This is a genomic window from Roseivirga sp. BDSF3-8 (assembly GCF_041449215.1).
Taxonomy (GTDB): domain Bacteria; phylum Bacteroidota; class Bacteroidia; order Cytophagales; family Cyclobacteriaceae; genus JBGNFV01.
This window is the reverse complement of record NZ_JBGNFV010000001.1, coordinates 2,172,782-2,230,101: the sequence shown is the minus strand read 5'-3', so window position 1 is coordinate 2,230,101 and position 57,320 is coordinate 2,172,782. Positions and strand designations below refer to the sequence as shown.

56 protein-coding genes and 1 tRNA gene (2 of these 57 running past the window's edge) are annotated in these 57,320 nt (G+C 44.4%); 26 read left to right on the top strand and 31 right to left on the bottom strand.

Translation table 11 applies throughout. The features are described 5' to 3' along the window. The 5 genes from AB9P05_RS09105 to AB9P05_RS09085 form a co-directional block, all read right to left on the bottom strand. Nucleotides 1-1,516: the 5' portion of a TonB-dependent receptor domain-containing protein gene (locus AB9P05_RS09105; protein WP_371908514.1), read on the bottom strand. The gene continues 947 nt to the left of window position 1, outside the view; the window shows 1,516 of its 2,463 coding nt (coding positions 1-1,516); it begins with the start codon at nt 1,514-1,516; the stop codon falls past the left edge of the window. Beyond that, nucleotides 1,506-2,888: an HTTM domain-containing protein gene (locus AB9P05_RS09100; protein ID WP_371908513.1), complete on the bottom strand. Its 1,383-nt coding sequence runs from the start codon at nt 2,886-2,888 to the stop codon at nt 1,506-1,508. Before AB9P05_RS09100 ends, AB9P05_RS09105 begins: the two co-directional genes overlap by 11 nt. 42 nt (nt 2,889-2,930) lie before the next feature. After that, entirely contained in the window at nt 2,931-4,040 is a 1,110-nt protein-coding gene (locus tag AB9P05_RS09095) for an imelysin family protein (protein WP_371908512.1), read from the bottom strand. Between the two features lie 81 nt (nt 4,041-4,121). Next, complete coding sequence (locus tag AB9P05_RS09090) at nt 4,122-5,231, bottom strand: DUF4856 domain-containing protein (RefSeq protein WP_371908511.1); 1,110 nt, start codon at nt 5,229-5,231, stop codon at nt 4,122-4,124. Nucleotides 5,232-5,344: 113 nt separating this feature from the next. Continuing rightward, nucleotides 5,345-5,584: a hypothetical protein gene (locus AB9P05_RS09085; protein ID WP_371908510.1), complete on the bottom strand. Its 240-nt coding sequence runs from the start codon at nt 5,582-5,584 to the stop codon at nt 5,345-5,347. A gap of 233 nt (nt 5,585-5,817) precedes the next feature. Between AB9P05_RS09085 and fumC the strand changes: the two genes are divergently transcribed. The 3 genes from fumC (at nt 5,818) to rmuC (ending at nt 9,260) form a co-directional block, all read left to right on the top strand. Next, a complete protein-coding gene (fumC, locus tag AB9P05_RS09080) occupies nt 5,818-7,218 on the top strand; it encodes a class II fumarate hydratase (RefSeq protein ID WP_371908509.1) in 1,401 nt (466 codons plus the stop codon). A gap of 73 nt (nt 7,219-7,291) precedes the next feature. Continuing rightward, entirely contained in the window at nt 7,292-7,894 is a 603-nt protein-coding gene (locus tag AB9P05_RS09075) for an SPOR domain-containing protein (RefSeq protein WP_371908508.1), read from the top strand. 64 nt (nt 7,895-7,958) lie between these two features. After that, nucleotides 7,959-9,260, top strand: a complete 1,302-nt coding sequence (gene rmuC, locus AB9P05_RS09070; protein ID WP_371908507.1) for a DNA recombination protein RmuC — start codon at nt 7,959-7,961, stop codon at nt 9,258-9,260. 133 nt (nt 9,261-9,393) lie between these two features. On the opposite strand, the gene AB9P05_RS09065 is transcribed toward rmuC, so the two are convergent. Both AB9P05_RS09065 and AB9P05_RS09060 read right to left on the bottom strand, forming a co-directional pair. Next, the gene (locus AB9P05_RS09065) at nt 9,394-9,567 is read right to left on the bottom strand and encodes a pinensin family lanthipeptide (RefSeq protein ID WP_371908506.1); all 174 of its coding nucleotides are present in this window, start codon (nt 9,565-9,567) and stop codon (nt 9,394-9,396) included. A 17-nt stretch (nt 9,568-9,584) separates the two neighbouring features. Further along, complete coding sequence (locus AB9P05_RS09060) at nt 9,585-9,758, bottom strand: pinensin family lanthipeptide (RefSeq protein WP_371911341.1); 174 nt, start codon at nt 9,756-9,758, stop codon at nt 9,585-9,587. A 139-nt stretch (nt 9,759-9,897) separates the two neighbouring features. On the opposite strand from AB9P05_RS09060, the gene recJ reads away from it, so the two are divergent. From recJ to AB9P05_RS09045, 3 genes are read left to right on the top strand one after another with little or no spacing between them, the layout of a single operon-like run. After that, nucleotides 9,898-11,613 carry a single-stranded-DNA-specific exonuclease RecJ gene (recJ, locus tag AB9P05_RS09055; protein WP_371908505.1) on the top strand — a complete coding sequence of 572 codons (1,716 nt, stop codon included), beginning with the start codon at nt 9,898-9,900 and terminating at the stop codon, nt 11,611-11,613. Between the two features lie 3 nt (nt 11,614-11,616). Further along, nucleotides 11,617-12,348: an LPS export ABC transporter ATP-binding protein gene (gene lptB, locus AB9P05_RS09050; protein ID WP_371908504.1), complete on the top strand. Its 732-nt coding sequence runs from the start codon at nt 11,617-11,619 to the stop codon at nt 12,346-12,348. A gap of 9 nt (nt 12,349-12,357) precedes the next feature. Then, nucleotides 12,358-13,878, top strand: coding sequence for a GH3 auxin-responsive promoter family protein (locus tag AB9P05_RS09045; protein WP_371908503.1), 1,521 nt, complete (start codon nt 12,358-12,360; stop codon nt 13,876-13,878). Here AB9P05_RS09045 and AB9P05_RS09040 read toward each other — a convergent pair. The 4 genes from AB9P05_RS09040 to AB9P05_RS09025 form a co-directional block, all read right to left on the bottom strand. After that, nucleotides 13,875-14,318 carry a hemerythrin domain-containing protein gene (locus AB9P05_RS09040; RefSeq protein WP_371908502.1) on the bottom strand — a complete coding sequence of 148 codons (444 nt, stop codon included), beginning with the start codon at nt 14,316-14,318 and terminating at the stop codon, nt 13,875-13,877. The genes AB9P05_RS09045 and AB9P05_RS09040 overlap by 4 nt on opposite strands. Nucleotides 14,319-14,388: 70 nt before the next feature. Further along, nucleotides 14,389-15,003: a thioredoxin family protein gene (locus tag AB9P05_RS09035; RefSeq protein ID WP_371908501.1), complete on the bottom strand. Its 615-nt coding sequence runs from the start codon at nt 15,001-15,003 to the stop codon at nt 14,389-14,391. 23 nt (nt 15,004-15,026) lie between these two features. Further along, complete coding sequence (locus tag AB9P05_RS09030) at nt 15,027-15,521, bottom strand: TlpA disulfide reductase family protein (protein ID WP_371908500.1); 495 nt, start codon at nt 15,519-15,521, stop codon at nt 15,027-15,029. 618 nt (nt 15,522-16,139) lie between these two features. After that, nucleotides 16,140-17,921 carry a chloride channel protein gene (locus tag AB9P05_RS09025; RefSeq protein ID WP_371908499.1) on the bottom strand — a complete coding sequence of 594 codons (1,782 nt, stop codon included), beginning with the start codon at nt 17,919-17,921 and terminating at the stop codon, nt 16,140-16,142. A gap of 174 nt (nt 17,922-18,095) precedes the next feature. On the opposite strand from AB9P05_RS09025, the gene AB9P05_RS09020 reads away from it, so the two are divergent. Then, entirely contained in the window at nt 18,096-19,100 is a 1,005-nt protein-coding gene (locus AB9P05_RS09020; RefSeq protein WP_371908498.1) for a sugar phosphate nucleotidyltransferase, read from the top strand. 54 nt (nt 19,101-19,154) lie between these two features. On the opposite strand, the gene AB9P05_RS09015 is transcribed toward AB9P05_RS09020, so the two are convergent. Then, a complete protein-coding gene (locus AB9P05_RS09015) occupies nt 19,155-20,699 on the bottom strand; it encodes a hypothetical protein (RefSeq protein ID WP_371908497.1) in 1,545 nt (514 codons plus the stop codon). Nucleotides 20,700-21,130: 431 nt separating this feature from the next. Here AB9P05_RS09015 and AB9P05_RS09010 point away from each other — a divergent pair, with 431 nt between their 5' ends. Then, nucleotides 21,131-21,346 carry a hypothetical protein gene (locus AB9P05_RS09010; RefSeq protein ID WP_371908496.1) on the top strand — a complete coding sequence of 72 codons (216 nt, stop codon included), beginning with the start codon at nt 21,131-21,133 and terminating at the stop codon, nt 21,344-21,346. Further along, the gene (locus tag AB9P05_RS09005; RefSeq protein WP_371908495.1) at nt 21,343-21,732 is read left to right on the top strand and encodes a VOC family protein; all 390 of its coding nucleotides are present in this window, start codon (nt 21,343-21,345) and stop codon (nt 21,730-21,732) included. The genes AB9P05_RS09010 and AB9P05_RS09005 overlap by 4 nt, the downstream gene beginning before the upstream one ends. Nucleotide 21,733: 1 nt before the next feature. Here the strand turns inward: AB9P05_RS09005 and AB9P05_RS09000 are convergent, their stop codons facing one another. Beyond that, a complete protein-coding gene (locus AB9P05_RS09000; RefSeq protein ID WP_371908494.1) occupies nt 21,734-21,958 on the bottom strand; it encodes a hypothetical protein in 225 nt (74 codons plus the stop codon). A 96-nt stretch (nt 21,959-22,054) separates the two neighbouring features. Here AB9P05_RS09000 and AB9P05_RS08995 point away from each other — a divergent pair, with 96 nt between their 5' ends. Further along, nucleotides 22,055-22,774, top strand: a complete 720-nt coding sequence (locus tag AB9P05_RS08995) for a hypothetical protein (protein ID WP_371908493.1) — start codon at nt 22,055-22,057, stop codon at nt 22,772-22,774. Continuing rightward, a complete protein-coding gene (locus tag AB9P05_RS08990) occupies nt 22,774-23,673 on the top strand; it encodes an AEC family transporter (protein ID WP_371908492.1) in 900 nt (299 codons plus the stop codon). The genes AB9P05_RS08995 and AB9P05_RS08990 overlap by 1 nt, the downstream gene beginning before the upstream one ends. Before the next feature lie 55 nt (nt 23,674-23,728). On the opposite strand, the gene AB9P05_RS08985 is transcribed toward AB9P05_RS08990, so the two are convergent. Further along, the gene (locus AB9P05_RS08985; RefSeq protein ID WP_371908491.1) at nt 23,729-24,364 is read right to left on the bottom strand and encodes a porin family protein; all 636 of its coding nucleotides are present in this window, start codon (nt 24,362-24,364) and stop codon (nt 23,729-23,731) included. A gap of 131 nt (nt 24,365-24,495) precedes the next feature. Here AB9P05_RS08985 and gldB point away from each other — a divergent pair, with 131 nt between their 5' ends. After that, complete coding sequence (gldB, locus tag AB9P05_RS08980) at nt 24,496-25,521, top strand: gliding motility lipoprotein GldB (RefSeq protein ID WP_371908490.1); 1,026 nt, start codon at nt 24,496-24,498, stop codon at nt 25,519-25,521. Here gldB and AB9P05_RS08975 read toward each other — a convergent pair. The 4 genes from AB9P05_RS08975 to AB9P05_RS08960 are packed head-to-tail and all read right to left on the bottom strand — an operon-like array spanning nt 25,500 to nt 28,224. Beyond that, the gene (locus AB9P05_RS08975; RefSeq protein ID WP_371908489.1) at nt 25,500-26,699 is read right to left on the bottom strand and encodes a glycosyltransferase family 4 protein; all 1,200 of its coding nucleotides are present in this window, start codon (nt 26,697-26,699) and stop codon (nt 25,500-25,502) included. The two genes, gldB and AB9P05_RS08975, sit on opposite strands and share 22 nt — an antisense overlap. Before the next feature lie 6 nt (nt 26,700-26,705). Then, the gene (gene nth / locus AB9P05_RS08970; RefSeq protein WP_371908488.1) at nt 26,706-27,395 is read right to left on the bottom strand and encodes an endonuclease III; all 690 of its coding nucleotides are present in this window, start codon (nt 27,393-27,395) and stop codon (nt 26,706-26,708) included. 15 nt (nt 27,396-27,410) lie between these two features. Next, on the bottom strand, nt 27,411-27,650 hold the full coding sequence (locus AB9P05_RS08965; RefSeq protein WP_371908487.1) for a hypothetical protein: 240 nt from the start codon (nt 27,648-27,650) through the stop codon (nt 27,411-27,413). Further along, nucleotides 27,625-28,224 carry an RNA polymerase sigma factor gene (locus AB9P05_RS08960; protein ID WP_371908486.1) on the bottom strand — a complete coding sequence of 200 codons (600 nt, stop codon included), beginning with the start codon at nt 28,222-28,224 and terminating at the stop codon, nt 27,625-27,627. Before AB9P05_RS08960 ends, AB9P05_RS08965 begins: the two co-directional genes overlap by 26 nt. 480 nt (nt 28,225-28,704) lie before the next feature. Between AB9P05_RS08960 and uvrA the strand changes: the two genes are divergently transcribed. The 5 genes from uvrA to AB9P05_RS08935 all read left to right on the top strand — a co-directional run bounded on the left by uvrA (nt 28,705) and on the right by AB9P05_RS08935 (nt 34,047). Further along, a complete protein-coding gene (gene uvrA, locus AB9P05_RS08955; protein ID WP_371908485.1) occupies nt 28,705-31,527 on the top strand; it encodes an excinuclease ABC subunit UvrA in 2,823 nt (940 codons plus the stop codon). 86 nt (nt 31,528-31,613) lie between these two features. Further along, entirely contained in the window at nt 31,614-32,375 is a 762-nt protein-coding gene (gene tpiA, locus AB9P05_RS08950; protein WP_371908484.1) for a triose-phosphate isomerase, read from the top strand. A gap of 76 nt (nt 32,376-32,451) precedes the next feature. After that, nucleotides 32,452-32,733, top strand: a complete 282-nt coding sequence (locus AB9P05_RS08945) for a DUF6150 family protein (protein ID WP_371908483.1) — start codon at nt 32,452-32,454, stop codon at nt 32,731-32,733. After that, nucleotides 32,730-33,581: a 50S ribosomal protein L11 methyltransferase gene (gene prmA, locus AB9P05_RS08940; protein ID WP_371908482.1), complete on the top strand. Its 852-nt coding sequence runs from the start codon at nt 32,730-32,732 to the stop codon at nt 33,579-33,581. Before AB9P05_RS08945 ends, prmA begins: the two co-directional genes overlap by 4 nt. Before the next feature lie 151 nt (nt 33,582-33,732). Beyond that, nucleotides 33,733-34,047 carry a hypothetical protein gene (locus tag AB9P05_RS08935; protein ID WP_371908481.1) on the top strand — a complete coding sequence of 105 codons (315 nt, stop codon included), beginning with the start codon at nt 33,733-33,735 and terminating at the stop codon, nt 34,045-34,047. 28 nt (nt 34,048-34,075) lie between these two features. Here the strand turns inward: AB9P05_RS08935 and hemH are convergent, their stop codons facing one another. Further along, the gene (hemH, locus tag AB9P05_RS08930; protein WP_371908480.1) at nt 34,076-35,152 is read right to left on the bottom strand and encodes a ferrochelatase; all 1,077 of its coding nucleotides are present in this window, start codon (nt 35,150-35,152) and stop codon (nt 34,076-34,078) included. Between the two features lie 95 nt (nt 35,153-35,247). On the opposite strand from hemH, the gene AB9P05_RS08925 reads away from it, so the two are divergent. Then, complete coding sequence (locus tag AB9P05_RS08925) at nt 35,248-35,532, top strand: DUF427 domain-containing protein (protein ID WP_371908479.1); 285 nt, start codon at nt 35,248-35,250, stop codon at nt 35,530-35,532. On the opposite strand, the gene AB9P05_RS08920 is transcribed toward AB9P05_RS08925, so the two are convergent. From AB9P05_RS08920 to rbfA, 4 genes are all read right to left on the bottom strand, one after another. After that, nucleotides 35,529-36,071, bottom strand: coding sequence for a PepSY domain-containing protein (locus AB9P05_RS08920; protein ID WP_371908478.1), 543 nt, complete (start codon nt 36,069-36,071; stop codon nt 35,529-35,531). The two genes, AB9P05_RS08925 and AB9P05_RS08920, sit on opposite strands and share 4 nt — an antisense overlap. A 151-nt stretch (nt 36,072-36,222) precedes the next feature. Then, nucleotides 36,223-39,162, bottom strand: a complete 2,940-nt coding sequence (locus AB9P05_RS08915; protein WP_371908477.1) for a DEAD/DEAH box helicase — start codon at nt 39,160-39,162, stop codon at nt 36,223-36,225. Nucleotides 39,163-39,239: 77 nt separating this feature from the next. Then, nucleotides 39,240-40,469 (bottom strand): FtsX-like permease family protein, encoded by a 1,230-nt coding sequence (locus AB9P05_RS08910; protein WP_371908476.1) that lies wholly within the window; start codon nt 40,467-40,469, stop codon nt 39,240-39,242. A gap of 9 nt (nt 40,470-40,478) precedes the next feature. After that, a complete protein-coding gene (gene rbfA / locus AB9P05_RS08905) occupies nt 40,479-40,877 on the bottom strand; it encodes a 30S ribosome-binding factor RbfA (protein ID WP_371908475.1) in 399 nt (132 codons plus the stop codon). Nucleotides 40,878-41,035: 158 nt separating this feature from the next. Between rbfA and AB9P05_RS08900 the strand changes: the two genes are divergently transcribed. Continuing rightward, on the top strand, nt 41,036-42,457 hold the full coding sequence (locus AB9P05_RS08900; RefSeq protein WP_371908474.1) for a hypothetical protein: 1,422 nt from the start codon (nt 41,036-41,038) through the stop codon (nt 42,455-42,457). 4 nt (nt 42,458-42,461) lie between these two features. On the opposite strand, the gene rpiB is transcribed toward AB9P05_RS08900, so the two are convergent. Genes rpiB through glyA form a run of 3 tightly spaced genes read right to left on the bottom strand, consistent with a single transcriptional unit; the run spans nt 42,462 to nt 44,988 of the window. After that, the gene (gene rpiB / locus AB9P05_RS08895) at nt 42,462-42,896 is read right to left on the bottom strand and encodes a ribose 5-phosphate isomerase B (RefSeq protein ID WP_371908473.1); all 435 of its coding nucleotides are present in this window, start codon (nt 42,894-42,896) and stop codon (nt 42,462-42,464) included. Then, nucleotides 42,889-43,698 carry a twin-arginine translocase subunit TatC gene (gene tatC / locus AB9P05_RS08890; protein WP_371908472.1) on the bottom strand — a complete coding sequence of 270 codons (810 nt, stop codon included), beginning with the start codon at nt 43,696-43,698 and terminating at the stop codon, nt 42,889-42,891. The genes rpiB and tatC overlap by 8 nt, the downstream gene beginning before the upstream one ends. Before the next feature lie 18 nt (nt 43,699-43,716). Beyond that, a complete protein-coding gene (gene glyA / locus AB9P05_RS08885; RefSeq protein WP_371908471.1) occupies nt 43,717-44,988 on the bottom strand; it encodes a serine hydroxymethyltransferase in 1,272 nt (423 codons plus the stop codon). Between the two features lie 158 nt (nt 44,989-45,146). Between glyA and AB9P05_RS08880 the strand changes: the two genes are divergently transcribed. Beyond that, nucleotides 45,147-45,347, top strand: coding sequence for a hypothetical protein (locus tag AB9P05_RS08880; protein WP_371908470.1), 201 nt, complete (start codon nt 45,147-45,149; stop codon nt 45,345-45,347). Between the two features lie 59 nt (nt 45,348-45,406). Further along, nucleotides 45,407-46,477 (top strand): prephenate dehydratase, encoded by a 1,071-nt coding sequence (gene pheA / locus AB9P05_RS08875; RefSeq protein WP_371908469.1) that lies wholly within the window; start codon nt 45,407-45,409, stop codon nt 46,475-46,477. Here pheA and AB9P05_RS08870 read toward each other — a convergent pair whose 3' ends face one another. From AB9P05_RS08870 to AB9P05_RS08855, 4 genes are all read right to left on the bottom strand, one after another. Next, complete coding sequence (locus tag AB9P05_RS08870) at nt 46,478-47,026, bottom strand: hypothetical protein (RefSeq protein ID WP_371908468.1); 549 nt, start codon at nt 47,024-47,026, stop codon at nt 46,478-46,480. Between the two features lie 72 nt (nt 47,027-47,098). Next, nucleotides 47,099-47,353 carry a hypothetical protein gene (locus tag AB9P05_RS08865; RefSeq protein ID WP_371908467.1) on the bottom strand — a complete coding sequence of 85 codons (255 nt, stop codon included), beginning with the start codon at nt 47,351-47,353 and terminating at the stop codon, nt 47,099-47,101. A 111-nt stretch (nt 47,354-47,464) separates the two neighbouring features. Continuing rightward, a tRNA-His gene (locus AB9P05_RS08860) sits at nt 47,465-47,540 on the bottom strand. Between the two features lie 57 nt (nt 47,541-47,597). Further along, nucleotides 47,598-48,938, bottom strand: a complete 1,341-nt coding sequence (locus AB9P05_RS08855) for a dihydroorotase (RefSeq protein ID WP_371908466.1) — start codon at nt 48,936-48,938, stop codon at nt 47,598-47,600. A gap of 53 nt (nt 48,939-48,991) precedes the next feature. Here AB9P05_RS08855 and AB9P05_RS08850 point away from each other — a divergent pair, with 53 nt between their 5' ends. The 5 genes from AB9P05_RS08850 to AB9P05_RS08830 all read left to right on the top strand — a co-directional run bounded on the left by AB9P05_RS08850 (nt 48,992) and on the right by AB9P05_RS08830 (nt 56,841). Next, the gene (locus AB9P05_RS08850) at nt 48,992-50,335 is read left to right on the top strand and encodes a DEAD/DEAH box helicase (protein WP_371908465.1); all 1,344 of its coding nucleotides are present in this window, start codon (nt 48,992-48,994) and stop codon (nt 50,333-50,335) included. A 488-nt stretch (nt 50,336-50,823) separates the two neighbouring features. Next, a complete protein-coding gene (gcvP, locus tag AB9P05_RS08845) occupies nt 50,824-53,739 on the top strand; it encodes an aminomethyl-transferring glycine dehydrogenase (protein WP_371908464.1) in 2,916 nt (971 codons plus the stop codon). Between the two features lie 156 nt (nt 53,740-53,895). Beyond that, a complete protein-coding gene (locus AB9P05_RS08840) occupies nt 53,896-54,561 on the top strand; it encodes a helix-turn-helix domain-containing protein (protein WP_371908463.1) in 666 nt (221 codons plus the stop codon). A gap of 207 nt (nt 54,562-54,768) precedes the next feature. Then, nucleotides 54,769-56,112, top strand: coding sequence for a PhoH family protein (locus tag AB9P05_RS08835; protein ID WP_371908462.1), 1,344 nt, complete (start codon nt 54,769-54,771; stop codon nt 56,110-56,112). Between the two features lie 279 nt (nt 56,113-56,391). Next, on the top strand, nt 56,392-56,841 hold the full coding sequence (locus AB9P05_RS08830) for a hypothetical protein (protein WP_371908461.1): 450 nt from the start codon (nt 56,392-56,394) through the stop codon (nt 56,839-56,841). A 36-nt stretch (nt 56,842-56,877) separates the two neighbouring features. On the opposite strand, the gene uvrB is transcribed toward AB9P05_RS08830, so the two are convergent. Beyond that, nucleotides 56,878-57,320, bottom strand: the final stretch of a protein-coding gene (uvrB, locus tag AB9P05_RS08825) for an excinuclease ABC subunit UvrB (RefSeq protein ID WP_371908460.1). The gene runs 1,582 nt beyond the window's last position; only the last 443 of its 2,025 coding nucleotides appear in the window; its start codon lies beyond the right edge, outside the window; its stop codon occupies nt 56,878-56,880.

The following is a 57,320-nucleotide window of genomic DNA, read 5'->3' as shown; positions in this document are numbered from 1 at the left end:
GCACCCCGGGGGTAATACTGAACTTTTGAGTTACGTTAAATATGTTTTCCGCAAACAGAGCCAGGTTACGATTAGGGAAGTCGAAGTCGCTGTTTTCAAGATTGTCCGGGTTCAGAAACCTGAAATCTGTATCAGCACCATCACTGGCATCTCCCTGCTTACGGTTAGTGTGGCCCGTATAGAAACGGGTACCCACCAGGAGTACGTTCTTTTGACTACCCATCGGATAATGGTGCATCAGGCGGGTTTCGTTACCATAATTACGGTAGCTATCACTTAGTAATGTACGATTCCCTCCAAGGTCTACCATGGTGATACGGCTGAGATTGCCCAGGGCCTCACGTCCTGAGTACAGGAAAAAATTGCGGCTATTAATCTTTGTACGGTCGGAAAGGCGGTAGTCAAGCGTAAGCGATGCCAGATTCCAGTCTACCATGAAGAAGTTACGGTCACGCTTGCTTTGGCGGGGATCATTTTGAAAGTCCACATCGGTAAGTCCACCTGGCTGCTGGGCAAGATAATGCATGTAGGTAAAGTCCGAACCGATAGTAAGCTTATCGGATAGGTCAACACTAACGGCACCATAAGCCATGTCCAGATCAAACCCACTATTTGGTCGCCAGCCGTCGCCTCGCTTGTGCTGGTAAAACCCATAGTAGTTTACCTTTCCCACCTGTCCGCCTACACTGTTAAATGAGTTAAACAGGCCAAATGACCCGATGGTCTGACGGCTTGTAAAGCTAAACTTTCGATCTTCCGGGCCACGCTTGAAAACGAAATTCAGCATTCCTCCAAATTGGGTGCCATACTGAAGAGAAGCAGCACCACGCACCAGCTCTATTTGTTTGAGAGCTTCGAGCGGTGGGGTATAGTAGCTCTCGGGGTACCCAAGAGCATCTGCGCTGATGTCATAACCGTTTTGCCTCACATTAAAGTGGCTGGTACGATTTGGACTCAGGCCCCGGGCACCGATACCCAACTGAAGACCGGCTCCGTCACTTTCCCATATCAGCAGGCCAGGTACCTTGGCAAAAGCCTGACGCGGGTTATTTGTCGCCAAGTTAGCCGTAATATCTTCCAATACGATTACTTCGCTTTTCTTGGCTTCATAGATACCCATACCTTCTACTGAACGCAAGCGCCTGATGCCATAGCTCTTTTCAAGTATATCAGATATTACTACCTCTTCCAGCTCTTCGCTAAGTTCTGAAAGTGTAAAGTTAACTTCTACCGAACCGCTGCGCTGGTTTACTTCTTTTACCTGGGTTTCTGTACCGGGGTAAAAGACCACCACCCTTACCACTTCAGAAATAACATCTTCCAGCCTGTAGCGGCCGCCGTCATCAGTAGTGGTAATCACGGAAGTATTTTCAATGAAAACAGAGGCCTCCTCTACAGGCTCACCGGAAGGTGTAAGCACCTTTCCATACACTGTGAGGTCGCCCTGGCGAGCTATCACAGTTATGCATGTACACAAGAGAAGGACCAGCAGGCCTGTACGTTTGTTAATCCTCATCCACCCCGTTATTTTCTGCCTCAGCTACCCACTCCGGTTGCATTACCATATTATTTAGCGGCAATATCCAGTCTTTAGGAAACAGGTTTTCCTGCCTGGCCGCAAGGTTTACCTTTGGATCTACCAGAAGACGGCTTCTCCTGCCATTAAGCGTCACCCACACTTCGGCTCTCACTTCAGGGGTTTTCATGCCCTGCTTTTGGTAATAGGAGGCCAGAAAAGATGCATACTCCAGTACCATGTCTGGCTGCATTGCCATTTGTTTTTCCTGGTGGGCATTGAGAAACTCACTATTCACCACTACGCCTTCTTTACCCGTTTCAGGATTACGCACAAAAAATGTAGCTGTACCGGCTTTTTCCATCAGCATCACCCGCCACCCAAAGCGATAGCCTTCTTCTGTCCAAAACATATTACCAGGGTACAAAAGATAGCGCCAGGGAAGTGCTATCTGTATCGTAAAATAGATTAGTAAAAAAGCAGCATAGAGGTTCCTGCTACCGACAGCAGGTTGCCATGAAGCTGAAAGGGACTCAGTCGCCCTCAGCCTGAATGCCTCGCGTACCCGGCGAATAAGCTTTATATGGAAAGACTCACTGAAAAATATCAGCGTACACAAAATCATGACTAAGGGAAAGACCCCGATCTGAAAAAAGTAACCTGTAAGGCTATGGAAGGCTACCACGGCAGCATAGGCCAGCCATCGGGTGCGCCTTATTAATAGTAGAAAGGGGATAAATACATCGTACAGCATTCCCGCCCAGCTAAAAACATAGGCTGCCCAGGTCTGGCGCAGTAGTGGCCCGATTACGGGCATGTTATCCTGTGCTGGCAGCCAAATACGCAGTGGCATCGCATGTAATAGCCAGTCTTCATTTATTTTCGCTAACCCGGCATAGAAATATACAATGCCAAGTTGTGCCTGAAATATACCTATTACCCAGAAGGGTACTGTTGTCCGCTGGGAGCCGGGGTTACGTAACACATCGATTGAAAAATAGCGGTGGGCAGGAACTACCGCCAACAACAGGGCTACAATACTAACGAAGTAGTAGTGGTTGAGGTAGTAAGTCTTATCAATGAGCTCGATGTAAGTAAAAACCAGGAAAAAGAGCGGGGCGGAAATACGGTACCACGCTCCTATCATAATGCCTATTCCGCTCAATAGCAGTACACCGAAAAGAGCATACATGCCCAGGGCAGGTAAGGCTTTCACCCACTCAAACCCGTAGTAGGTAAAATGCATGACCGGCTCTACGTACTGCTTATCTATCCAACCTAATGAAATAAATCTGATGGTACTGATGGTCATAGCAAGCCCAAACAGCACCCTGAAAACGGCCAAAGGCGCGATGTGTACATCGCGCCGCAAAAAAGATCTTATGTTCTGAAAGGGCCGTTGCATCCTGGTCATTTAGTCACCGTCTCCACTACTATAGGTGATACTGATGCCCAGTCGTGAAGACAGGTCACTTTTAAAGTAGCGGGTGTGTTGCTGCAAGGCAGTATAGGCATCTGCCACTGCCTGCTGATTAGATACCACACTTTCGGAAAGTGGCTGCTGAGAGGGAATAGCATTCATGGTGGCCAATAAATTACTCCATGAAGCTTTAGTGTCCTGCGCAAGCTCTGGCCCGCCGGGCACACTGGCAAGGTATTCTTCAAACCCGACTGCGTCGGTACCATTTGCCCCCCGGCCATACCAGATATTTTCTACGGCTTCCAGGCTATAAAAGGCATATTGTAAAGACTGCTTGCTGTAATATGCCTCCGTCGTACCGGGAGCAGGGGCCTCCTGACCCGGGCGTGTTCCTGCCGGCAGACCTATCTTAAAGTTTTTGACAAGCTCAAAGTACCGGTTAAATTCATTGAATAGCAGGGAAACAGAACTTCCCGGCGAAGTACCGTCATTGGAGATAAATGAGGATAGGTAAGTATCCCATCCCGCATCGACCTCATTTACCCGGGTATCAATGTCATCTACTACCGCCACCAGGTATTTACGGCGGTTATCATTTTCTGCCCCGCTAAAGTCAGCAACCACAGTAGCCTCATCCTTTCCGTTACCGAACAACAGGTATTCAGCGGTTAAAAAGCCCCGGGTATCTCTATCCAGCGTATTCATTGCCAAATCACCTGAAGTAATCTTTTGCTCCACCAGCGACACATCCACAGGCCATGTAGCTATCAACACTGATAACATACCCACATTAGTATCGGCGGGACCAAAATTATATGGTGCGGCATACTGCCAAGCTGTAAAGGCACTCTCCCAAGCTGTTCGGGCTGCCATCAGGTTACTTACAGTAGGATCAGCAACAAAAGCATCTATAGCAGTACTCAGGGCTCCGGTTTCCATGTCCAGCTCCTCGTAAGCAGGCACGATAAGGTTTGTGCCAATATTCTCCAGCATAGCCTGCCGGTCAAACTCACTAACGCCCTCTCCACCATCGTCTGAAGAGCAGGCCTGAATTAGCAGGATAAAAACTGCCAGACTATAGATATAAAGCTTAGTATGTCTCATTGATTTCACCTGGTTATTTAGCAAGGAAAGGCACCCGGACTACCGGCTGCCTTCATTGAATATTATTGAGTTGTTCTCGCCTTATCTATTATTGGCGCTAACATCGTTTATCTCAAAAATAGTAGGGTCCTGGAAGTTGTATACCTGAGCAATTGCATCAATCGCACTATCAATATCCCCAATATTATCCTGAGTAAACAGGGCGGGGGAACTCTTCAGGTAACCGAGTACATTGTTAACTTCCACGTCTGAAATAATGCGGAAGTCACTATCTACTCCTCTGAAACCGTACATAAATGCGTATGCTTCGGCCCATGCATGGTAAGCTGAGGCAGTACCCGCATCATCCGTCGCATTAAGCAAGCCGTTTTTAGCAGAGTACAGGTAATTGATAGCTGTAGCAGCCAGAGCTTTTTCCCAGTTTTCGCGGATGTCAACTACGGCACGGTTTCGCTCGTCTGTAAACTCTTCGCCTGCAGTAATGGCAGCACGGCCGGTAAGGAACGCCGTTTTCAAATTGGTATAAAACCCTGCATTATCGCGGCGGGCAGCATATTTAGCAGCCCATGAGTCGTTTCCATTATTGGGGAAAGAAGCGTCAGCACCATAGAGCAGGAAGGCATTGTCCCAGTTTTGCTCTAAAACAGATGTTTCAGTAGCACCCAGCCCTTCAGTGGTGTTGTTAGTATTAAGGTGTACAGTCACTGCCTGGTTATACAGAGCCGCGCCATACAAGCCTTTTTCTATAAATTGCTCCAGCTCAACGGCATTTTCATCTACCAAATAGCCACCATAGGTGCCTCCCTCAGCACCTTCACCATATGTATTACCGCTGGCAGCAGCAATCTCGCTGAACCAGTCGCGTACCAGAGCATCGTATTCACTGGTAGTAACAGCGCTCAGGCTGGGGGTATTCCCATTATTTGTATAAATCTCCAAAAGGCTCTGGCTATTGAGTGTTTGGTTACGGTCAGGATCTCCTGCATCACCGGGCCTTCCGGTCTTCATATAGCCGGCCAGTTCGGCAAGATCATCAGTTATAGCCTCACCGGAGCTACCAGAGGCATTAAAAGACTGGAATGTATAGGTCTGTGGCACTTCCAGCTCATTTACCATAGGGCTGTCATCGTCTTCGCTACAAGAAGCGAACAATGCACCAAAAACAAGTAGTGTATAAAGAGGCTTACGCATCTGTATTTATTTAGACTGATTTCAAATAACAGTGCAAATGTACGTCTCTTTAGAAGGATTCCAAATAAGGGCTGGTAAAAAATTAAGGCCTGTGTATGAATAAGGGCTCTGTCTTAGAAAGGAAGGTATGCCTTACGAATATACAAGGTACGAAAGCCGGATAGTTCCAGGTCGCTATGGGGAAGTACATGCATAACTATAGGGGCATTAGCATCCGCTTCAATAGGGTTGATAACCAATGAGGATGGTTGGGAAGAATAGATGCCTGGTTGCTGCTCCAAGGAATGCATGCTACCAAACAAACCAAAGGAAAATAGCAGGCTCCAGAATATTCTTTTGATGCTGATACCCATAAATGATCTTTACATTGAACCGGGTTACAAAAATAAAAGCCTCATGAGAGGCATCAAACACACAGATGAAAAAATTAACCTCCTTTTAAAGCCGGTTGTTACATGTATAGATGCATGACCGAAAGGTGTAAGAATTACGATCAAATAGCATATCTATTATCTAATTTATAGCCAAAAAATTATTTTTTCTAACTTTACAGACACTTTTTAGCCACAAAATAGCCAACAACATAATGAGCGTCAGAACCGAAAAGGATACAATGGGCACCATAGAGGTACCCGCAGATAAGTACTGGGGAGCACAAACCCAGCGTTCACTTGAAAACTTTGCCATCGGGGGGGATACTATGCGTATGCCTATCGAAATCATCCGTGCATTTGCTGTATTGAAAAAGGCTGCTGCACAGACTAATGCAACCCTCGGTGCATTGGATAAAGGCAAGGCAGATCTTATAGGACAAGTTTGCGATGAGATCATTGAAGGAAAGCTTGATGAGCACTTTCCACTCAAGGTCTGGCAGACAGGATCCGGTACGCAGTCTAATATGAATGTAAATGAGGTAGTGGCCAATCGCGCCCATGTCATTTCAGGAGGAAAACTTACGGATGAAAAGAAAACCATCCACCCTAACGACGACGTGAATAAATCTCAGTCGTCTAATGACACTTTTCCTACCGCTATGCACATAGCCTCCTACAAGCTAATAGAGGAACTCACCATTCCCAAGCTTTCTGAATTACGGGAAACGCTCGACCAAAAAGCCAAGTCTTTTGCAGAAGTGGTCAAGATAGGCCGTACCCATTTTATGGACGCTACCCCGCTTACCCTTGGTCATGAATTCAGCGGCTATGTAGCCCAATTGGACCATGGTATCCGGGCGCTAAAAAATACTTTGGCTCACCTGAGCGAACTGGCTCTTGGTGGCACAGCCGTCGGAACCGGCCTCAATACCCCTGAAGGATACTCAGAAGAGGTTGCAAAAAACATAAGCAACATTTCCGGCCTGCCCTTCGTCACAGCCCCGAATAAATTCGAAGCTTTAGCAGCCCATGATGCTATGGTGGAAACCTCAGGCGCACTGAAGCAGATAGCTGTCAGCCTTATGAAAATTGGCAATGACATCAGAATGCTGGCTTCCGGACCCCGCTGTGGTATCGGTGAAATCGTAATTCCTGAAAATGAGCCAGGCTCATCTATCATGCCTGGCAAGGTGAACCCCACGCAATGCGAAGCCCTCACCATGGTCTGTGCCCATGTAATAGGTGCCGATGTCGCCATAAGCGCAGGAGGTATGAACGGCCAGTTTGAGCTAAATGTCTTCAAGCCAATGATGGTCTATAACCTTCTTAACGCAGCCCGACTTTTAGGTGATGCAGCTGATTCGTTTAACCGGAACTGTGCAGTCGGCATAGAGCCCAACCATGAGCGCATTAAGCAGAATCTTGAGAATTCACTCATGCTGGTAACAGCTCTGAATACACATATTGGGTATGATAATGCGGCCAAAATAGCCAAAAAGGCTCATAAAGAGGGGACTACACTCAGAGAAGCAGCCCTTTCGCTGGACCTTCTTACTAATGAACAATTCGATGAATGGGTAGACCCTAAAAAAATGATAGGTAGCCTGAAATAATTACATCTGCTTTGCTAATTCGGCGGGCCTGCCTATTTTGAATTCGTTTTCAAAATCGCAACTGATATACGTTATGAAACATATTCTGGCTATTCTGGCACTTATGGCCTTTATCGCTGTTGCTCCTGAGGCTAAAGCCCAGCTTTCCAAAAAGGAAAAGAAGGAGTGGAAAAAGAAAATGAAGGCAATGGAGCCTGCCGAATTCAAGGAGTTAGTAGAGACTAACAGCAGCCTTGAAAGTGAGGTAAGTGAGCTGCGCGGCAAAGTGGACAACCTACAAAATGAGGTACAAACTAAAGAGGAGCGCATCTCTACTGCCCAAAACCAGGCACGCCAGGCCCAGGCAGAACTAGCCGAAGCCCGCGAGCAATTGAAGGCACTGGAGGAAGATGCCTCGGAAAATGAAACCCGTACAGCGAATGGAGTAGTCTTCAAAGTACAGGTAGGGGCTTACAAAAATAAGGACCTGGCCCAGTATAATGACAACAGTGACAACTTCAGCAGTGAAGAAGAGGGTGGCCTCCAGCGTATTACGCTAGGTAACTTTCGCGACTACTGGGAAGCTGATACTTTTAAGAAGTATCTGCGTGAAATGGGTGTAAAAGATGCCTGGGTCGTACCTTATAAGGACGGTCAGCGTGTGCCTATGAAAGACGTGCTCGAAGGCGTTATCTAAAGGCAGAATAAAATCTTTATTGAAAAGCAGGCACCAGGTGCCTGCTTTTTCTATTTTTAGCCCAATGCCATCATTACAATTAGTCCTATTCATCTTTAGTGCGTTGGGGGCCGGCCTTGCACTCGGCTACATAATCATTAAGCAAAAGTATAGCGCCTACGCAAGCCCGGAATCAGTACGTGAACTGGAACAGTCCATCTGGACAATGGAACAGCAATGCGAAACCTTCCGGCAGCAAAATCAACACCTGGAGTCTTCACTTGAACAATCGGGAAACATTCGGGAGCAATTAATCAGGAGTGAAGAAGAGCGACGCTACCTCAACGAAAAGCTGACCACTCAAAAGCAGGAGCTGGAAAAACTATATGGCCAGATGACTGAACGATTTGAGCTGTTGGCAGGGCAAACACTTGAAAGGAATGCAGAGACATTCGGTAAATCGCAACAGGAGAGACTTTCTCTGCTTCTAAATCCTTTGAAGGAAAAAATCGCTGATTTCGAAAAGAAGGTGGAAGAAACTCATCGACAGCAGTTTGGCGAGACGAAGGGGCTAAAAGAGGAGCTAAGGCGTATGGAAGCGCTGAATCTGCAGATGAGGGACGATGCACGACACCTAACTGAAGCGCTTAAAGGGGACCAAAGAACGCAGGGCCATTGGGGGGAAATGGTACTGGAAAAAATCCTGGAGCGTAGCGGGCTTACAGAAAGCCTCGAATTTCACAGGCAAAAAGCCCTGAACGTATCCGGGGCTGTATCAGTTAGCCAGCGACCGGATATCATAGTAGACCTGCCTGGCCACCGGCAGATAATTATAGACAGCAAGGTTTCTCTTAAAGCCTATGAAAGCTGCCTGAACACAGAAGATGAGGCAGAAAGAAAGAAACACTTTAAAGCCCACCTTGATAGCATACGCAATCATGTTAAAGGCCTGAGCGAAAAGCACTATTATCAACTTCAAAAAGTTAATAGTCTGGAGTTTGTATTGCTCTTTATCCCCGTAGAGGCCAGCTATAGCCTAGCTTTCAGGCAGGATCATACAGACTTATTCAGCTACGCATGGGAGAGAAAAATCATTGTGGTCAGCCCCACCACTTTGATGGCCACCTTACGAACGATTGCCAGCCTGTGGAAAACGGAAAAACAACACGCGAATGCCCTCCGGATAGCGGAAGAAGGCGGCAAACTATACGATAAACTATATGCTTTTATCAAAGACCTGGAAAAGGTAGGCCGGCACCTGGACCAAACTACCGGTGCATACGACGATGCTATGAAAAAACTGCACGAGGGCCGGGGTAATCTTCTGGATAGGGCGGAAAAACTCAAGGATATGGGCGTTACAGCTAAAAAAAGCCTGGGAGATTAAGCCCCAATTGCTTAAAAAGCAAAAACAAACCCGCGTCTATGGGTAGGTGAACGCGGGTCTTTATTCGTATAAGGATAAAAGAGCAGCTGGGGGTATGGGTACTCCTAAACACCTGCTCTTCTTAATCTATCCCTTACATTTCCTCACAATCAGTAGTATAAGGAGGGCATACAAAACACCCTGTATTTTCTGTAGGACATACAGGTGAGTCTGTCTTGTACTTTGACCCAGCCTTCACTGATTCCTTATCTGTCTCAGTTATAAATGAGGCAATCTGGAGGTTTTCGAGGTTGATCTTCTTTTTCATAGAAATAATATTCAAAGTTAAAATTGAGGTACCTCCTCAGGACAAACGTAGCACCAGGTATTGGCGGTAGGATCATTAGGGTCTTTAATGCTTATGTCCACTTCCCTTAAACCCGCTTTGATTCCCTTAATGTCAGTTACAAAACTGGAAACACGTAGTTGCTCTAGCTTTTTCTTCTTGTCATAATTAATGTAAGTTAAAGTTTATACCGATAAGATAATCATTATAGCACACTTATGCAGAAACATTTAACCTGTACCTGCCAGTGACACACGATGAATTAAAATTATTGCCGGATTCCTGCTTCATTTCATTTAAATTTGGCCCTCTATGCAAAAAAGATGGGTGATAAAAGAAACTCCCGAGGAGGAGAGAGTACGTGAGCTGGCGGAGAGCATCAACGTCAATCCTCACCTGGCCACGTTATTATATCAGCGGAAGATATCCACATACGAGCAAGCCGAACAGTTTTTCTGCCCTGCATTGACCCAACTGCATGATCCATTTCTGATGCTCAATATGGGCCGGGCAGTTGAACGCCTGACTCAGGCAATCGGAGATGAGGAAAAAATCATGATCTATGGTGACTATGATGTGGACGGTACCACCTCCGTTGCGTTAGTGTTCGGTTTTTTGCAACACTATTCCTCACACCTCATCTATTATATACCAGACCGCTATGATGAAGGGTACGGAGTGTCCGAGCAGGGAATACGCTATGCTGCTGAAGCTGGCGTGTCTCTTATTATTACGCTGGACTGCGGCATAAAAGCCCTGAATACCATAGGACTCGCTGGTAAGCTTGGAGTAGATGTGATCGTGTGTGATCATCACCTGCCCGGAGAAGATTTACCTCCAGCCTATGCCGTGCTCGATCCTAAGCAGGCTGATTGCCCATACCCTTATAAAGAACTAAGTGGGTGTGGAGTAGGCTTTAAACTACTCCATGCCTGGTGTCTGCAGAATAGTATTCCGGAGCAGGAGCTCTTTGCCCACCTGGATCTCCTGGCTGTGAGCATAGCAGCTGATATCGTACCCTTGACAGGGGAAAACAGGGTATTGAGCCACTTCGGGCTTAAAGTACTTGCCAGGACAAAAAATACCGGCCTCAGAGCACTCATTCAAACTGCTTCAATAAAAGTCCCCCTCAGTATTCGCGATGTGGTATTCAGAATTGCTCCGCGCATAAATGCAGCCGGCCGGGTATCACATGGTCGTAATGCCGTGGCGCTGCTGCTGACTGATGATGAAGAGGAGGCCATTTCGATGGCGAAGGCTATAAACGAAAACAATACCAGCCGCAAAGAATTTGACAGCACCATCACCAAGGAGGCTCTTGAGCTAATCGAATCTGACGTGCTATTGAAAGGGGCCCGCAGTACTGTCCTTTTTAAGCATGACTGGCATAAAGGGGTCATTGGTATCGTGGCGTCACGTTGCATTGAAAAATACCATCGGCCGACGATCATCCTGACTGAGTCCAACAGTATGGCAACCGGATCTGCAAGATCTATTCCCGGCTTTGACATATATGAGGCTATTTCTTCCTGCAGTGAGTACCTGGAACAGTATGGCGGCCACACCCATGCAGCAGGGCTTACCCTTAAAATTGAAAATGTCGAGGCTTTTGCCAGTAGGTTTGAAGAGGTAGCCAGCAATCTTGTTCATGAGGAACTGCTTACTCCACCAATGGATATAGACCTGGAGATACCGCTGGAGCGGATAAGTCCGAAATTTTTTAGCATCTTGAAGCGCATGGCTCCATTCGGGCCGCAAAACATGGTTCCTGTATTTGCCAGCAGAGGAGTGAGCCTGGCCTCCAGGCCACGAATTATTAAAGGCAAACATCTGGTACTATTATTGAAGCGAACAGACTTACCCCCTATAGAGGCTATCGCATGGAATATGGCCCCATTGGCCCCCTCACTGGAACGGGGACCTTTCGATCTGGCCTATACTATAGAGGAAAATGAATACCGGGGCAACAAAACTCTGAGGCTCTGTGTAGAAGATATACAATTTCATACTAACTTAACCCACACATAATCTATGTTGCTGCGGGCAGAAAAGCTAGTTAAAAAGTACAAGAAACGGACAGTGGTAAACCAGGTCTCCGTAGACGTGAGTCAGGGAGAGATCGTGGGACTGTTAGGACCTAACGGTGCCGGAAAAACCACAACTTTTTACATGATCGTTGGTCTTATTAAGCCTAACGATGGAAGGATTTATCTGGACAATGAAGACATTACCTCTCTGGCGATGTACCGGAGAGCTAAACTTGGCATTGGCTACCTTGCTCAGGAAGCCTCGGTTTTCAGAAAACTAACTGTGGAAGAAAACCTGAAGGCAGTACTGGAAATGACAAAACTTTCTAAGGCTGAGCAAAAACATAAAATCGAGGAATTGCTTGATGAGTTCAGCCTTGGTCATGTACGTAATAACCTGGGCATGGTACTTTCCGGTGGCGAACGCCGCCGAACGGAAATTGCCAGGGCACTGGCAGTGGATCCGAAATTTGTACTGCTCGATGAGCCATTTGCCGGTGTGGACCCTATAGCCGTAGAAGAGATCCAGACCATCGTAGCCAAGCTAAAGAATAAAAATATCGGAATTCTGATCACTGACCACAATGTGAATGAGACTCTGAGTATTACCGACAGGGCTTATCTCATGTTTGAAGGTCAGCTCCTCAAAGCAGGCACAGCCGAAGAGCTTGCCGCCGATGAGCAGGTAAGACGGGTGTATCTCGGACAGAATTTTGAGTTGAAACGTAAGATCTGACGGAAATTAATGGAAATCCTGAATTCAATTTTGACCTGGGTGATGAAAAAGCGGATCCACCAGATCGAGCTTTTTATGAAATACCCTCACGATGTTCAGGGTGAATTGTTCCACAAGCTGATTCAACAGGGTAAGCACACCTATTTTGGGAAAAAATACGGGTTCTCTGATATCCGGCACCTGTCCCAGTTTCAACAGCGGGTCCCTATTTCCACTTACGAGGATCTATTCCCCTATATAGACCGTCTGCTTAAAGGCGAGCAGAATGTCCTTTGGCCTACTGAAATTAAGTGGTTTGCCAAATCCTCCGGCACTACCAATGCCCGGAGTAAATTCATTCCCGTATCTTCCGAAGCACTGGAAGATTGCCACTTTAAAGGCGGGAAGGACATGATATCCATCTATGTCAATAATTACCCCGAAACACGTGTATTCACAGGTAAGGGATTGGTGGTAGGCGGAAGCCACCAGATCAACCAGTTTGATACCAGCCGCAACAGCTTCTATGGAGACGTATCTGCCGTATTAGTAAAGAATATGCCATGGTGGGCACAGGCAGCCAGGGTACCCAGTATGGATATAGCGCTGTTGGATAACTGGGAGGAAAAAATTGAAAAAATGGCCCGCGCCACGGCTGATGAGCATGTGACCAACATTAGCGGGGTTCCTACCTGGACGCTGGTTTTACTCCAGCGCATCCTGGAGATAACGGGTAAAGATGACATTACCGAAGTATGGCCGGACCTGGAGGTATTTGTACATGGCGCCGTATCATTTACCCCCTACCGGGATGTCTTCCAGCAGCTCATTCCCAGCAGCGGCATGCATTATCTGGAAACTTATAATGCAAGTGAGGGCTTTTTCGGCATTCAGGACCGAACCGACAGCTACGAGATGCTGCTTATGTTGGATTACGGCATTTTTTATGAGTTTATCCCCATGGATGAATGGGATAAAGAGGATCCTACTGTGCTAACCCTTGACCAGGTAGAAACCGGGAAAAACTATGCCGTGGTTATCACCACTAACGCAGGGCTGTGGCGATACAAAATTGGTGATACCGTTAAGTTCACCTCTACTGACCCTTATCGGATCAAAATAAGCGGTCGCACCAAGCACTTCATTAATGCTTTTGGTGAAGAGGTCATCATCGAAAATGCGGAGGAAGCGATCACCGAAGCCTGTTCCCGTACCAATGCTGTAATTGATAACTTTACGGCCGCCCCCAGGTATCTGGAAACGGGCAAAAAGGGGGGGCACGAATGGATCATTGAATTTAAGTGTCGGCCCTCTGATCAGGAGTCATTTATATCCGTTCTGGATGAAACTCTTCGTAAAATCAATAGTGATTACGACGCCAAAAGACAGGCAGACCTTGCCCTGGAGAGGCCGGTTATTCATTTCGTAAATGAAGGGACATTCTATAATTGGATGAAAAAACGTGGTAAGCTGGGTGGTCAGAATAAGGTGCCTCGCCTGAGTAACGATAGAGAATATGTGGAGGACATCCTTAAGATGATAAACGCTTAGGTGGTGAGGAGTTTACTGAGCTCTAGTAATTGGCCTTCACTGAGCAACTCCTGTATACGTTGAAATAGCTGTCTCTCCTCTCTGCGTACATGTTTTTCCAGGAGGCGCCCAAGCTCATCCAAGTGCTCTGCGATCATCTCACTGGCAGAGTCCAGGTTTTTGCTCAACCTTCGGATCTCTTCATGGTCAGTAGTCAGTTCCCGGATTAACCGTTGGAGCGCCGATGCCTTTTCACTGACGAACGGAAATAATAGTTTTTCCTCCTTATCCATATGTGCTTCCAGCACTTCACTGTAAAAAGAAAGAAAATAGTCAATTTTTCCGGCAGGGTCAGCAGGCATTCCTTCGTAGGAAGGCACATCAGCTTTCAATAATTGGGCGCAGAGCAGTACCTTATGATGCTCACGACTTATAGGAATAAGCGAGGAGTGTCTTTTCATTGTCAACAGAACCTAAAAAACCCGGCACGAAGCACCGGGTCCAGAAATTAATATCCAATAATATTATTAATTAGCTATCCTTCCATTTTATAGTGCAGCCAATTCCTTTGGCCTGCTTAGTTTGTACCCCTTCACCGGCAAGCAGGTTGTCTACGGCGGCTTCCACATACTTCACATCAGCCTCTTCTGCATTTTTGTAATTATTATCGATAGCCCCGATGTAAGCTACCCTATTCTTGTTGCCTTCCTTTTTTAGCAAAAATACGTGAGGGGTATAGGCGGCACCATAAGTACGTGCAATTTCCTGTGTCTCATCTACCAGGTAAGCAAAGGGATAATCTTTTTCCTTTGCGCGTTTTTGCATGTTTTCATAACTATCCTGTGGCTGTTTTACGGGATCATTAGGGTTAATAGCTACTATAGGATACCCTTGGTCAGCATACTTATTATGCAATTCAATTATACGTTGTTCATACATTTTTGCATACGGACAATGGTTACAGGTAAATACCACAATGTACCCCTTCGCGTCACTATAGTCTGACAAAGACACCATTTCTCCGTCGATATTCTTGAGTTTGAAGTCACGGGCGATGTCTCCTACCTTATAACCATCCTTATCCCCTGCTGCCGTGAAGGCCATCAGCCCGGCTATACAGACAAATAGAAGTGTGAAAAGTCTCATATAGATAAAATTTGGTTGAATTTTTACTTACTAAATTTAGCAATATAATTTTCTAATTCCTGCTGATTAACAGGCTCCCCAATAAATATGCGATCTCCAGATCCTTTGTCAATAATAAGCGTGGCAGGAATAGCCCCGGACCAGCGTTTATCCACTTTGTTTATAAAGGCGTTAAAGTCTGTCTCATCAAGTAAAACCACTTCACTATCAAGCTGTTTCCGCTTTACAAATGGAATAACTTTACTTTCAAGGACATCCGCATCGTCCAGACTTACCAGTACGGTTTTAATTCCGTTGGCAGCATATTTCTTATTTACGCTTTCGAAGTAGGGAAGTTCTTTAACACATGGTCCACACCAGGTAGCCCAAAAATTAACTACAAGAATGTCCTCTCCGGGCTCATCTATTAGGTTTAGCAATTCCGGATATTTGATAACACGTACAGGAGCCTGGTCGTTATTGAATGAGGTTAGAAAAATAAACAGACCTAAAGAAAAAACACGTACTAAATATTTCATAACACAGTTAAAAACGGTTGCTCTAGAAAAATAGTGCAATTGACTAAAAGAGCAAAGTAAAATAAAATCTAATATGGCGCCCGACATGCCAATCAGAATAAAAAATTAGCAACCCTTAAATTTGCACTATTCCCACACCAACAAATTGCTTAATTCATTTGATAGCTTACCTGAATCAACCAATGTCAAGCTAGACCCTGAAATTTACCGAAACCAGCCCTATCCTAATCGAAACACAGCAAACTATTTGATTTTTAATTTGTACCCGGGAGGTCTGAAACTTTTAAAAGCGAACTAGCCGGGGTTTTTGGTGTGTAAGGTTTTGGGGTTTTTAGTCAGATTAGCCTTGTCTATTTAGGGCATAATTGACATAAAAAAAGAACCAAAAATAAACCTTCTATTTTTTCCACATTTTAGGAAAGTTATCCACATAGTCGCTAGCAGCTTATATAAATACCTGTTTTTGAGCTATTTAGGTATTTTAACCAAAAGTATACTTTTGTGGATAACTCCGCTTCTATTTTTAGTAGTCGAGAAAGTCAAGCTAAATTTTTGCCAAAAATCTTTGGCTCGATTGGAGCTTTCAGCCAATATTACAGAGGTTAAAAGATGTGCGTTTTAGAACTCCCTATTCTGTCTGATCAGCTTTTTACGGTAAGCATTAAAAATTCTGCTTTTGGAGACAAACCCTATATACTCACCATCGTCAATAACCGGCAGGTTCCAGGCCCCGGATTTTTCGAATTTCATCATAACGGATTGCATAGTCTCGTGTGAAGAAACATAAGCCGGAGGGCTATGCATTAAGCTTTTAACTGTTATATTTTTCCGTGAATCCTCGTCAAACATTATTTCCCGGATATCATCTAATGTGATGATACCCACCAGTTCATGCCCATTGTTTACTACCGGAAAAATGTTTCTTTTACTTAACCTGACCAGTTTAACCAAATCCCCGAGTGACTTCTCAGGGTCTATGATCAGCAAGTCTTTCTCGATAATCTTATTAAGATCAATCAGACTCAACACCTGCCGGTCCCGGTCATATGTGAGATCCCCGCGTTCCACCAGGTTCTTGGTGTACAACGAGTATTTCTCAAAGTAGCTTATGGTACTAAAGGCAATTGCAGATACCAGCATCAGAGGCACAAAAAGGGTATATCCGCCTGTAACCTCTGCAATAAGAAAAATAGCGGTCATGGGCGCATGAAGTATGCCGCTCATTACGCCACACATGCCAACCAGCGTAAAATTACTCAGGCTGATAGTAGAATCTATGCCGGTGAGTCCTACAACACGGGCAAAAACAAAACCTGTCACCCCTCCTAAAAATAGTGACGGGGCAAAAATACCACCGCTACCACCGGCGGCTATAGTAAGGGCACTGGCTACGGGCTTTACCAGCATCACCCCTACTAAAAACAAGACCAAAAGCCAGTTGTCTTCAAAGTAATGAGTAAAGAAAAGGCTCTTTTCCAGTACACGGGGAGAGCTACCAGCCAGTAAGTCTTTAATGGTTTCGTATCCTTCGCCATAGATCGGGGGGAATATAAAAATTATAAGCCCCAGGCCGATTCCTCCCAGAACAGCCTTTGATAAGTGATTTTTAATCTTCCCTACCCAGTTTTCCACCCTGTACATGACTCTGGTAAAGTACACGGAGGTAAGTCCGCATACGACGCCTAGTAGTATATAAAGTGGTGTATCTTCCGCCCGGAAGCTTTCCTGCAGCTTAAAGGAAAAGAGAATATCGTCTCCCAGAAGAGTCAATGACACAAGGGACCCGGATACTGAAGAAATAAGCAGGGGAATAAGACCGCTAAAGGTTACGTCAGCCAGCATTACCTCAATACTAAAGATCACCCCTGCAATAGGAGAGTTGAATATAGCTGATATAGCTCCCGCGGCACCGCACCCAATCAGAAGGGTGCGCTTCTTGTAATTCAGGTGCATCATCCGGCCGGTGTTGGACCCAATAGCCGAACCTGTAACTACTATAGGGGACTCCAGCCCAACCGAACCGCCAAAGCCTACGGTAAGGGCACTCGTAACCATCTTACTGTACATCCGCCTCTTTCGGATCAGGCTACTCTTTTTGCTAATACTATATAGAGTATCTGAAATACCGTGGCCATTTTTCTCCCTCAAAATATAGTCAGTGAGAAAAACGGTGATAAGGATACCTAGGAGTGGGTAGCTAAGATAAAGCAGGTTAGCATAGCCAATGTCAAAGCCACCGGTAAGAAAGTCCTGAATAAAATGAACCGCCTCCTTAAGCGTAACGGCAGCAATCCCTGATAAAGCGCCAATCACCCCACTAAGAAACAATACGAAGTTTTTCGTATTGACATGCCTCACGCGCCAGATTAAAAATCTAAGTAAAAGTTCATTAGCCTTCATCCGGCGGCAAATTTATAAAGAATTATCCGTGTTGATAAGACTTAAACAGAATACGTAAGCACGCATTTAGTGTAGTGGAAGAAAATCCGTCGCATACTGTACGGACAACCCGTTTCATATCTGATAGATTGTGCTATATTATCATCCGTAAACAGCATTTTATCCGTCGTTTATATGAGAGCCATTATTCCTGTTGCCGGGATCGGAGCCAGACTTCGTCCTCACACACATACTCAGCCAAAAGCCCTGGTACCCGTAGCGGGTAAGCCGATACTTGCCCATATCGTTGATGGCCTTATAGAGGGGGGGATAAAAGACTTTGTATTTATCCTGGGTTATCTCGGAAGTAAAATAGAGGAGTTTATCCTGAGCCACTACCAGCAGCAAGGGCTTACTGTACGGTTTGTATTACAAGAACCCAGGCAAGGTATCGCTCATGCTGTATGGTTTGCCCGCCAGTATATAGAAAACGAAGAGGACGTGCTTATTGTGCTTGGGGACTCTATCGTTCAACTGAACCTGGATGACTTCCTGGCAAAAGACACCACTATGATCGGCGTCAGAAAAGTGGCCGTACCAGGCATGTTTGGTGTAGCTGAGGCAGACAGATCGGGAAAAATCAAGGGGTTGGTGGAAAAACCCAAAATCCCTAAATCTAACTTAGGCATTGTGGGCATTTATCGCATCAAAAACCCCAGATTATTAATAGAGAGCATCGAGTATATTTTAAAGAACGACTACAAAACCTATGGGGAGTATCAGCTGACGGATGCGCTGATGTACATGGTAAAAAAAGGTGAGGATATGTATACCTACCAGGTAGAGCACTGGTATGACTGTGGCAAGAAAGAAAGTGTACTGGAGGCAAATGCTATCCTTCTGCAGAACCCAAAGTATCAGAATATTCCCGAAGATCAGTTTCCGGATTGCATTATCATTCCCCCTGTAAATATAATGGGCAACTGCCGAATCACTAAGAGCATTATCGGGCCTAATGTAGCTATCGGTGAAAACAGCATTGTTGAATCATCTATTATCAGCAATACCATCATAGGCTCATTTAGTGAACTGGAAAATACGGTGTTGTCAGAATCCATCATCGGAAATGATGCCAGCCTTAAAGGAATAAGTCAAAGCCTGAATATCGGAGATAATACAGAAATTATTTTTGGCCAATAAAAAACGCCCGCTACCACGGTAGCAGGCGTTGTAGGATTAAGAGAATGAGAAGAACTAGCGTTCCATTACCTCCATGTTATAGAAGCGGTAGTGAACGTATCTTTTATTGGTTTTAAGAATATTGAGTACGTATTGCCACAGCGTCTCGTAGCTGATCACCTCCACATCATTCTGAAGGTCTCCGGGGATCTGATTCCGAACCAGCTTTTTGTAGTAGTTCTGGCCTTTTTCCTGTACAAGGTCAATATCAAAATCCTTTTCGGTTACAATTCCCATCATGCGTATGAAGATGCTGTTACGGTAATTGTGCCGCTTATCCAGGTGTGTGGAGCTGTATTGCTGTATATTGTCTACACGTTTGCGTACCTCATCCACTTCACCTTCACGCAACAGGTACAGAAACTGGATGACCAGGGTGGCAATGTTCAGTCCGTTGTACTCCTTTGGGTAGTCAGGAATAGCCTGCAGGAAGCCGTCTATATCAAAGCCCCACTTCAGTAGCTTGCTGTCATTTACAAACACGAGGTAAGCGCGGTATATCTGCCAGCGCTCTTTGTCCATTTCCTCAAGTGTATTGTAATTCTTATTCGTACGTACTTTTCTAAAAAGGTCCCCTGCCTTTTTATACTTTTCGCTTCTCATCAGGAGCAGGAAGTAGTACTCAACAAAGTTGAACCATTCCTTGGTGCCATCTTTAAAGAGCTGCATATTCTTTTCAGCATACGCAGCACCCGCTTTCACATCCTTAAGGAAGAAATAAGCATAGAGCTTTTGAAAAGCAATTTCCTTTTTATCAAGCCCCACATCAATATCATGGTAGCTTCTGCTCAGATACTTCTTCTCAAGGGCAGTACATAATTCTACTGATTTTTCAAACTCCCAATTCAGCGTATGAAATATGAGCTGTAGTCGCTTTCCTAATATATCCAGGCGCTTGCTTTTGTAAGTTTCTGCCTGCTTTTGGATATGCTGAATAACCTTGGGCATATCACCTACTACCCTGTTTTGCGCACTGATGGACTTATTAATGTACACCATGCGCGTCTGGAATTTTTCTTCACATTCCAGAACCGTATTTTTAAATTGGCGATAGGCATTGATCTCATCCTGCATCTCAAAGAAAGGCGTGGTCTTGCCAGATGCGGCATATTGATCACGAAGGATTTCCATAGCCTGCAGGGCTATGTCTACAAACTCATACTGCTGGGCATCTTTAATGAGTTGCGGGAGAATACGGATAGCAATGTCTTCCGCTCCTTCGCGAATCAGGATCTTGCACTGATGCAATGCATGGCGACACTGGTATTCGCATTTTTCGTAACTGGTGTAAATGTTCTTTTCGTAATCAAGAAAATACAGGTGATTAAGTAGCTTTTGCCGGAGTTTACCTTTCGCATTACGGTAATTCCGGTTCCCCGGATCAGACCCGAACATGTCATCGGCAGCTTCTTCATCAGACAAAAACTTCCCCGCTATAATACCCTCATACAGTTGATTGTCTTTTGAGATTTCTTTTTTACGAAAATTTTGATTAACGAGCTGGATGCTTCGCTGCCCTTTTTTGCGAACGATCTCTATTAAGGTTAGTAGTTCTTGCATGACTAAAGGCGTAATAAATTGGCGTAAATCGAAATGAATTTTATCTCATTACAAAATAGTAGAAAATAGTTTAAAACAAAAAATTAAGTTTCCACTATCGACTTTATATAACAGGAAATCAGAGCATTTTACGGGTTCTTCAAATCCGGCTGGTTTCCATTATTATTACATACCACACCCTAAAGGTTCAATTGGTTGAGAGGATAATTGAAGGTTGTTTACATGTAATTAACGTTCCATTTTCGTAAATAAATTAGAAAAAGGCCGTGAAATACATTTTAGGTAGCTATTGCAACAAACACTTTCAATCCACCGTTTTTAGATGTAAGGATTATCAGAAAACAAAAAACTTTTAGTAAATTCATCTATAGCTGACACCTGAGTTTTTCGATTTCTCATTTTTTAATCCACTGAGGAAGACACTTTTTGATATGGAAAATTACAGAATTCAATACAAGTGCTTTAAGGTCCCGAGGCCTGGCACCGGACTGGATGGTTTTTCGCTGGATACGGAATATACAGGGAGAACGTTCAATGGTTTGTTTGAAGTAACTCCTGAATGGGGAAGTGGAAAGCAAACTAAGCTACTGGACCGGAATATTTTCCGGCAATACTTCGAATTAGTCAATCAACCCTTGGCAGGATGAGCATTAAACAGGTCAAAGAAACCTGCCTGTACATAGAAGACATTGACCGCACGAAGGCATTTTATGAGAAAAAGTTAGGCCTGCCCGTAATATCCATAGCACCGGGCAGGCATATTTTTTTCAGAGCAGGCACTTCTGTATTACTTTGCTTTATTGCTGCTGTCACGAAACAGGAAGAAAGGCTTCCTCCCCACTATGCTAAGGGTAAGCAGCACATCGCATTTGAAATAAGTAAAGAAGAATACATGAGCTGGAAAGAAAAGCTCAGGGAAGTGGGTGTTCGCATAACCCATGAAGAGCACTGGAAAAATGGCTACAGCTCATTTTATTTCGATGATCCTGATGGGCATGTCCTCGAAATTGTAGAGGAGGGTTTTTGGGGATAAGTCAAAAAACCTCTAATGCCTCAGAAAAGTCTGTGAAGCAATATTCAAACCAGTACTCGTATTCATCGTATGCCACGCAGTCATGGAGCAATACATCATCCACCCGGATGGTCATGTAGCTTCCAGCCGATAAATAATCCCTTAATGAATTGGCCTGGTTGAGAGGAAGGCGGGAGAGTTGAACGATCTCCTTACCTTCATAAAACTGAGGTATTACCTTTCGCATCGTTAGTTATATTTGCCATTCATACACAATACATAAATACCATTTCAATATAAATGTATCGTTATCGATGTGTTATTCTTATGTAAAACTTTCTGCATGCAGAGGATATTAGGCTATCCTTCCAAAGCCATAGTCATTGCCCTGACATTCATTTGCCTGTCATCCGGGTGTAGTTCACATCTAAAAAGTGATACCCGGAAGCAACTTGCCTACCAAAATGCCGTAAGAGCCGCTCAGAACCTTAACGTAGATGACATCTACACTGAACTGACTGCTATTAACGGCCAAAACAAGAACCTCATACGAGACACACTTGGCAGGATAAAGGTTGTAACCTGGACTAACTGGTCTGGCTATGAAAAGAAACTACTGGACACCCTGAAAATAGCCAGAAGCATCTGGGTGACTGTGGCACCGCAAATGAAGGAAGCATGCTCAAGTATGAGAAGGGGGCGTAATAAGCCCATGAGAATACGGCAATGGCTTGGCCTTCCCCCGGATGCAGAATACACCCACTTTGTGGAAATGTACGTGCACCCAGATGATATTTTCAGACCGTGCCCTGACCCGGGCATTACCGATAGAGAGTGTGAATTGAATTTCCCTGGAGGATTGTATGCACCTGCCGACTCTGCTTATATGCAGGTATATTCCACCCTGAAAGCAGGCACACAAGGGTACCCGTTTACCGGCCTTGGCTACACGTACGATTGGGGAAACCCGCGGTCAAAAGTAGGCTTTAGTGAATTCATAGTAAAAGATGGAGCTGTTGCCTTTATAAGTAGTGTGACACCCACTGAAGTATACTGTAATTGATGGAGCAAATAGCCCTGCCCCTTGTGTTTCTTCTGTTAGGACTGGGGCTCAAAGCACTCAATATCCTCCCCTCCGGAACACCCGGTTTTTTAAATAAATTTGTCATTTACGTATCTCTGCCGGCCATTACCCTCCTTTTTATTCATCAAATGGAATTGGGAACTGATATGCTTATTCCGGCAGGGGTCGCCTGGGTGATATACCTTGTTAGCGTCCCCCTTTTCCTTGTCGCCGGAAAGGTTTTTGGGTGGGGTAAGGGTACTGTTGGAGCGTTAATTCTTTGCTGCGGATTAGGTAACACATCTTTTGTAGGCTTTCCGGTCATAGAAGCCTTATTTGGTGATGAGGCCCTTAAAATAGCTGTGCTGGTAGATCAACCCGGCGGCTTTTTGGCACTCTCTACTTTAGGCATTGTCACGGCGGCGTATTTCGCAGGGGAAAAGGTAAGTGGAAAAATACTTCTCAAAAAAGTACTCCTCTTTCCCTCCTTTCCAATCTTCATTATCAGCCTGATTATGGCCGCAAATAACGCCAGCCTTCCTGGAGAGGTAAATACAGTACTTAGCTGGCTTGGTAAAACCATTACACCATTTGCCCTTACCTCAATAGGCATGCAGTTATCCATCAAAGCCAGAGAGCTTCAATGGAAACCACTTACCTCAGGGCTTGCCTATAAGCTCATTCTTGCGCCCGCCCTTATCTTCTGTGGCTTTCTGCTTTTAAACGACTCATCTCTTACAGCTAAGGTTAGCATATTAGAAGCCAGCATGGGGCCCATGATCAGTGCATCTATTGTAGCCATCCAGTATGACCTCAACCCGCGACTTGTAGGTCAGCTGGCAGGGATAGGGATACCCGTTTCCTTCCTTACACTGGCTTTTTGGTATATTATGGTATAAAAAAAAAGCTCCTGGTTTCCCCGGGAGCTTATCACTACATGGTAGAAAAATATTGTTAGAACTTAACCCCTATATCAAAGCGGAGAAGATCATTTTTTACAGAGAGGTCTCCTGCCATCAGGTTATGCTCACTGACCACATTGACCAGACCTCTGTTGTAGGTGATTCCACCCGAGAGTATAGTAGTTGTACCGATACGATACTCTACACCTGAACCCAACGAAACATTCGCATCAAAAAACCTGAAGTCCTCGATGAGCACAGCATCGTCAGAAATATTTTCTTCATTTATCAAAATTTCCAGCGCCCCTCCTACCTGAAAAAATATCCTTGTATCAAGAGCTACTTCATTTGTAAAGAGTTTTATTCCTACCGGCACCTGAAGGTAGTGCGTTTTATAGGCCTCATCAAACATGCCTCCTGACTGGGCTGTACCTTCTACCCCTACGCGCTTAGGGACATAGAGTAAGCCTGAATGGAAGTAGTAATTCTCTGAGAGCATCACATCAACGTAAGGACCAAAAATAAAGCGAAGACCTACACCGTTGGTTGAAAGAGAATACTCGTCGCCTGAAGCGTCCACTCTGTTAGATGATATAGTAGGGGAAAATTTCAGCCCTATTTTAGTCTGAGCCTGCACGGCTGAAAAACCAAGCAGTGCAAAAAATAACAGAATTACTGTTTTTTTCATAGTATCGCGTTTTCTTAGATATTGGACTCCTACGGAACAGAACGTTACCGGGTTGTCGTTTCTACTTCATTAACGGGCATTTTGCCTTATTGATTTTATTCTGCAGGCCTATTTTAACCATACATCGTCAGATGAAGACTGTATCTGTAAAAAATACCATCCTAGCCGTCATTAGTTATTTTTTATTCTTTTCCTGTGGAGGAGGGGGAAATGAAAGTTGCCGTGAACAGCCGGATATAGATAACATTTCCATCAATGTAGAAATTGAGCGATTGGACAGGGCCATTTTTCAGGCCGAGTCGGCCGCAGAAATTAATCGTATCATGAAGAAAAATCCGGTTCTAGCCGGTTACTACCTGCCTGAGGCAGCCATAGCCGGAGACACCTCCACCCTGGCGGATTTGTATGCCATGGTGAACGATGAAAGCCTGGATACACTGTACCAGGAAACCCAGTCTATCTTTGGAGAAATGGAGGAACTGGAAGAGGAGTATACCCGAGCGTTCAAAAATTTCAAATACTATATCCCCGGATTTAATCCTCCTGAAGTAAAGGCCATGGTAACAGGCCTGGCCGGATATGCAGACCTGTATGTTTCAGACACCCTTCTGTTGGTCGGAGCGGACTATTTTTTGGGACCGAAAGCCACATATCGTCCGGTAAATACTCCACAGTACATGATGCGCCGATATACATCTGATTACATTGTCCCTTCAAGCCTTTTATTTCTATCACAGTCATATAACTCTGTGGATGAGTCCAATAACTCCCTGCTGGCAGATATGATCTACTATGGCAAGAGCTACTATATGGTGAGTGTAGCCATGCCCTGCCTGCCTGACTCTACCCTCATGGGCTACACCTCAAGAGAAATGGAGGGGGTAAAATTCAATAAGGAGCAAATCTGGAAGCACTTTATAGATAATAACCTGCTTTACGAGACTAATCACTTCACGAAAACAAAGTACACTGGCGAGCGGCCAAATACTTTCGAGATCAGTAATGAGGCTCCTGGCCGGGTAGGCATTTGGCTGGGTCTTGACATTGTACGCCAGTACATGGATAAAAATCCGGATGTTAGCGTAGAAGAATTAATGCGCACTGCAGACGTACAGCAAATATTTGAGCAAAGCCGTTACCGGCCTGATCGGGATTGACACGTTTTTTCTACAAGTGAAACGAAGCGGGAAGTATGTTCGCGACGGCTAAAGGCCCTGGCTGCCAACTGCCTCGCCCGGACTCCACACTCATTAGCCCTTTCCCGGTCATGGATGAAAGGTTTTAATGATTCCGCAAACTGTTCGGGCCGACCGGGAGGATAGCTGAATCCAATATTTTCAGACTTTATAAGATCCCCTATCCACCCCTGGAAGTTAGTTATGATCATTTTGCCTGCTGCCAGGCCATCAAAAAACTTATTCGGGCTACCTGTTTCCAAAACAGGTAAATCTTTAAAGCTTATATAAACAGCGTCGGCAGCGGCAATTTTCTCTGTGAGTTCCTGTTTTGCCATGTAATCATAAAACGATACGTAACTAAGCAGGTCGCGCCTGGCACATAGGTTTTTCAAATGTTGAAGTCTGCCTCCTTCTGCTATTACCCAAAAGCTAACGGGCAGACTCATAAGCTTACAGGCTTCTGCTGCATCCAGCATATACTCCAGGTGATTTGCTAAACCGGCCGCCCCGAAATAAACGATCGTAAAAGGGTGACTACCCTCCGGGTGGCTCTCGACTTCTCTCCCTCCAAAAAAATCAAGGTCAGCCATATTAGGTATCATCAATACATTAAGCTCTTCAAACCGGCTACATATATCCTGTTTTATCGCTGGGGAAAGCGCCACAACACTTTCGGCATTGCGGTAAATCAGCCCTTCCAGCTCGTAAAGCCACCTTCTGATATGACCATTGCGGATAGCACCAATTTCTATAGGGGCCCGGGGCCACAGGTCTGCTACATCAAATATAAAGGGTATGCGCCTGGTTTTTTTCAGGAATAAGCCAATAAGGCCAGTGGTGAGAGGCGTACTGAGTACATAGGCCAGGTCCGGAATAGGCAATTTCCTGGCTAATTTTATGGATCGATAAACAAATTTAAGAAATGCAGCCGTTCGTTTTCGGAAGCTTAAAGCATTATCGTAGTATACCGGAAGATAATGCACCTCTACCCCTTCAAAGTTCACACATTTGTAATCTACCTCATTATGTGCAGTGATGACTACTGGCCTGTGTCCTGCATCTGCCAGGGCTCTTGTAAAATACCACGAGCGGCTGGAGCTACCCTGTGCAGGAGTTCGGAAATACTGGTGTATATAAAGTATCCGTAAAGACGGCATTGAAAATCACCTCCTGTCAGAATCTTTAGCGAGCGATTCAGCCAGCTTTTCCGCCTTCATTTTTTTCTCATAAAACCGGCAAAAAGAGGTAAGGTCGCATTTTTCACACTTTGGCTTTCTGGCCAGGCATACATAACGGCCATGAAGTATCAGCCAGTGGTGAGCCTTAGGAATAAGGTCTTCGGGGATATGGCGTACCAGTTGTTTTTCAACCTCCAAGGGCGTTTTTGCCGTCTGTGTTACCAGGCCAATTCGCTTAGATACCCGAAATACATGGGTATCCACGGCCATGGTGGGAAGGTTATAAATAACGCTGGCTATTACATTTGCTGTCTTACGCCCCACTCCTGGTAACTTCTGGAGTTCTTCGACGGTGGCAGGGACCTCAGAGTTAAAATCTTCTACCAGCATTTTACCCAGCCCTAACAGGTGCTTGGTTTTATTATTAGGGTAGGAAATGCTTTTGATATAGGGGGCCAACTCATCAAAAGATGAGACAGCCAGATATTCGGGGGCAGGAAAGTCACGGAAAAGAGCGGGCGTAACAATATTCACCCGCTTATCCGTACACTGTGCACTAAGCACCACGGCTACCAGGAGCTGAAACGGGTTTTCATAATGAAGCTCAGTTTCGGGCTCGGGGTGGCTTTCAGTAAAATATGATATCAGCGCGTCGAATCTTTCCTTTTTACGCATTCCTTCTGAGTATGCTTATTTACTAACAGAAGGCAAAGGTAAGGATTTCGAAAATGACAATACAGCATCTATTGAACTTTGAGAAGGGCTCATAGAGAACTCATCAAGGCCCTGCACTGCCAGCCTCAATTCGATGTATTCGTCCAGCAACTCGCTATCACATAGCAGTTCCCGCTCTATTATTCTGTTCTCGGTATCCGAGGTTTCCTGATATACAAAGCGGATTAAATCATTCGGGGTAAAAGTTTTGGTCATAGGCAATATTCGTATGCTTTATTTTTTTCCTGAGATTTATCAGGGCATAGCGCATTCTGCCTAAAGCGGTATTGATGCTCACGTCTGTTGCATCAGCAATTTCCTGAAAGCTCATCTTCATGTAATGACGCATGATGAGCACTTCCTTCTGTGGATCGGGAAGTTCATGAATCAGTTGCCTCAGCTTGGCGTGAGTATCCTTAAGGACCTGTCTATCCTCGGCCGATACCTCACTGAATTCCAGCGTATTGAAAACAGAACTGCCATCTTCCATCACAATTGTAGGATAGCGCTTGGCTTTCCTGAAATGATCGATAGCAAGATTGTGAGCGATACGCAGAATCCACGGCAAGAATTTACCTTCTTCATTATAGCGACCGGATTTAATAGTCCGAATAGCCTTAATGAAAGTTTCCTGCAATAAATCTTCTGCTATGTAACGATCCTTGACAACTAATATTATGGTGGTAAAAATTTTTGACTTATGCCTATTTACCAATTGTTCGAAAGCAGACTCACTACCGTTCTTGTAAAGCGACAAGAGCTTGCTGTCGCTAAGATTATACTTACCCATGTTGAAGACAGTTTAAAGTTCGGTAGAGGTTTACTTCATAGAGTCAAGGTTATTTTTGAAAGGAATAAATTTTTCGAAGTGTAATCAAAAGTATACAAATAAAATATACCGCGCAACACCCTTTTCAACAAAAAATAATTCTTACAGTGCTGAATATTCAATTTGAAAAGTAGTTTTCGGGGTTTAGCAGACAAATTTTTAATTGCTTATCACTACCTCAGGGGAAAAATAATATACCTCTTCATAAGGTTTTCATTGGTTATGTATATGACAGTCTACTAACGAATTTCCCTATCAGGGCCGTTTACTTTTTTGCAATGCAACAAAAATATTGCCAATACATAAGGCTATTATAATCTTTTTTTAGCTATATCCCGATTTTCCCGAAATCTTCTGGAGGTAATCTCAGTCGGAGAGGTTATGAAAGGGCTGGTAACAAACCTACGAAAACCCGCGTTCCTATAGTATCTTTACAGGCTTATGAGTGAAATGATCGTCACAGCCCCCTATAAGGATCTTGATGCTCTCGATCCTAAAAAATACATCATCATTAAAGGGGCTAAAGTAAATAACCTTAGAAATCTTAGTGTTGCTATCCCCCGAAATAAACTCGTGGTAGTAACCGGACTGTCTGGCTCGGGAAAATCCAGCCTGGCATTCGATACCCTTTTTGCTGAAGGGCAGCGTATGTACGTAGAAAGCCTTAGCAGCTACGCCCGCCAGTTTCTCGGCCGTATGGAAAAGCCCGAGGTGGAATATATCCGGGGGGTAAGTCCGGCCATAGCTATAGAGCAAAAGGTAAGTACGCGGAACCCACGAAGCACAGTGGGGACTACTACCGAGATATACGACTACATGAAGCTGCTCTATGCGCGTGTAGGTAAAACCTATTCTCCGGTCAGTGGTGAACCAGTCACACGAGATACAGTAACAAGCGTTGTGGATGAACTGCAACGCATGGATGAAGGAACCCGCCTGATGGTGCTTTGCCCCTTGCTGCCACATGAAGACCGTACCCTTATCCAGGAATTATATATACTACTAAGTAAAGGCTACACCCGTGTGATGACAGACGGGGACATCCAGTATATAGAAGAGCTGGTAGAAGAAGAAGCAAAAATTGATGAGCTTAAAGAAGTACTGATCCTTATCGACCGGACCTCTATCAGACATGATGATGAAGACAGCCAGTACCGGCTTGCGGACTCCATTCAAACAGCGTTTTTTGAAGGTCATGGCGAATGCATTATTGATATTCCTGAGCAGGAGAGAAGGACTTATTCTGACCGTTTCGAGAGAGACGGGATCGTTTTTGAAGAACCTACGGTAAATTTTTTCAGCTTCAATAACCCATATGGTGCCTGCAAAACATGTGAGGGTTTTGGTAAGGTGCTGGGTATTGATGAAGACCTGGTGATCCCTGATAAGAATATGAGCGTCTATGAGGGCGCTATCGCACCATGGCGAAGCGAGAAAATGGGTGAATGGCTGAAGCCTTTACTACGCCATGCCATGGACTTTGATTTTCCGATCCACAGGTCGTATAGTGAACTTTCAGATAAGGACCGGGACCTCATTTGGAATGGACACAGGCCATTTAAAGGGCTGAATGCTTTCTTCAAGTTTATAGAATCCAAAACCCATAAAATTCAGTACAGGGTGATGCTTAGCCGGTACCGGGGGCGCACTACCTGTCCTGACTGCCGGGGAACCAGGTTACGCAAGGATGCCGGATATGTAAAAGTAGGCCAAAAGTCCATTATGGACCTGGTACTGATGCCGGTTGATAAGGTGGGATCCTTCTTTCGGGATCTGCCGCTGGAAGGGCACGATCAAAAGGTGGCAAGCCGTATACTTAAAGAAATCACCAACCGCCTTGATTACCTGGAACGGGTGGGACTGGGCTATCTTACGCTAAACCGCGTGGCTAATACGCTTTCCGGAGGAGAATTTCAGAGGATAAAACTAGCTACCTCACTTGGCAGTGCGCTGGTTGGCTCTATGTATATACTTGATGAACCAAGCATAGGCCTCCACCCCAGAGATACCGACCGCCTCATTGGAGTGCTCAAAACCCTTAGGGATTTGGGAAACACCGTGATAGTAGTGGAACATGAAGAAGACGTAATGAAGGCTGCTGATCAGATCATAGATATCGGACCTGATGCGGGCCGGCACGGGGGTGAGCTGATGTTTCAGGGTGCAGTCACTGAAATGAACGGTGAGCATAACTCCCATACCGGTAAATACCTGAGCGGGAAGGAACAAATCAAAGTACCTAAAAGTCGCAGAAAATGGCGTAACTCCATTAAAGTAATAGGCGCTACTGAAAATAACCTGAAGAATATTGATGTAGAGATTCCCCTTGATGTGATGACGGTGGTTACCGGAGTGAGCGGGTCGGGAAAATCGACGCTGGTAAAGAAGATTATTACTCCTGCATTGAGTAAAATACTCGGGCTTTCCGCCGAAGAAACAGGCAAATTCAGTAAGCTGGCAGGAGACTATAACCTGATAACGCAGGTTGAGTTTGTAGACCAGAACCCTATAGGAAAAAGCTCCAGGTCTAACCCTGTTACTTATGTAAAAGCTTACGACGCTATCCGCAATCTGTTTGCTGATCAGCCCCTGGCCAAGCAGAGAGGCTACAAACCAAGCCATTTTAGCTTTAACGTAGATGGCGGCCGCTGCGAAGTGTGCAAGGGTGAAGGTACACAGAAGGTAGAGATGCAGTTTATGGCAGATATATACCTCACTTGTGAAGGATGCAAAGGAAAGCGCTTCAAGCAGGAAATCCTCGACATTAAGTTCAGGGAAAAAGACATAAGTGAGGTGTTGGATTTGACTGTAGAAGAAAGCCTTGAGTTTTTTGAGGGCAATGCGCCTGTGCTAAACCGGCTCCAGCCTCTTTTTGACGTAGGCCTTGGCTATGTGCAACTTGGTCAGTCAAGTAATAGCTTAAGCGGTGGGGAGGCTCAAAGGGTTAAGCTTGCCAGCTTCTTAGGGAAAGGAAACAGCGGAGATAAGAGCCGTATTCTGTTCATTTTTGATGAGCCTACTACTGGGCTTCATTTTCACGATATTAGCCGCCTGCTGGATGCACTGAACGCCCTTATTAAGCAAGGTCATACCGTATTGGTAATTGAACATAACATGGATGTAGTGAAAACGGCAGACTGGATAATAGACCTTGGGCCTGAAGGTGGCGAGCGCGGAGGTGATATTGTTTTTAGCGGTTTGCCGGAAGATATGATCAAGGTGGGGAATAACCACACTGCACATTATCTGAAGGAGAAACTGTAGCGAACAATGTGTTTTAGATAGTCGCTCCGTCCCACATCATTATTTTTGTATAAATTTGCCACGTAACGCAAACTACACTGCCTGATATGAGGAAAAAAATTGTAGCTGGAAACTGGAAGATGAACAATGACCGGGAGGAAGCCTTTAAGCTAACCTCAGAGGTCACGCATATGGTAGAAGATGAGGTAAAAGGTAATACCGAAGTGGTAATCATCCCTCCTTTTGTCCACATCTCCAGCACCAGAAAGCTGGTTGAAGGAATAGCCCATCTTCATTTGGGCGCTCAAAACTGCCATGAAGAAAAGGGCGGGGCTTATACTGGCGAAATATCAGCCGGCATGCTACAATCAGTAGGCTGTAAATATGTAATTGTAGGCCATAGCGAAAGGCGTGAGTTCTTTGGAGAAGATCATGAAGTGCTCTCAAAGAAGGTAGATGCAGTGTTGGCTAGTGACATGATTCCTATCTTCTGCTGCGGAGAGAAACTTGATAGCCGTGAAGACGGTACGCAAAATGAAGTGGTTGCGCAACAGGTTGAAAAATCCTTATTTCACCTTTCTGAGACGCAAATTCCAGCGGTGGTCATTGCATACGAGCCGGTCTGGGCTATAGGGACAGGAAAAACAGCAAGTGCTGAACAAGCCCAGGAGATGCACGCTTTTATAAGAAAACTAATTGCAGAAAAATATAATCAGGATACAGCTGATAAGGTATCCATACTTTATGGCGGTAGCGTAAAGCCTGGTAATGCTGGCGAGCTTTTTGCTCAGGAAGATATTGACGGCGGACTTATTGGTGGGGCTTCCCTCAAAAGCCGTGATTTTACTGACATTATAAAAGCGATATAACTACGTGAGCGCTAAGTATCTTTATTTTCTACCGGCTGCTATTTTACTATTTTGTAGCCTAACCATATCTCAATCTATGGCTCAGGTTTTTAATGCCTGCGACCTTTACGGTCAGGTATATGTGGAAAGTGATCCCAATTTTGCGGATTACCTGGTGTACGTGTATGATTCAGAGGCATTTGCCGATCTTATCGTGTATGAAGAAGAGAATCAGTTATTTGCTGATCGTTCTGGCCTGTGGTTTTATACGGATGCTAAGAATTTTGCAGATTTTACAGTGTACTTCGTAAATGATCCGGGAATGGCTGATTTCACCATAGCCTATACTAACGCCCAAAACTTTGCCGGTTGCCGATGAGCCTATCTACTTTCACTGACTACACCTGCCTATCATTTCAGTGCCCTGAGCATTTATCAGAAATCCTAATGGCTGAATTAGCTGAGACGGGTTTCGAGTCCTTCCAGGAAAAGGATCATGGCTTTGATGCTTACATAGTAAAGGGCCAGTACAATGCCGAGGCAGTTCACGATGTGGTTTCCAGATATCGTGATCAGGCAGATATCTCCTATGAACCTAAGGAAGTGGAGATGATCAATTGGAATGAAGAGTGGGAAAAGAACTACGACCCTATTGTAGTGGATGACAAAGCTATTGTAAGAGCCTCTTTCCATCAACCTGATAAAGATTATAAGTACGATATCGTTATCAACCCTAAAATGAGCTTTGGCACCGGGCACCACCATACTACCTATCTGATGCTAAGTAAGCAAATGGAGATTGACCATGCAGGTAAATCAGTGCTGGACATAGGGTCAGGTACGGGTATTCTCGCCATCATGGCGAAGCTGAGAGGGGCAGCCTATGTGGAAGCATTTGATGTGGGCGACTGGTGCGTGGAAAACAGTGAGGAGAATTTTGCGCTTAATAATTGTAGAGATATAAAAGTACAGCAGGGAACGATAAATGACTTAACTTTTTCTAATACGTTTGATATCCTGCTGGCAAACATTAACAGAAATGTGCTTCTCGTAGAAATACCTCACTATGCTAACTTATTGCGTAATAAAGAGAGCGTATTACTGGTAAGCGGTTTTTTTGAAGAGCATATTCCAGACATCATAAAAATAGCCGAAAAGGGTGGCTTGGTTGTGATAGACAAACAAACACGAAATGACTGGGCGCTATTAACATTAGCAAAAGGATAATCAGGCGCTTTTAGTTGCTAAAATTTTTTGTTAATTTTATTGCTGACCGCACGCTAACTAACTGGCAATCAAATATTATTCATTTTTTGTATATTTTTTACAATTTTTGAATATCGTGGCATTTTCGTACCTTTGATTAAACGAAAATGCTATGGAACAAACCCAACTTTTACTGGCTTTAATAAAGGAAGACCTAAAGATTAATGCTTTCATCTCTAGTATGAACCAGGCAGGTCTCCTTGTAGAGTCTTACTCCCCCCACATAAGTGACATTATATTCAATATAGCCGGTGTCCCATCCGGGGATGATGCCATCTATGATATGTATTGGAGTTTTCTGGATGGGCTTAATTATAAAGAGGTGTGTGAACAACTAGACCTGTTGAGCACAAAGTTTTATACAGAGCTGGTTGCCTTTCGTCGCCAGCAAGAACACTTTCGGAGGCGCGTCAGGCAATACTGCTGAGTAAATCAGCCTGGCGGGTGGGCAGGGATTACTGCTCCCCCCTTACCTTATCAACCAAAGGTACATCTTTATTTATTCCTGCTTCGCGCTGCACCATTTCCACCAGGCAGTCTATCCATGCAGGATGATTATTCAGACTAGGCACAAGCTGCCATTTTTCACCACCACTCTCTTCAAATATTTCTTTAAACTCCTCACCTACTTCTATTGTCGTTTCGAGGCAGTCAGAAACAAAAGAAGGAGAAAATGCAAGAATTTTTTTAAGTCCCTTAGAAGGCATATCCCTTATCACTTCATCTGTATAGGGTTTTACCCATGGGTCTTTACCCAGTCTGGATTGGAAAGTAACAGTATATTTCTCGTCGGGTATATTAAGGGCTTTGGCCAATAGCCGGCTTGTCTGAAAGCACTGAGCCCTGTAACAGTAATAGTTCTTTTTATGGTACGTTTGGCAGCACTCTCCGAGTTTACAGTAATTATTACAACTACCCTTATATATCTGCCGCTCAGGCACACCATGATAACTAAAGATGACGTGGTCCCAGTCCTCCCCTTCAAGGTATGGCCGGGCGATGGTAGCATGAGCCTTTATAAATAGCTCCTCATTGAGAAAGTTAGAAATAAATGAAAGAGATGGAATTGTCTGCCACTCTGCTGTTATTTCCATCGCCTTCTGTATTACGCTACCGGTAGTAGCAGAGGCATATTGAGGAAAAAGCGGAATCACCAGGATGCTATTTACTGCCTCACTCTGTAACTCATGCAGGGCAGTGGCCATATCCGGAGATTGATACCGCATAGCCAGCTTTACAGAATACTCATCACCCAGGGCAGTTTGCAACATTTCAGCTACGTCCTCAGAATAGAAAAGTAAAGGAGAGCCTCTATCTTCCCATAGTTCTCCATAGACTTTTGCTGACTTAGGTGCCCTGAACGGAGCAATGATAAGGTTTACAAGAAGCCATCTGCCGAGAGCATTTATATCAATTACCCGTTCATCCAAAAGAAACTCTCTGAGGTATTTCCTCACATCATAAACTTTTGGACTATCCGGTGTGCCCAAATTTACGAGCAGTACGCCTTTTTTACCCTTATCAATCCTCATAGAACAAAATTACGGTATTAATCCAATTTTTGTTTAGCTCAGGCTTCACAAATACTCTATTTAAGGGTTATTACTGGACACACAATTTTACAAATATGGCAAAGGCAATCTGGAAGGATAAGGTTTTGGCAGAGAGTGACAGAACCATCGAAATAGAGGGCAATCAATATTTCCCTCCTGATTCAATTAACAGGGAGTATTTCAGACAAAGTGACAAGACTACTACCTGCCCCTGGAAGGGTAAAGCAAACTACTATACGTTGTCAATCGATGGCGAGCAAAACGAAAATGCTGCCTGGTATTATGCAGACCCTAAAGAGGAAGCGAAGGACATAAAAGATTATGTTGCATTCTGGAATGGTGTCGAGGTTATTGTTTAAATAACCGTCCCATCGCCTGCATCCACGCGGATCGTCTGCAAATCTGAGCCGGTATTAAACTCAAAAGTATACACCCAAACTTTAGCCGCATTGAAGTCTCTTGATAGCTGCCAATCAAGAAGAGTAGCACCTGTGACTTCTGCCTCAGCAGCAGCCAGCGCACTTTGAAAAGTTACCAGCCCGAGCGGAGGCTCTATTTCGTAGGTAAAAGGAGGTATAGCGCCTTCGATCTCGTAGAGGGCACATGGTTCTTCATTCAAATAAATGTTGACTTGAACGCTATCATCGAAGGTCATCTCATAGATGTATAGCGACAGGTTTTGATCGATAAGAAAGTCACCATCGGTAATTACAGATCCAGGAGCATATTCTGCTGCTAAAGTGCGTGCATCAATATCGCTCAGTCTGCATTGTGAACCTTGTAGCAGGGCATTCTCCCAAAAATCAAGATCTGTAGATACGATATCTTCCTCTTCATTGCAGGCAGAAAAAATCATCAAGCCGCCAACCAACAATAATGCAATGTACCTCAAATTCATAATGGCTATTTTAAGCTGATAATCAAGATAGTAAAGAATTGTTATCCGATACCTTTATAGAAAGCATTCAAAAAGTAAGGTTCAGCACGTAAGGCGGCAAAAAAAGTGGCACTCTATGCCCTGAAAGCTAAAAATTGAATATAATTAAACCCTACAGCAGCAAATTCTCAATATCTTCCTGCGTAAGATTTTTCACAAAACTCTCTTCGGTAGTTATCAGGTTTGTAGCTAACTGAAGCTTTCGTTGCTGCAGGGCCAGGATTTTCTCCTCTACCGAATTTTTAGTGATAAACTTGTAGGTAAATACATTATTCTTCTGGCCTATCCTATGGGCACGGTCTACTGCCTGTGCTTCTATGGCTGGGTTCCACCATGGATCCAGGATAAAGACATAATCTGCCTTAGTCAGGTTAAGCCCCAGCCCACCTGCTTTCAGACTAATAAGAAATACCTGCAGCTCCTCATCATTCTGAAAACGATCTACCTCCGCTTGTCTGTTCCTGGTGGATCCATCCAGATAGCTAAAGCGAATTTTGTGCTGTTCAAGGTAATCCTTGATAATCTGTAAATGTTTAACAAACTGACTGAATACAAGTATTTTATGATCTTTACCAATGGCGGTAAGTAACATATGACATACATCATCCAGTTTGCCGGAATCACCCGTGTACTCCGGATCAACCATTCTGGGGTGATTAGCAATCTGCCGTAGCTTGGTAAGCCCCTGCAAAAGCATAAACTGACTTCCCCCGAGACCATTCTGCTCTATTTGATCAAAAATCTTATTACGGAAATAGCTCTTAGCTTCCTCGTATTGCTTTTCCTGCTGCGCCGTCATAGTAGAGTACTGTATACTCTCTATTTTTTCCGGCAACTCAGTTGCCACCTGCGACTTGTGTCTGCGCAGTATAAATGGCTTAATTATACTGTGAAGCTTAAAACTTTTATCCTCATCCTTTTTCTTTTCGATAGGATTTAAAAACTCATTCTTGAAGAATGACTGATTACCCAGCAAACCCGGGTTGATAAATGTCATCTGAGACCAGAGGTCCAGCGTACTATTCTCTAATGGCGTACCTGTCAGAATCAGCCTCTGGCGACTCTTCAGCTTTTTTACGGACTTTGCTATGTTGCTATTAGGGTTTTTAATAGCCTGCGACTCATCCAGTATGATGTAGTTGAAATAATACTGCTGTAGAATTTCAATATCCAGCCTTACTATGCCATAGCTTGTAAGTACCAGATCATACTTGTCGAACTGGTCCGCATTTTTATCCCTGTTGGTTCCTGTATAGATAAAAACCTTAAGATTAGGAGTGAATTTCCTTGCCTCCATTTCCCAATTGTAGATCAGGGAGGTAGGCATAATTAGCAAATTAGCATTCGCGTGACCTTCTTCTTTCTGGCTTTGTAGCATAGCCAGTGTTTGCACGGTCTTTCCAAGGCCCATGTCGTCCGCCAGGCACCCCCCAAAATTATACTTGTTCAGAAAGTGCATCCAGTTGAACCCTGCTTTTTGATAAGGCCTTAGGGTTCCTTCAAAGGATTTAGGCAGAGGGATATCATCTATCTCATCAAAGGAACGGAGCTTTTCAAGTTTAGAGCTCATGGTCACCTTAGCAAGGTTGCCTGATTCAAGTTCCTGCACCAGTGCCAAGTGATGTTTCTTCAAAGACATATCAGCTCCATTGGAGGTCTGATCATCCATAAAGGCAAATAGCTCACTGTATTCAGTAAACCACGCTTCAGGTATGATGGCTATCTCACCGTTAGGCAGCTTGAGTTCGCGCTGTCTTCTGACAATAAGCTTACGTATCTGTTGAAAAGGAATCTCAAATTCGCCAAAAACTATTTTAGCATAAATATCAAACCAGTCGATGTTTTCTTTTACCTCAATAGAAATGGATGATGAACCGATAAAGTACTTTCGATCGTCTTTATGATTTTGATTCAGAGTAAAACCAGCTGCCTCCAGTTCGCTCTTATATTGGTTGATCCACTCTATGGCCTCGGCACGTGGCATAGACGCCTTACCATGCCTAATCTCCAACTCGGTATCCTTGAGCATTTTAAGGTACTTCCGCTCTTCGTCTACATTACGGGAAATGCGATGAAAAGTATAGTTATCCCCATCCTTTTCAAGGTAAACACTGGTAGTCGTCAGTTGGTCAGCCTTGAATTTATAATCAGCATACTGAAAATTAAGGTCGAATAGTATCCTACTATTGCCTGAGGGTCCGCTTCCTGACTGGGATGCATTGTCAAATAATCCGAGATCAGCCTGCCGTGCCTCCAGGTCTGTAAAAGTAAGGCAGGGTTTTGCGGGATACTTTTCTGTTTTTATTTCAAAGCCCTTAGCGTACACATCAAAAGAGGCTACCAAAGGGGCCACAAATTTGCGATAATAAGTTTCTTCTACCTTTTTCGGGATCAGAATAAACTTCTTATTTAGAAATGGCTGCAGCTTATTCCCATCTACATCTTTAGCGAAGCTATATAGCTTCTGATCTATCACAAGCCAGGCAGGTTCGCGACAGAGGATGTAAGCATTTCGTTTATAGAACTCCACCTTTTCCCCCTCGTGCTTTATAGTAGGAAAATAGTGGGTATTTTCTTCGTTTCTGCGAAAGTGAAAAAGTACAGTGGCTTTGGTTTCTGTAACTTCTACCTGACGCCAGGCGGGTTCCCCGTCATTACCCATTTCAAAGAGCATCTTACCGTACATTAGCTCCAAAATCATGCCACGCCTTCTTTCCAGATAGGCCTCAATCTCTGCCTGGACTACCTCATTTCCCTTGTCCTTATTATATATTTTAAGAAAAAAGTCTGCAGGCTTTATTTTCTTTTTATAGAATTTTTTGATGACTACGTCCTGCTGAATAGAGTCCATCAGGCGAATAAGCTCATAGTCATTCGCATCAAGCCCATCGGAAAACTCAGCAGCGTTAAGAGAAGATATATTTTGATGTTGAAAGGTAAGACGGCTCTTATCATCCAACTGAACCACAAAGGACTCAAATAAATAGCCCAGGTATTCGTGCTGGAAGAGCGAATATATTATTTGAAACGGTTGTGAAGGAGAAACTCTCATATTAAAAAATACGCGACCTGCAAAATAGTAATTTAATAGGAAAATTTCCTATCAAGTAACTAATGTGGTCTGTAAAATTAAAATTTGAGGTTTTTTCCGAATCTAGTGGCCATTCCTGCGGGTCTGAAAGAGGCCAGATAAGTAATAAAAATTATGCTAGCAGCAGTAAGTACGAAGTCGATCCATTCCATTTTGACGGGGTAGGCCTCCAAAATGGATGTCTGCATGCCCATGCCTATCATGCCGTATTCTGATTGTAAATAGCACAGGGAATATCCGATAAATAAGCCGAGGGCGGCGCCTAAAAAGGATATAAGTCCTCCCTCAGTCAGGAAAATATTACGAACGAGCCTGTCATTTGCCCCCATTGCATATAGTACCTTAATATCCTCTTTTTTATCAAGGGCCAGCATGGTAAGCGAGAAGAAAATATTAAAAGAAGCGATCGCTAGTATGAAAAAGAAGGTGACGTACACAAAAAGCTTTTCCACCTTGATTGCTTTCAGTAGACTACTATGCTGCTCATCACTATTATAAACCTGAAATTTTTCACCCAGCAACTCTTTAAGAGCTGCTTGTACATCTTTTACAGACGCCTCCTCAGTAGTTTGTATTTCGAGTGATGTACGCCTGTCCCCGTATTCCATTAACTCTTCTGCAAAGTCCAGAGGCACAAAAATGAATTGTTCATCAAATTGCTTTTCGATAGCAAATACAGCCCCCGGCATAATATTTTTACGATTTGTGAGCCTGGAAGGATCCAGGGCGAGGTTGCCCGTACGACCTTTTTTGGGGTAAAAAACCTGAAGTGCATAAAAGTCATTTGACGGGGAGATGCTCAGCACATTTTGAATACCTCTTCCGATAATAGCGTAGTTAATACCATCCTCATATAGCTTCATCTCCCCCTGTACAATCATATCATCCAAACGATGCTGGTCCAGGAAGTTATCACTAACACCTTTTACAGTTACTACCATTTCTGAATCGCGATACCGTACATAGGCATTATCCTCCACCACCTGGGTAATAACCCTCACGCCCTCTACTTCATCAATTTGGGTGAGGAGTGAATCGGTCAGCGAGAATGTTTTACCCTCTACTGCAGTTACCTTCAGTTCAGGATCAAAAGTGTCATAAAGAGAGCGAATTAGTCCTTCGAGACCGTTAAATACGGAAAGCACAATAATGAGGGCCGCGCTGCCAGTCATTACGGCCAACATGGAAATGATAGAAATTACATTTATGAAGGTCTTTTTCTTGCCCGACAAAAAATATTTGCGGGCTATGAATAGAGGTAACTTCACCGGCAGGTATTATTTTTTGTCTTCAGAGCCATTATCGCCTTTACCCTCATCATCTGCGGGAGGTATGTCGAGTCCGCTAAGGATTTTATCGATATTAGAAGAGTACTCAGCAGAATCATCCTGGAAAAACTGGAGATCAGGCACGTGTCTCACCTGCTTTCCTATCCTTAGGCCAAGGTGACGCCTGATTTCACTGTGATAATCCTCTACCTGCTTCATGACCTCGGTCGTATTAGGTGCTAACATAAAGCTAAGATAAACACGTGCCAGGCTGAGGTCTGCAGTCATTCTGACAGAGGTAACAGTAATGAACGTTTTTCCGAATTTATGCTGCATTTCCCTCTGAAAGATTTCACTAAGTTCCTTCTGTATCAGTCGGGAAAATTTTTGTTGTCGCTTACTTTCCATAATATCAGTGCAAATATTGCATTTAATTTTTTATCCTGACCGGCTAAAAATCTCTAATTTCGCAAAAATGCCTTAAGGACACTCAGGTCAGGGGGTATTAGGTGAAGCACAAAGCCGGTATAACCGGGTTATCAATTAATAAAATTTAAGCGTACACTTTGTTCAGGCATTTCAGGCTAAACGATCCTTACCGATTTATCAGTATCACTTTTCTGCTGGTGCTTATGCGCCTGCCGTTTCTCCTAACGGAGGGGTGGATGACCCGCCCGGAACTCTACTGGATGCTGGTAGGGGATAAATTATCAGCCGGGGCTATCATGTATACTGAGGTCTGGACTGATACAGGGCCAGTTGCAGCACTATGTTACTGGATTCTTGATCTGATATTCGGACGAAGTCATATTGTGTACGCTATCGTTAGCATGGCCCTTGTGCTATACCAAGCTGTTGTGTTCAATAACTTTCTTCTCCGGCTTAAAGCATACAAGGAAAATACGTATGTGCCGGCCATGTTTTACGTGCTGCTCACAAATATATTTTTCGACATGAGCTCACTCCCCCCTGCACTCATCATGCTAACCTTCCTTTTGCCCGCACTTAGAAATGTATTCAGCCATATCGAGAGCCGTACACAGCGGGACGAAGTTATTCTGATGATTGGACTGTACATGGGGCTCGCAGGTTTATGCCTGCTACCCGCTGTATTATTCATCATACCCGTATTACTGGCATTCTTCACCTTAACCGGGACAGTGCTTAGGCGCTATCTGATGCTTCTTATCGGGTTTACCCTTCCTTTTCTAGCCGCCTCTGCTTATTACTACTGGATGGAGGCCTTACCATCATTTTACACAAATTTTGTCTACTCAGCATTTAATTACGATAACACCTATTACCTGAATTTTTACAGCCTGCTCATCATCGTGGCAGTGCCAGGGTTTTATCTGGCAGCGGCTATTCTGAAGACCCTCTCTACGCCCCAGTTTAATAACTTCCAGACAAGGGTACAGCAGACTATGCTGTATTTTTTAATAACTGCCGTGGTGGTATACGTTATCTCTAATAAGAAATCACCTTACCAGTTTCTGCCTCTGGTGCCGTTTGCGGCTTTTTACCTTAGCCATTACTTCCTGTTAATACGCAGAAAGCTAGTGCTGGAAATTCAGTATATTCTGCTTATCGTGCTGATAGTTTTTGTGAATCACGGCACATTTTTCAGCTTTTCTCCCACGTCAGAGCTTATCGAGTTTCAAAATCTTCTGGTTTCCGAAACACCGTATGATGAGATTGCTGCAGGGAAAAAGGTACTGGTTTTGGGAAATGAGGTAGATGTATACAGGGTATCCGAAGCGGCAACGCCTTATTTGCAGTGGAATCTTTCGCGGCGCCAGCTGGAAGCATTGGAATACTATGACAATCTGATTGCTATCAGGGAGAACTTTCTTAAAGACATGCCGGATATCATCATTGATACCCAGGAGTTGGCACCGACACTCTTCAATAAAGTGCCGGAAGTAGGAAGTCAATACAGGGAAACAGGAACAGCGGGCATATATGCCCGCATCCCAATCACTAAATAACTAATCAGCAGGGTATTTTACCCACCCTTCTGGCATGACGTCCACCTTCAAAGTCCGTTTCCAGAAAAGTCAGCGTAATTTTTTTTGCTTCTTCAAGCGAGATAAACCTGGCAGGCAGGCTTATGACATTCGCATCATTATGCTGGCGAGCCAAGGCACTGAGTTCATCGTTCCAGCAGATGGCTGCACGAACACCGGCATGCTTATTTGCTGTAATAGCCACGCCATTCCCGCTTCCGCAAATAAGAACACCCAGCGTATATGTGCCCTTTTCTACAGCGGTAGCAAGCGGGTGGGCAAAATCGGGATAATCCACGCTGTCAGCCGATCCAGGGCCAAAGTCTCCTACCTCGTAGCCTTTTTCAGCTAACATGGATTTGATGGCTTCTTTATATTCGAATCCGGCATGGTCGCCTCCAATAGCAATTCGTTTACTCATTTTCTTTCTTGGATTTTGCAAGTTGTTTTTCCTGCCGTTTTAATACAGCTCCTGATATAAAAATACTCACCTCATATAAGATAAATAGAGGCATAGATATAAGACACTGACTAATGACATCGGGAGGCGTAAGGATAGCCGATACTATCAGAATTATAACTACAGCATGTCGTCTGTAATGCTTTAAAAGAGCTGGTGTGGCCACTCCTACTTTCGTGAGGAATAATACCACCATAGGCAACTGAAACATAATCCCGGCACTAAGAACGATCATGCAAACACTGCCAACGTAGCTCGAGATGTCAAACTCATTCTGTATGCTCTCTGCCAACTGGTAATTACTCAGGAAATTTATTGACAAAGGCGCTATCACATAGTAGCCGAATAGAATGCCCATTGCAAAAAGCAAAGTGACAAAAAACACCGCACCCCTGGTGACACGGCGCTCACTTATATTGAGACCGGGGGCTATAAATCGCCACAACTCCCAAAAAGTATAGGGGAAGGCCAGTATGATACCTATTACAATCGAATAGGTAATATGCGCTGTGAACTGGCCTGTCAAAGTCCTGCTTTGCAGGATAAATGGCAGTTTCTCAATACAAAGCACCTCGGAGTTGATCAGCCGGCCAAGGTCACATAGCCTCTGATAGGTCCAGAAATCAACTTTACCGGGTCCCAATATTAATGTTTCAAAGAAAAACCCTCTTGCCAGAAAGGCAATAATGGTAAACACTAATATTGAGGCCAGGGCCCTGATAATATGCCACCTGAGTTGTTCCAGATGGTCGAGAAAAGACATTTCCTGCTCCTGCACGCCTTAGCTATAAAGAGGAAATTGCTTCATATATTCATTCACGGCTTTTTTCGCCTCAGCAATTTTTGCCTCGTTGTCTATTTCAGAAAGCACATCATCGATAAAAGATACGACCTGCTCCATGTCCTTTTCCTTCATGCCCCGGGTAGTAATGGCTGCCGTACCAATTCTCATACCGGATGTCACAAAAGGTGATTTATCATCAAAAGGCACCATGTTTTTGTTAATGGTGATATCAGCTTTGATCAGCGTATTTTCGGCCTGCTTACCAGTAATACTCTTATTACGCAAGTCGATCAGCATCATGTGATTATCTGTACCACCGCTTATGATGTTATACCCCTGTGCAATGAAGGCATCAGCCATCGCTTTTGCATTATTTTGTACCTGCAGGATGTACTCCATGTATTCGTCAGACAGAGCCTCCTGAAAGGCTACTGCTTTGGCCGCGATCACGTGTTCCAGCGGACCACCCTGCGTACCGGGAAATACTCCTGAGTCCAGCAAAGCAGAAACTTTACGAAGCTCACCCTTAGGGTTTTTTATTCCCATTGGATTATCAAAGTCCTCTCTCATCATAATCACACCTCCACGAGGTCCCCGGAGGGTTTTATGGGTAGTACTGGTTACAATGTGACAATAATCCAATGGGTCATTGAGCAACCCACGGGCTATCAATCCGCTAGGGTGGGAAATATCGGCTAGTAATAAGGCGCCTACTTCTTCGGCAATTTCTCTCAGGCGCTGATAATTCCAGTCGCGACTATAGGCAGACGCGCCACAAATTATAAGCTTCGGTTGCTCTTTTTTGGCAGTCACTTCTACCTTATCGTAGTTGATCAGGCCAGTCTCCTCTTCCACTCCATAAAACGATGGCTGATACAATTTACCGCTAAAGTTTACTGTAGAGCCATGGGTAAGGTGACCTCCGTGAGAAAGATCGAACCCAAGTATCTTATCGCCCGGGTTAAGAAGGGCGAGCATTACGGCTGCATTAGCCTGGGCGCCACTATGTGGCTGTACATTTGCCCAGGTAGCACCGAATAGCTCTTTAACCCGGTCAATAGCAAGTTGCTCCACTTCATCTACTACTTCACAACCGCCATAGTAGCGCTTACCAGGTAACCCTTCCGCATATTTATTGGTAAGGGCACTGCCTTGAGCCTCCATCACTTGTCTGGAAGCAAAGTTTTCTGAGGCAATCAATTCGATGCCGGTTTCCTGACGATGCATTTCTTTATCAATCAGGTCAAAGAGTAGCTTATCGCGTTGCATAAGATAATTCAATTTTTCGGTGGCAAAATTACGCCCAAAGCTTTACAATCCCAAGGCCGGCAAGCCGTTTAAACTAATGTATGAATGCTCAAACAATTACGTGGAAATTAGATTTTTATTCATACCAAACGCTATCAACAACTATCACCTTAAAACTTATGAGTAATCAGGACCATGGAGAAAAAACCCTCCAAAATCTGCGAAACCTGAATGAAAAGCTTGCTGAAATCCTCCTAACGACTAAAGCAAGGATAAACCAGGTGGAAAAGTTTCTTGAAGAGCAAAAGCTTTTCCTGTTAAAAAGCAGAATTGTACTCCCCCCGGAAGTAAAATACTACAGTATTAATCACCCTAATTAGCCCGAACGCTTTTCACCAAACCGTTATTTCTTTTAAATTGATCGCTCAATAAATTGAAAATGACGGATCTGGACTCACTACGTAAGGAAATTGATACTCTGGATAGCCAGTTGCTGGAGTTATTGAACCAGCGGATGGAGGTGGTTCGTAAAGTAGGTGAATTTAAAAAGGTAAATCGCGCAGTCATATACCGGCCTGAAAGGGAAAAAGCTATTCTGGACCGGCTTACCTCCCTCAATCACGGCCTGCTGAACCGGCAAGCCATCGAAGCCATTTTCCTGGAGATTTTTGCCGTAAGCCGGAATATTGAACTGCCGGAAAAGATCAGTTATCTCGGACCTGAAGGTAGCTTTACTCACCAGGCAGCAGAAAGCCGGTTTGGCGCGATGAGCGAGTACCTGCCCGTAGAAACAATTTCTTCCGTATTTGACATGGTCGAAACTGGCCGGGCCCGCTTTGGAGTAGTTCCCATCGAGAATAATCGTGAAGGTGTGGTTACCGAGACCTTTGAATGCCTCACACGTACCGATCTGAATATTGTTGCCGAGATCCCACTACCCATCCACTTTTCATTTTCGACACTTGCCGAAAAAGTACAGGACATCCGCAGGATATACTCAAAGGATATTGCCTTTAGGCAGTGTAGTAAGTTTTTGAAGGAAACCTATGGAATAAATAAGGTTGACTTAATCCCGGTAGATAGCACGAGTAAGGCGGCGCATATGGCGGCCCGTGAACCGGACAGTGCAGCTATTTGCTCTCATATCGCAGCCCGGCAACAAAACCTCCCTTTGCTTTTTGAAAATATTGAAGACTCTTCAGATAACATGACCCGTTTTCTCATTATTGCACGAGATGTGATCAATAAAATGGGGGATAGTGATAAAAGCACCATATTGGCTCGCCTCGGTGACGAACCCGGCAGCCTGGCATCATTCCTGAAAGACTTTCATGATAATGGGGTAAACCTTACCAGAATTGAAAGCAGACCTGCCAGAAAGGGGAAATCTTTCAAATACTGGTTCTTTATAGACCTCGTTGGGCATTTTGAGCAGGATAATGTGAAAAAAGTGCTGGATAAGTATCGCAAGCATGTGAAGATACTTGGGAGCTATGTCAGACTGGTTTAGTTACCGTCTTATGTATACCGGGAAAGACAACTGATACACCCGGCCGTCATACCAAAGACCAAATTGCTGCACGCCTTCTGAGTCAGGGGCTTCTGAAAGCAATACAATAAACTGGTTTTCATCACCTGGGCTGTAGCTTTCATACCCTACGGGATAGATAGCCTGCTCACTTTGAAGCACCACCTCCATTACATCATTAAGACGAGTATAAGGCGGGTGGTTATCATCGTATGTATTGAGGCTAATAAGGTTGGCTGAGTCCACAGCCTCCTGTTTAGTAGGGCAGGATGGTCCTTGTTTAAACCTGAGCACGAAAGCAAGACTGTCATAACGAACAGACTCTTCCCGTCCAAGCTCAGTCAGGGTAATTCCCTCAAAGGAATCGTTTGTGAGTACCCTGTAAAGAGTGAGATTTACTGCGGGGGATGAAGGGTCACACACGGCCTCATCCGGTAAAGCAGCGTCACTATCGGCATCAAGGCAGCCTGTAAGCATGCTGCCAAGCATTACCAAAGAGAATAAGAATATCGATTTTTTCAGATCTATCATTAATTTCTGCAGGTCCTTGCAAGTGATAGACAGCGTTTCAGGCTATAAGGTTGGAATATGCCTTCGGGCCATTTATAAAAGGTTAACAGGCAGGCTTATCTGGTCTGTATAAAATTTTAGCCTTGAGGTTTTACGATCCATAAGCTCGATCTTTTCCACTTTGTCTTCTTTATGGTTATAGAATACCTCCACAAAATAATTGTAAAGCAGGTAAAGATTGATCTTATACCCATAATAACGGATATTAGTCACAAAGGCCCCTTCCTGATACAGCAGCCTGATTTTCTCGTGCATTTTCAGCTCTACAAATTCCTCTTCATTCATCATCTTGCCTGAAATCAACCATTAAAAATAAGTAAAACGACTGAAAGGATAAAGATGTGTGGCCTGACATGTAAAAAAACAAAAAAAGCCTTTTCGCAATGAAAAGGCTTTTATGGGTGAGAGACGGGATTCGAACCCGCGACCTCCTGAACCACAATCAGGCGTTCTAACCAGCTGAACTACAATCACCGTTTAAGGATGGCAAAGGTATAAAACCTTATATTATTGCACAAGTTTTTTTGTCGCCTTAATTTTTATAAAATAATAATCTTTTGCCCTGGCGGCTTTCGTCCAGCCTGCCATTCTCATAGGCAAGGTGTCCGCTTACCAGCGTGTGTGTTACTTTATGAGAAAAAGCCTGTCCCTCCATGGGTGACCAGCCACACTTGTAAAGGAGGCTATCCTTAGTAACCCTCCAGCCATCTGTTTTCTCTACCAGAACCAGGTCCGCGTAATACCCTTCCCTGATATACCCACGGTCTTTAATACGAAACAACTCAGCCACTTTGTGACTCATTTTTTCCACAACCTTCTCCCGGGTAAAGACCCCCTCTTCGGCCATTTCCAACATAGCAACCAGACTGTGCTGCACCATGGGGCCGCCTGAAGGTGCCTTGAAGTAAGGGTTATGTTTTTCTGCAAGAGTATGAGGGGCGTGGTCAGTAGCTACTACATCAATCACATCATTGATCACAGCCTGTCGTATTGCTTCACGGTCCTCCGATCTTTTTACAGCAGGATTCCACTTTATCAGTGTTCCTTTTTCATCATAGTAAGAATCATCAAACCAAAGGTGATGAATACATGCTTCGCTGGTGATTTTCTTGTCTTTGAGCGGAACAGCGTTGCTGAATAACTCAAGCTCTCGCGCTGTGGATATGTGAAGGATATGCAGTCTGGTGCCATATTCCCTGGCTAACCCCGCCGCCATGGAAGAGGAAAGGTAGCAGGCTTCTTCACTCCGTATTATAGGATGAAAATGGATGGGGACCTCCTCTCCGTATTTTTCCCTGAAGATTGCTTCGTTCTTTCTTATTATGTCCTCGTCTTCACAATGAGTCGCTATCAGCATACCTACCCGAGAAAACAGATTTCTGAGGGTTTGCTCATTATCTACCAGCATATTGCCTGTAGAGCTTCCCATAAATACCTTTACACCACAAACCCTTTCAGGATCAGTCTTGAGTACTTCATCCAGGTTATCATTACTGGCCCCCATAAAAAAGCTATAGTTTGCCAGGGAAACTTCGGCGGCTCGATTATATTTCTCTTCCAACAAGCTCTGGGTCAGCGTTTGAGGCTTAGTATTTGGCATTTCCATGAAGGAAGTAGTCCCTCCCGCTACCGCAGCCTTAGCTTCTGTATAAATCTCAGCTTTATGAGTAAGTCCCGGTTCCCTGAAGTGCACCTGATCATCAATTACGCCAGGCATAAGATAGGCCCCATTAGCATCTATGACCTTATCAGCCTTTTCGCCTGACAGTCCGGAGGCTATTTTTTCAATTCGCTCACCTCTCACCAGCACATCTCCGGTAAAGGTCTTCCCCTCATTAACTATATTTGCATTTAGAATCAGAACCGAGCTCATTTTTTTACCTTTATCTGTTCACTTCGTATAACTACACCCTGACGATTTTCGCTATGGCGCAAGATATTAACAAATTCGAAGACTTTAAGCTTAATAAGCAGCTTCTAAATGCGATAGAAGAGCAGGGATACGAGCACCCCACCCCCATCCAGCAAAAAGCCATCCCACTGATACAGGCAGGGCACGATTTACTGGGAATAGCCCAGACAGGCACAGGCAAAACAGCGGCCTTTACGTTACCCTTATTATACAAACTCAGGTATGCCCAGGGAAGCAGCCCAAGAGCTATAATTCTCACCCCTACCCGCGAGTTGGCTATCCAGATAGAGGACGAAGTAAATAAACTGAGTACATATACTGACCTTCGTACAGTTGCCTTATATGGAGGAAAGGGGCCTAAAAGTCAAAAAGAAGCCGTAGAAGCCGGGTGCGACCTCATAGTTGCTACTCCCGGGAGGTTAATCGATATCTACAAAACCGGTGCCCTCCTGATGAAGGAGATAAAAACCCTGGTCATTGACGAGGCGGATAAGATGATGGATATGGGGTTTATGCCCAAGATCAGGAATGTACTCGAGGTGATACCGGTCAAGAGACAGAACCTGCTTTTTAGTGCAACTATGCCTGACAAAGTGGTGAAGTTATCCGAAGAGTTTCTGGAATGGCCGGAAAGAGTAGAAGTGACCCCACAGGCCACAGCTGCCGAAACGGTAGAGCAATTACTATATGAGGTACCTAATTTAAAGACTAAGATAAATCTACTGGAACATCTGTTACAGGATAAAGAGTCCTGGACCCGTGTAATCGTTTTTACTAAAACCCGGGAGACGGCCAATAATGTCTACAAGTACCTGAGCCGTAAGCTTCATGATGATGAACTGCGGGTGATCCATGCGAATAAAGGCCAGAACACCCGTACAAATGCCATGGATAACTTTAAAGAAGGTAACATCCGGGTGCTGGTAGCCACAGACGTAGCCTCAAGAGGTATCGATGTAGCAGAAGTAAGTCATGTCGTGAATTTTGACATTCCACTTATCCACGAAGACTACGTACACAGGATAGGTCGTACAGGGCGGGCAGAACATACCGGAGTAGCCATTTCGTTTGCCAATGAGGCCGAGCTATTTCATGTAAAGCATATCGAAAAACTGATCCGCCAACCTATTCCCAGGGGAAGAATACCCGACGAAGTTAAAATCGAAAAGACAGATTTCGCGGAAAAGCAGTTGATAGCCCGTGAAATAGACCTTATAAAGCGTAGGGAAAACCCTAATTTCAAAGGCGCCTTTCATGAGAAAAAGCGAAAAAAAGATCCTAAAGCGCAGAGTCATTGGGATGCCCGATCAAACAAAGGCAAAAGAAAGTCAGGAAATAAGGGTAAGAGAAGAAGGTAGAAAGCCTCTTAATCGCTGGTATATATTTCCTTATCGATGGAAAAAATTGGTTTATCTAATTAAGAGTATTCATGATAATATTTTACCTACTTTAGTGTCAAATAAAAGTCTTTCTTTACATAGCTGGTTGAAAATGGTCTCGGAAAGTATTTATACTATTATCCGAGGCCTTTTTTTATACCTGTATTTCACCTCCCCGGCATTGGTCTTCCCTTAGCCTCAGTTCGTTAGATAAAATTTGGATTTTATCGAAACACACAGAACAATTATTGTAATAGCAGATAATTACACTAATTTTATATAAGTCTTTCTTTACATAGCTGGTTGAAAATCAGGGTCCTGAATGGCACAGTCATTCAGGACCTTTTTTATATAGTCCTGCCCTGATATATAAACCGCTTTCAGAGAACCATTTTTCTTCTAAATTAATTATACCTTTGCGACGCATAATTCACTTTGTTTCCTGAATTTTTGAGGGATTTACAGATATGAAAATCGACCTGAAAGCCCGGCAAAATTTTGCCTCCCGTCACAATGGCCCGGATGAAGATCAAATCCGGGAAATGCTTCAGACCGTTAACGCTACTTCAGTTGAAGAGCTTATAGCCCAGACTATCCCCGAGTCTATACGTTTGAAGAAACCTCTTGATCTACCTTCCCCCGTAACCGAAAATGCTTTTCTGAATGACTTCAAAAAGCTGGCATCTGAAAACAAGGTGCTTAAAAGCTACATCGGGATGGGGTATTACGGTACCATTGTGCCAGGGGTTATTCAACGAAATATTCTGGAAAACCCTGGCTGGTATACAGCCTACACTCCTTACCAGGCTGAGATAGCTCAGGGCCGCCTGGAGGCACTGATTAACTTTCAAACAGCAGTGATGGACCTGACCGGCATGGACCTGGCCAATGCTTCATTGCTGGATGAGGGCACAGCAGCCGCAGAAGCAATGGCTATGCTGTATAGCCTGAGAAAAAAAGAGAAGAAATCTGCAAACCGTTTTTTTGTAGATAAAAATACATTTCCCCAAACGTTGGATGTTCTGCGGACCCGTGCCTTGCCTGTCGGGATAGAACTGGTAGTAGATGACCTGGACGCGCTGGACCTTACTGACGAAGAAATTTTTGGTATTCTTCTGCAGTACCCTGATGCTAACGGTGAAATAGCCGACCACGAAGCACTGATAAAAACAGCTAAGGCCCAGAATATTTTTGTGTCTGTAGCCACAGACCTCTTAAGCCTTACCTTAATTAAAAGCCCGGGAGAGATGGGTGCAGACGTAGTTGTCGGTAGCAGCCAGCGCATGGGCGTGCCTATGGGCTATGGAGGCCCACATGCTGCCTATTTTGCGACTAAAGAAGAGTATAAGCGACAAATCCCCGGCCGTATCATCGGTATTTCTGTTGATACTAAGGGCAACGCTGCCTACCGAATGGCTCTTCAGACAAGAGAGCAGCACATACGACGCGAAAAAGCAACCTCAAATATTTGTACCGCTCAGGTACTACTTGCTGTGATGGCAGGTATGTATTGTGTATACCACGGCCCCGAAGGCCTTAAGCAGATTGCCCTGCGCAGCCATGGAATGGCCCGCCTTACAGAGGCAGGCCTCGAGCAATTAGGCCTTACCCAAAAAAATGAGGCTTACTTTGACACACTGAAGATAGCACTACCCAAAGAAGGGCTGAAGGGGAAAATCAAGGAAGCAACTGAAAAGGCCGGTATCAACCTACGGTATTTTCATGATGAGGCAGCCATAGGCATTACTATGGATGAAACTGTTCGCGTAGCCGATGTATATGAGCTGCTGGATGTAATGGCGGAGGTAACAGGAGGAATCCTTGATAAAGAGGCTCTGAATAAATTGGCTGAGAACCTGGAGCTATCCCTGCCTGAAAGCCTGGTAAGGGAGACTCCGTACATGGATCACCCTATTTTTCATAGCCTGCGCACCGAAAGTGAGATGCTGCGCTACATAAAAAAGCTTGAGAACAAAGACCTTAGCCTGGTGCACAGCATGATCTCCCTCGGTTCATGCACCATGAAGCTCAATGCTACTACCGAGATGGTGCCGGTTAGCTGGGCAGAATTTGGTCACATGCATCCTTTTGCTCCATTAGATCAGGCCAAAGGCTATCAAAAACTGTTTACAAATCTTGAGAACTGGCTTTCAGAAATTACCGGATTTGCAGCTACCTCTCTTCAGCCTAACTCTGGTGCACAGGGTGAATATGCTGGATTGATGGTGATTCGCGCTTACCACTTGGACAGAGGCGAAAGCGAGCGTGATGTGGTGCTCATTCCCTCTTCCGCACATGGCACTAACCCGGCCAGTGCCGTCATGGCAGGAATGAAGGTAGTAATAGTAAAGTGCGACGAGAGGGGCAATATCGACCTTGAGGATCTTAAAGAGAAAGCGGAGAAGCACAGCTCCAACCTCTCTGCCCTTATGGTGACTTACCCGAGCACCCATGGAGTATTTGAGGAGGCCATACGGGAAATATGCGACCTTATCCACAAACATGGAGGCCAGGTATATATGGATGGAGCCAATATGAATGCACAGGTGGGTCTTACCAGCCCCGCAAACATCGGTGCAGATGTATGCCACCTGAACTTACATAAGACATTCTGTATCCCGCATGGTGGTGGAGGCCCTGGCATGGGCCCGATCTGTGTGGCGGCCCATCTTCAGCCTTTCCTTCCCGGAAATCCTATAGTAAAAACAGGCGGTGATGAGGCTATTACGGCTATATCTGCCGCTCCTTATGGCAGCGCAAGCATTCTTACAATCTCGTATGCCTACATTGCTATGATGGGTGCAGAGGGATTAACAGAAGCCACCCAACTTGCGATTCTCAATGCTAACTACATTAAGGAGAGACTCAAGGGAGCATTTGATGTACTCTATACCGGCAAAAACGGACGCTGCGCTCATGAAATGATCATTGATTGCAGGGAGTTTAAGAAGGTAAATATTGAGGTGGAAGACATTGCCAAGCGATTGATGGACTATGGGTTCCATGCGCCTACCGTTTCATTCCCTGTTCCTGGCACCATCATGATAGAGCCTACGGAAAGTGAAAGCAAGCCTGAGCTTGATCGCTTCTGTGATGCCCTTCTTTCCATCCGTCAGGAGATTCGCGAGATTGAAGCAGGCCGGGCTGATGAGAATAATAATGTATTGAAAAATGCACCTCATACCCAGGCGGTCATTACTGCCGAGGAGTGGGATCTTCCTTACAGTCGCACCAAAGCTGCCTACCCATTAGATTATGTACGCGATGGTAAGTTCTGGCCGACCGTAAGCCGTATCGACAGCGCTTATGGAGACAGGAACCTCATGTGCAGTTGTATTCCGGTAGATGAATATGAAGAAAGCCCTGAAGCAGTATCTGTCTGACAGAGTTCTTCATTTAAAAATCATGATAAGCCCTGGTGATATACCGGGGCTTTTTTTTGCGTTTTGGTAGAGATATTTTACAACTTTCATTACCTGCCAGGCGTTTTTGTATACACATCCCTGGGTCTCGTACCCATTAGGGTAAACTAATTTATCATGAACTTCAGAGAACTCAAATCACTTGTAAGGCAGGGGGAACACGGACGGTTGGAGTTTAAAAGAAAAGCAGCTTACCCCGAAAAAATAATCAAAGAAGTGGTGGCATTCGCCAATACAGAGGGCGGTGAATTACTAATAGGAGTAGACGACGACGGCAAAATACCAGGCCTTAAATTTGCTGAAGAAGACAAGTATGTTCTGGATAAGGCCATAGCCCGCTATTGCTCACCTGATATACACTATACTACTGAAATTATTCCCCTAAACGAGTCCCGTTCCGTTATACGTTATTCCATAAATAAAAGCCCGGAGGGGCCTCATTATGTACAGGAACCGGGGGCCCCTCAGAGAAAAGTTTACGTCCGGGTAAATGATCAGAGTATCCAGGCAAGTCGTGAAGTTAGGCAGGTATTGAAAGGAGAAAAAAAGTCGCGGGAAGTTCGGTTTAGCTTTGGCGAAAAGGAAAAGCAGCTAATGGAGTTTCTGGACAAAAAAGGTAGTATTACCGTAGCCCAATTTGCAGAAATAGCAGGAGAGCCTGCCAGGAAGGTTTCCCGGACATTGGTATTGCTCGTTCTGGCTGGAGTACTTAGAATTGAACCACGTACAGGGCAGGATCTTTTCATGCGGAAATCTGAAATACCAGAACGCACTGATAGGTAAGGACCGGTTAATTCCGGGGAGCACGTAGTATATTTTTCAAAAGATTTCTTAAATTTCTTAGGATCGCAGGTCCAATTACGAGAAAACTCAGCGTGCCGGAAATCAGAATAGAACCACCCTCCTATCCACTGTTTTTACTCACTGCCACAGCAGCAGTATGCTTTTCATGGCTGTTTCCCATTTTTTACATCTTACCAATATAACTGTATGGCCAGAGCCCGTAAGGAAAAGAAGATTTTTGTGCTGGATACATCTGTCATCCTGTACTCCCACGATTCGATCATGAATTTTCAGGAACATGATGTAGCCATTCCTATTACCGTTTTGGAAGAGTTGGACCAGTTCAAAAAAGGAAACGACACCAAAAATTTCGAAGCAAGAGAGTTTATCCGTAAACTGGACGAGCTTTCAAAAGGAGGCAACCTTCAGGAGTGGATACCTTTGAATGGAAAGACTAAAGGCAACTTCCGGGTAGTGATGGGATTTCCGGAAGCGGGGGCATTTCAGGAAGACATACCAGATCACCGGATTCTGGGCGCAGCCATCCTCTTACAAAAGGAACAGGCAGAACTTGCAGCCGGAAAACGTAAAAAAGTAGTACTGGTCACTAAGGACATAAACCTGAGGCTCAAGGCTAAATCGGTGGATATCCATGCTGAAGACTATGAAACAGGCAAGATCAAAAATGTCAACACCTTGCATAGCGGTAAGGTGGTTATGGAAAACCTGGACACGCAAATAATCAACGCTCTTCATAAGGAAGGGAGGTTTGACGTAAAACCAGTTTTTGGAAGGAAAAAGCCCGGCCATAATAATTACTACATACTGAAGAGCGACACTAATTCAGTATTGGCCTACTACAATAGCACGATGGGTGACCTGGAGCGGGTGGAAAAAAGGAGTGTGTATGGTATTAAACCCAAAAACGCCGAGCAAACATTCGCTATACATGCACTATTGCAGGAAAATATCAGGCTGGTAACCATACAGGGAGTAGCAGGAACAGGAAAGACCCTTCTCGCTCTGGCCAGTGCACTTGAGCAGCGCAGTGACTTTAAGCAAATCTTTCTTGCCCGACCCATAGTGCCATTAAGTAATAAAGACATAGGCTACCTGCCCGGAGACATCAAGAGTAAACTCAATCCTTATATGGAGCCTCTCTGGGATAACCTTAAGTTTATTCAGAACCAATTCAAAGAAACGGATAAGGACTTCCAGAAGATTACCGATATGGTGAATAAGGAAAAGCTGGTTATCCAGCCACTGGCCTATATCCGTGGAAGGAGCCTGAGTAACATTTTTTTTATCGTAGACGAAGCCCAAAACCTGACTCCACACGAAGTTAAAACCATTATTACCCGAGCAGGTGATAATTGTAAGATTATCTTTACCGGTGATATCTATCAGATTGATACACCCTACCTGGATTCACAAAGCAATGGACTCTCTTATTTAATTGACAGGGTCAAAGACCATCCCCTCTATGCGCATGTTACCTTAGAAAAAGGGGAGCGATCAGATTTGGCAAACCTGGCCAATGAGTTACTCTAATATCCAAAAACACAAAATAATACAATATTATCTTGTTGTTTGCGATAAAGTGATCATTTTTTGCGGGAATTTCCAATTGAACCCCAACACTGTTGTTTACAGTTGCTTATATTATTACCTTTATAATCCCCTGAAAATGGAAGGGTATTATTTTATACAATCTAAAACTTATTGAAACTTTATATTATTTAAAACGATTGTATTTTGCGGCTCTTGTACAGGGCAACCATAAAGGGTTGTATTTTTTCTGACCGTTTTTAATTTTTTAAGGAAATCACTATGCAATCTATTATTTCTAATATGGGAACGGCATACTATGACAATGTCAAAAATGCCGTGGTATTCATCTTTAAAGAATTTAGTTCGATATATGCCTACCGGGACTCGCTCGACCTGGCTATTAACCTGGCGTTAAACCATAAAACCAATAATTGGCTATTTGACAAGACTAAGTTCTCACATGCCATCACCACTGAGGTAGTAATGGAATTACTGGACTGGACAAAGAGATGCTGTAGACGCTTACGTCAGCACGAGGTCTATAAAGACTGTAAAGTATCTGTAATCACCAGCAGTGATGCCTTTACAGAGCATTTTTTCACCATGCTTAATAAGCAAATGAATGAAAAAATGACTGATCACACAGAAATAGCCTTTTTTAAGGATGCGAAGCAGGCTGAGGGCTTTTTACTCACAGGAACTAAAAGCACACTTTACCAGGCTGGCTAAGTTATTTTACCAGCTTTGAAGCCGGATTGATACCTCCTACGACTTTTCTTCCAGGAGTTTTTTCAACTCCGCAAGTTCGTCACGCAAGCGGGCAGCTTCTATAAAATCGAGATCTCTGGCAGCCTTTTCCATGTTTTTCTGAGTTTGCTTAATGGTCTTCTCCAACTCAGATTTACCCATATAGCCTACTATAGGGTCAGCAGCTACTGACATAGTTTCCTGGCCTGCATAGTATTTCTTCTTTTTACTACTACTATCTGCCACACTGGTTTGAGAAAGAATAGCCTCTCGTGATTTGCGGACTGTTTTAGGCGTAATCCCATGTTCCTTATTGTAGGCTTCCTGGATAGCCCTGCGCCGGTTAGTCTCATCTATAGCAAGCTGCATGCTGTCCGTAATGGTGTCGGCATACATAATTACTTTGCCATTTTCATTTCGGGCGGCTCGACCTATGGTTTGTACCAGGCTTCGCTCATTTC

What these genes read in the sequence shown, in the direction of transcription:
- AB9P05_RS09095 (WP_371908512.1), bottom strand. Translation starts at nt 4,040, where the DNA reads ATGAGACATACTAAGCTTTATATCTATAGTCTGGCAGTTTTTATCCTG.
- AB9P05_RS09090 (WP_371908511.1), bottom strand. Translation starts at nt 5,231, where the DNA reads ATGCGTAAGCCTCTTTATACACTACTTGTTTTTGGTGCATTGTTCGCT.
- AB9P05_RS09085 (WP_371908510.1), bottom strand. Translation starts at nt 5,584, where the DNA reads ATGGGTATCAGCATCAAAAGAATATTCTGGAGCCTGCTATTTTCCTTT.
- fumC (WP_371908509.1), top strand. Translation starts at nt 5,818, where the DNA reads ATGAGCGTCAGAACCGAAAAGGATACAATGGGCACCATAGAGGTACCC.
- AB9P05_RS09075 (WP_371908508.1), top strand. Translation starts at nt 7,292, where the DNA reads ATGAAACATATTCTGGCTATTCTGGCACTTATGGCCTTTATCGCTGTT.
- rmuC (WP_371908507.1), top strand. Translation starts at nt 7,959, where the DNA reads ATGCCATCATTACAATTAGTCCTATTCATCTTTAGTGCGTTGGGGGCC.
- AB9P05_RS09065 (WP_371908506.1), bottom strand. Translation starts at nt 9,567, where the DNA reads ATGAAAAAGAAGATCAACCTCGAAAACCTCCAGATTGCCTCATTTATA.
- recJ (WP_371908505.1), top strand. Translation starts at nt 9,898, where the DNA reads ATGCAAAAAAGATGGGTGATAAAAGAAACTCCCGAGGAGGAGAGAGTA.
- lptB (WP_371908504.1), top strand. Translation starts at nt 11,617, where the DNA reads ATGTTGCTGCGGGCAGAAAAGCTAGTTAAAAAGTACAAGAAACGGACA.
- AB9P05_RS09045 (WP_371908503.1), top strand. Translation starts at nt 12,358, where the DNA reads ATGGAAATCCTGAATTCAATTTTGACCTGGGTGATGAAAAAGCGGATC.
- AB9P05_RS09040 (WP_371908502.1), bottom strand. Translation starts at nt 14,318, where the DNA reads ATGAAAAGACACTCCTCGCTTATTCCTATAAGTCGTGAGCATCATAAG.
- AB9P05_RS09035 (WP_371908501.1), bottom strand. Translation starts at nt 15,003, where the DNA reads ATGAGACTTTTCACACTTCTATTTGTCTGTATAGCCGGGCTGATGGCC.
- AB9P05_RS09030 (WP_371908500.1), bottom strand. Translation starts at nt 15,521, where the DNA reads ATGAAATATTTAGTACGTGTTTTTTCTTTAGGTCTGTTTATTTTTCTA.
- AB9P05_RS09025 (WP_371908499.1), bottom strand. Translation starts at nt 17,921, where the DNA reads ATGAAGGCTAATGAACTTTTACTTAGATTTTTAATCTGGCGCGTGAGG.
- AB9P05_RS09020 (WP_371908498.1), top strand. Translation starts at nt 18,096, where the DNA reads ATGAGAGCCATTATTCCTGTTGCCGGGATCGGAGCCAGACTTCGTCCT.
- AB9P05_RS09015 (WP_371908497.1), bottom strand. Translation starts at nt 20,699, where the DNA reads ATGCAAGAACTACTAACCTTAATAGAGATCGTTCGCAAAAAAGGGCAG.
- AB9P05_RS09010 (WP_371908496.1), top strand. Translation starts at nt 21,131, where the DNA reads ATGGAAAATTACAGAATTCAATACAAGTGCTTTAAGGTCCCGAGGCCT.
- AB9P05_RS09005 (WP_371908495.1), top strand. Translation starts at nt 21,343, where the DNA reads ATGAGCATTAAACAGGTCAAAGAAACCTGCCTGTACATAGAAGACATT.
- AB9P05_RS09000 (WP_371908494.1), bottom strand. Translation starts at nt 21,958, where the DNA reads ATGCGAAAGGTAATACCTCAGTTTTATGAAGGTAAGGAGATCGTTCAA.
- AB9P05_RS08995 (WP_371908493.1), top strand. Translation starts at nt 22,055, where the DNA reads ATGCAGAGGATATTAGGCTATCCTTCCAAAGCCATAGTCATTGCCCTG.
- AB9P05_RS08990 (WP_371908492.1), top strand. Translation starts at nt 22,774, where the DNA reads ATGGAGCAAATAGCCCTGCCCCTTGTGTTTCTTCTGTTAGGACTGGGG.
- AB9P05_RS08985 (WP_371908491.1), bottom strand. Translation starts at nt 24,364, where the DNA reads ATGAAAAAAACAGTAATTCTGTTATTTTTTGCACTGCTTGGTTTTTCA.
- gldB (WP_371908490.1), top strand. Translation starts at nt 24,496, where the DNA reads ATGAAGACTGTATCTGTAAAAAATACCATCCTAGCCGTCATTAGTTAT.
- AB9P05_RS08975 (WP_371908489.1), bottom strand. Translation starts at nt 26,699, where the DNA reads ATGCCGTCTTTACGGATACTTTATATACACCAGTATTTCCGAACTCCT.
- nth (WP_371908488.1), bottom strand. Translation starts at nt 27,395, where the DNA reads ATGCGTAAAAAGGAAAGATTCGACGCGCTGATATCATATTTTACTGAA.
- AB9P05_RS08965 (WP_371908487.1), bottom strand. Translation starts at nt 27,650, where the DNA reads ATGACCAAAACTTTTACCCCGAATGATTTAATCCGCTTTGTATATCAG.
- AB9P05_RS08960 (WP_371908486.1), bottom strand. Translation starts at nt 28,224, where the DNA reads ATGGGTAAGTATAATCTTAGCGACAGCAAGCTCTTGTCGCTTTACAAG.
- uvrA (WP_371908485.1), top strand. Translation starts at nt 28,705, where the DNA reads ATGAGTGAAATGATCGTCACAGCCCCCTATAAGGATCTTGATGCTCTC.
- tpiA (WP_371908484.1), top strand. Translation starts at nt 31,614, where the DNA reads ATGAGGAAAAAAATTGTAGCTGGAAACTGGAAGATGAACAATGACCGG.
- AB9P05_RS08945 (WP_371908483.1), top strand. Translation starts at nt 32,452, where the DNA reads ATGGCTCAGGTTTTTAATGCCTGCGACCTTTACGGTCAGGTATATGTG.
- prmA (WP_371908482.1), top strand. Translation starts at nt 32,730, where the DNA reads ATGAGCCTATCTACTTTCACTGACTACACCTGCCTATCATTTCAGTGC.
- AB9P05_RS08935 (WP_371908481.1), top strand. Translation starts at nt 33,733, where the DNA reads ATGGAACAAACCCAACTTTTACTGGCTTTAATAAAGGAAGACCTAAAG.
- hemH (WP_371908480.1), bottom strand. Translation starts at nt 35,152, where the DNA reads ATGAGGATTGATAAGGGTAAAAAAGGCGTACTGCTCGTAAATTTGGGC.
- AB9P05_RS08925 (WP_371908479.1), top strand. Translation starts at nt 35,248, where the DNA reads ATGGCAAAGGCAATCTGGAAGGATAAGGTTTTGGCAGAGAGTGACAGA.
- AB9P05_RS08920 (WP_371908478.1), bottom strand. Translation starts at nt 36,071, where the DNA reads ATGAATTTGAGGTACATTGCATTATTGTTGGTTGGCGGCTTGATGATT.
- AB9P05_RS08915 (WP_371908477.1), bottom strand. Translation starts at nt 39,162, where the DNA reads ATGAGAGTTTCTCCTTCACAACCGTTTCAAATAATATATTCGCTCTTC.
- rbfA (WP_371908475.1), bottom strand. Translation starts at nt 40,877, where the DNA reads ATGGAAAGTAAGCGACAACAAAAATTTTCCCGACTGATACAGAAGGAA.
- rpiB (WP_371908473.1), bottom strand. Translation starts at nt 42,896, where the DNA reads ATGAGTAAACGAATTGCTATTGGAGGCGACCATGCCGGATTCGAATAT.
- tatC (WP_371908472.1), bottom strand. Translation starts at nt 43,698, where the DNA reads ATGTCTTTTCTCGACCATCTGGAACAACTCAGGTGGCATATTATCAGG.
- glyA (WP_371908471.1), bottom strand. Translation starts at nt 44,988, where the DNA reads ATGCAACGCGATAAGCTACTCTTTGACCTGATTGATAAAGAAATGCAT.
- AB9P05_RS08880 (WP_371908470.1), top strand. Translation starts at nt 45,147, where the DNA reads ATGAGTAATCAGGACCATGGAGAAAAAACCCTCCAAAATCTGCGAAAC.
- pheA (WP_371908469.1), top strand. Translation starts at nt 45,407, where the DNA reads ATGACGGATCTGGACTCACTACGTAAGGAAATTGATACTCTGGATAGC.
- AB9P05_RS08870 (WP_371908468.1), bottom strand. Translation starts at nt 47,026, where the DNA reads ATGATAGATCTGAAAAAATCGATATTCTTATTCTCTTTGGTAATGCTT.
- AB9P05_RS08865 (WP_371908467.1), bottom strand. Translation starts at nt 47,353, where the DNA reads ATGATGAATGAAGAGGAATTTGTAGAGCTGAAAATGCACGAGAAAATC.
- AB9P05_RS08855 (WP_371908466.1), bottom strand. Translation starts at nt 48,938, where the DNA reads ATGAGCTCGGTTCTGATTCTAAATGCAAATATAGTTAATGAGGGGAAG.
- AB9P05_RS08850 (WP_371908465.1), top strand. Translation starts at nt 48,992, where the DNA reads ATGGCGCAAGATATTAACAAATTCGAAGACTTTAAGCTTAATAAGCAG.
- gcvP (WP_371908464.1), top strand. Translation starts at nt 50,824, where the DNA reads ATGAAAATCGACCTGAAAGCCCGGCAAAATTTTGCCTCCCGTCACAAT.
- AB9P05_RS08840 (WP_371908463.1), top strand. Translation starts at nt 53,896, where the DNA reads ATGAACTTCAGAGAACTCAAATCACTTGTAAGGCAGGGGGAACACGGA.
- AB9P05_RS08835 (WP_371908462.1), top strand. Translation starts at nt 54,769, where the DNA reads ATGGCCAGAGCCCGTAAGGAAAAGAAGATTTTTGTGCTGGATACATCT.
- AB9P05_RS08830 (WP_371908461.1), top strand. Translation starts at nt 56,392, where the DNA reads ATGCAATCTATTATTTCTAATATGGGAACGGCATACTATGACAATGTC.